This is a genomic window from Rahnella sp. ChDrAdgB13 (assembly GCF_017655185.1).
GTDB classification, from domain to species: Bacteria; Pseudomonadota; Gammaproteobacteria; order Enterobacterales; family Enterobacteriaceae; genus Rahnella; species Rahnella contaminans.
Map to the genome: position 1 here is coordinate 1 of NZ_JAEMGT010000044.1, position 52,503 is coordinate 52,503.

The window sequence follows — 52,503 nt, forward strand, 5'->3', positions numbered from 1 at the left end:
CCTTCGGGCTGGTCTGGTCAGCGATGGCTTTAAGCGTTTTGTACAGGGAGCCGGTTTTACCCGCCTTACCCAGCACGTTGTTAACCCGTGTCACTAACACGGGGGTATTCAGGGGAAAGGCTTCCGCATCGGCATCATCCGCCACGGCGACAACCCCAATGACATTCGATTCAATGTCATTGATAGCCGCCACAAGGTCGGTATTTTCCCGGATGCGGGCACCATGAAAGCGATCTTCCGCCATATTTTCACCATTACGTTATTGAGTTCGCAGTGATAATCCACCATGTTTGATCGCCACTCACGCTATTGCGGGTCTGGCCGGACGGTGACAACAAAAACTGATTTGGTCTCTCCCGCGCGCGTGGGATCCTTCGCCGGAAGAAGGGGGGGACACATGGCACTTACAGACCTGACCAAATCACTTAATGACGCCGTCAGCAGTTATAACGATTCACTTACCGAAGCGGTAAAAAGTCCGGGATTCAGCATTACGATGGGCGGCAAGGTACTGACGCAGCTTGATGATCGGATCATGTCGTTGTCACTGACGGACAACAGGGGCTTTGATGCCGACCAATTATCCATTTCCATTGATGACAGTGACGGCATGGTTGCCCTGCCGCCGCGCGGGGCTGAGCTTGCTGTATCATTTGGCTGGCTGGGTGAACCGCTGATTTACAAGGGGCTGTACACGGTTGACGAGGTTTCCCACGAAGGCCCGGCAGATACTATTGGCGTTACTGCCCGCAGTGCTGATTTTCGTGAAGAGTTCAACGTAAAGCGCGAAGTCTCATGGCATGACGTGACCGTTGAGCGTGTTGTGTCGGCAATAGCGCACCGCTACGGACTGATGGCGCAGATCAGTGAAATACTCGTGGATATTGAGATTGATCACGCCGACCAGACGCAGGAAAGTGATATGTCATTCCTTACCCGCATGGCGGAAATGTTGGGCGCAATTGCCACCGTCAAGAACGGCAGTCTGCTGTTTATTCTGCCGGGTGGCGGTGTGACCGCTGACGGAAAGGCGCTACCTTCTGCCAGCATTGACCGCACAAGTGGCGACCGGCACCGCTTTCGCATTGCCGATCGGGATGCATATACCGGCGTTAAGGCTTACTGGCTGGATCTCAATTTTGGCAAAAAGAAAAAGGTCAGTGTTAAGCGCCGCAAGCCTGCAAAGCCCAAAAAAGAGAAGAGCAGCAGCCGTGAGGGCGATTACATGGAGGGCGCAGACGGTAACGTCTATGTGCTGCGCAAGACTTACCAGAATGAAGAAGCAGCGAAACGTGCGGCGGCGGCAAAGTGGCAACAGCTTCAGCGTGGCGCAGCAGAGTTTTCGATCACCCTGGCGCGTGGCCGCGCTGAGCTTTACCCGGAAATGCACGTCACGGTTAGCGGTTTTAAGGATGAAATAGACAATCAGGACTGGATCATTGCGCGTGCTGAGCACGTCATTGACGACAATGGTTTTACCACCCGGCTGGAGCTGGAAGCAAAAATACCTGACTGGATAGCGGAAACTGAATAAAATGAAATGGAGTTCAACTCCCACAGGGGAGCCATCATTATGTTCAGATGTCCATTTTGCGGCGCTATGGCCCGCACCCGTACCAGCCGAAAAATCACCGATATGACAATCCGGCAATATCACCAGTGCCAGAATCTGGAATGTAGCCGGTCATTCACTACGCTTAACAGCGTGGAAAGGGAGGTAACAAAGCGTGCAGGCGCAGCCCCGTTACCACCCGATTTCATTCCCCGCGATGCCTTTCCGGCGTCTCACTATGGAAGGGATCAGTTAAGTTTGGCCCTCTAATGGAAAAGCCCCGCCATGAACTGACGGGGCTTTTTTTGTCGAAGTGTAGTCAAAATGTAGACGGAATCTGGAATAAATCCTTTTATTCCATTAGGTTACATACTATATTTCTTCACCATCCCTGTCTTCCCCCACCGAAAGGTGGGGTTTTTTTTGTCCGCAATTTGGAATTGTTTCACAAAACCGGAAATTAACAAGATGGAAATCTGCGCGTAACCAACCGGAAATATCTTGTAAAAGCCGTATGAATCAGTAAATTGCGATGTACAGAGCGTTGTATGCGTGTTCTTGCTGACTTGAATCAATTCAGCTACGGTGTTTTGTTATACTATAGGCTCAAACGCTAATAAGCCCTTTGGCTGCAAAAGTTAAATCCGCCGACGGGCAGGCTCAAGATTCTTAAGAAATTGCATCTACAAGTTCAGAGGTAGTCATGATCAAAAAAATTGGTGTACTGACAAGCGGTGGCGATGCACCGGGCATGAACGCTGCGATCCGCGGCGTTGTGCGTTCGGCGTTATCCGCAGGTTTGGAAGTTTTCGGTATTGAAGATGGCTATCTCGGCATGTACGAAAATCGCATGCGAGAACTCGACCGCTACAGCGTTTCAGACATGATCAACCGTGGCGGTACTTTCCTGGGTTCAGCGCGTTTCCCTGAATTCCGCGATCCGGACATGCGGAAAGTTGCCCTGCAAAACCTGAAAGATCGCGGTATCGACGGCCTCGTCGTTATCGGCGGTGACGGTTCTTATGCCGGTGCTGACCTGCTGACCAAAGAAGGTGGCATTCGTTGTATCGGCCTGCCAGGCACCATCGACAACGACGTTGCCGGTACTGACTACACCATCGGTTTCTTCACTGCTCTGGGTACTGTGGTTGAAGCTATCGACCGTCTGCGTGACACCTCTTCTTCACACCAGCGTATCTCTATCGTTGAAGTTATGGGCCGTTACTGCGGCGATTTGACCCTGGCTGCGGCCATTGCCGGTGGTTGCGAATTTATCGCCATCCCAGAAGTTGAATTCAAACGTGATGATCTGGTTGCTGAAATCAAAGCCGGCATCGCGAAAGGTAAAAAGCACGCTATCGTCGCCATCACTGAAAAGTTAGATGATATCGATGAGCTGGCTAAATACATCGAGAAAGAAACCTGTCGTGAAACCCGTGGCACCGTACTGGGCCACATCCAGCGTGGTGGTGCACCGGTTGCTTATGACCGTATTTTAGCGTCCCGCATGGGTGCTTACGCGGTAGACCTGCTGATGGAAGAAGGTCGTGACTACGGTAAAGGCGGTTACTGCGTCGGTGTTCAAAACGAGAAAATGGTTCACGAACTGATCTCTGTGTGTATTTCTCCTGAGAACAAGAAAAGTAAGTTCAAAGAAGACTGGTACGATACAGCTAAAAAACTGTTCTAAAAACAGCTTCTTGCCTGAATATAAGAACCTCCTTTACGGGAGGTTTTTTTTCGACCTGTTTCTGGTTATTCCAGAAAGTAATAGAAAAAAACCTTTTATTCTTTAGTTGTTTTCTTTTTCTCTGGCACGCTCTGTTCATCCAATCAAATTAATGAAATCCATAAAAACTATTTTTGGGAGAGAGTGCGATGCGTATGCGTAAATGGGGTGCAGGTCTGGCATTACTGTTGGTAGCAACCGGGGCGATTGCCAAAGACATTCAGATTCTGAACGTGTCGTACGATCCAACCCGTGAGCTTTATGAACAATATAACAAAGCATTCAGTAAATACTGGCAGGGCAAAACCGGTGATACCGTGACCGTTCGCCAGTCACACGGCGGTTCAGGCAAGCAGGCAACGTCTGTCATTAACGGTATTGAAGCCGATGTCGTGACCCTCGCCCTGGCGTATGACGTAGATGCTATCGCTGAACGCGGCCGTATTGATAAAAACTGGATCACCCGCCTGCCAGACAATTCTGCCCCTTACACGTCGACCATCGTATTCCTGGTTCGCAAAGGCAACCCGAAACAAATTCACGACTGGAATGATTTGATCAAACCGGGTGTATCGATTATCACCCCGAATCCTAAAACATCAGGCGGTGCGCGCTGGAACTATCTGGCTGCGTGGGGCTATGCCCTGCATCACAACAACAATGACAAAGCGAAAGCTCAGGATTTTGTGAAAGCGCTGTATAAAAACGTGGAAGTGCTGGATTCCGGTGCCCGCGGCGCGACAAATACCTTTGTGGAACGCGGTATTGGTGATGTGCTGATTGCCTGGGAAAACGAAGCGCTGCTGGCCACCAAAGAAGTTGGAAAAGACAAGTTTGAAATCGTGACGCCAAGCGAATCGATTCTGGCAGAGCCAACGGTTTCTGTAGTGGATAAAGTGGTCGATAAGCGTGATACGCGTACCGTGGCAGAAGCTTATCTGAAGTACCTGTACTCACCGGAAGGCCAGACTATTGCAGCTGAAAACTACTATCGTCCGCGTGATCCGGTTGTTGAGAAAAAATTCGATGCTGAATTCCCTAAACTGAAACTGTTCACCATTGGTGATGTTGCAGGAACCTGGGCTCAGACGCAGAAAGATCACTTCGCGACTGACGGGATTTTCGACCAAATCAGCAAGCGTTAATCCTGTTTTCAGGCAATAAAAAACCCCGGCAAGCCGGGGTTTTTTGCGCTCAGAAGGAACAGGCTTACGCTTGTTTTGCTTCTGCGGCCGCTTTAACGATCACTGCGAAAGCGTCAGCTTTCAGTGATGCGCCGCCAACCAGTGCGCCATCGATGTCTGGCTGAGTGAACAGTTCAGCAGCGTTAGCAGCGTTAACAGAACCGCCGTACTGGATGATAACTTGTTCAGCCACAGCAGCATCTTGTTTAGCGATGTGGTCACGGATGAATTTGTGAACGGCCTGAGCCTGAGCTGGGGTCGCTGATTTGCCTGTACCGATAGCCCAAACAGGTTCGTAAGCGATCACTGCGCCTTCGAATGCTTTCGCGCCCAGAGTGTTCAGAACGGCGTCCAGTTGCTTAGCGCATACGGCTTCAGTTTTACCGGCTTCGTTTTCTGCTTCAGTTTCACCGATGCACAGAACAGGGATCAGACCCGCTTCTTTCAGCACGCCAAATTTCTTAGCAATGAACTCGTCGCTTTCTTTGTGGTAAGTGCGGCGTTCTGAGTGACCGATGATGATGTATTTCGCACCGATATCTTTCAGCATGTCGGCAGAGATCTCACCGGTGAATGCGCCGGACAGGTTAGCATCAACGTTCTGAGCACCCAGCGCGATACGGCTGCCGGCCAGAGCGTGTTTAGCCTGTGACAGGTAAACTTCTGGTGGAGCAATTGCAACGCCACAACCTACAACGGTGCTCAGCTCGGTACGCAGAGCAGCAATCAGTTCGTTAACCATGTGGGTGCTGCCGTTAAGCTTCCAGTTACCCATCACTAATGGATGTCGCATGTTTTTTCCTCCAAAAGGGGACGCGAGTGTCGATTAAAATTTCTGCCAAACAAGCAGATTACCTGTGCAACAGTATAGAGATCATTGACCATAAAGGCTTTGCTTTTTGTCATTAAAAACCGTCATCTCAGGGCTCGGCCAGCGCCAGTTTTACCGGCTCAACGGCAAACGTCAGGCCTTTTTCGCCATTGTCTGAAATCACAAAACGCACCGCCCCAACTTCCTGTTTATAAAACTGCTGACCTTTCCCTTTTTCAATCAGGGACGTCACTCTCGCCACGCTTTGTTCCGGCGAAAGGGTGGCATCAAACTGACGCATCAGATTCGCCATATAGCTGACAGCCAGCGTGCGGGCGGCTTTTTCTTCAGGGCCCTGAATCGGCAAATAGGTAATTTGCAGCGTTTTGATTTTGCCTGTGCCTTTTTCCAGCGCGGTGGAGGCATAGAGATTTTCGTTAATTTTGCTGGCCGCGCGGGTCAGCGAGCTGTTAGCGGATTCACTGATTGCGCGGAATTCGCCGATCTGCTGGGTCGGATTCGCTTCATTGTATTTGGCGCGGAAGTTAATCAGCGTCGTTTCGAATGTCGGTGCGCCTGCCAGAAGATACGGGGCTTTCGGCATCTCTTCTGCGCCGGAATGGTCAGCCGGCGGATCGGCAAGGGCTGTGTTCTGGCCCGCGAGTATCAGTAATACGGGCAAAGCCAGTTGTAAAATCGATTTAGCAACAGTCATAGGGCGTTTCTTATTTTGTTTCAACAGACCGATTAAAGCGGTGATCGGGGGGCAATGTCAAAAGGAGTGCGTAAACATTCTCCCGGCCACGGTGCATCAGGTACACTCGCCCTGTTTTAACATTTTCCTCTCATTGTTTTTTAGGGAACCGACGGTCAATGACGTTACAGCACGCACTGTTTTCTTTTAACGGCCGCCTGGGCCGCCGCGATTTTTGGATCTGGATGATCAGCTGGCTGATTCTGATGGCCGCCGATTTCTTCTTTGCCGCACAGCTATGGATTACCTATCAGACCGCGGGTTTCGCGCTGGTCGTCCTGTTGTGGCCAACGGCGGCGGTGCTGGTGAAAAGGTTACATGACCGCAATAAGTCGGCCTGGTGGGCATTGTTGTTTGTGCTGGCGTGGATGCTGGTGGCCGGAAACTGGGCGGCGGCGATGCCGCAGACGTGGAGCTGGGTATTAGGACGGCTGGTGCCTTCGGTCATTTTCATCATGCTGATTATCGACTGCGGCGCTTTCGCCGGTACACCGGGCACAAATCGTTTTGGCCCGGAGCCGGAAGACGTCAGATTTAAATCTGCATAACAAAAAATACTTACCAGTAGTGTTCGCTGGTCATATGACCCGGTTTGCGTTTGAGATGCTTGCGCATGCCATGCAGGTCTTTCAGCACCTGCTGGGTATCGCGGACCATCTGCGGGTTTCCGCAGAGCATGATGTGGCTGTCTTCCGCGTTGATCTTCAGGCCGACAGCCCCTTCCAGCGTGCCATTTTCAATCAGCGCCGGGACACGGCCGGTCAGTGAGCCTGAAATTTCTTCACGGCTGACGACGCTCTGAATATGCAGTTTGCCTTCATAACGTCGCTGTAATTGCTGCATCAGCGGTAAATAGCTGAGATCGGCAGCAAAGCGCGCGGCGTGGATCAGTACGATATTTTTAAAACGCTCCAGACCGGCTCCTTCCTGCAAAATTGACAGATAAGGCCCGATGGCGGTACCGGTTGCCAGCATCCAAAGCGTGTCACACTCAGGAACTTCATCAATCACGAAAAAGCCGGCGGCTTCTTTGGTGACATGAATTTCGTCGCCGGGCTGCATCACGTGCAGACGCGGGCTGAGTTTTCCTTCCGGCACGTTGACCAGATAAAACTCCAGGTCTGCGCTGGAAGGCGGATTGACGTAGGAATATGCACGCTGAACCCGCTCGCTGTCGATTTCCAGAGAGAGTTTGGCAAACTGGCCTGCGGTAAAAGAGTCGACTGGCGCATTGACCGTGATGCTGAACAAATTGTCCGTCCAGTGCTCAACTTTTTTGATTTTTCCCGTTACCCAATCAGCCATAAAAACTCCTGTCGTTTCTGATTTCGTCATGCATAGCGAATTTATGCGCTGATTTTATTTCAAATTTTTCGGATCCCTTATCGGTTAAATGTTATCAGCCTGTTCTGCGTCCGTTAGCCAGTATCGATTTCTGTACAGTCTGCGTTACAGATCTGGCTCCTGCCGCTGCCAGCAAAATAACAGGAGAGTTTGCCGCACCCCTCGCTTATTCATCTGAATTTGTTAACTTATGCGCCGCCGTATTATCGGCGGTTTTGCTGGTTATTTGTTCTGAACTTTTTCCACCTTATCTGATAACGAACTGAAAAATGAAAAATCTGGAAAATATTCACCTACTTGTGATGCTGATATTGCTGGTGGCGGTCGGTCAGATGGCTCAGACCATTTATGTGCCGAACATCGCGGATATGGCGACCAGTCTGGCCGTCAAACCGGGGGCAGTGCAGCGCGTTATGGCCGCTTATTTGCTGACCTACGGCGGCTCGCAGCTGATTTACGGCCCGTTGTCCGACAACGTGGGGCGCAAACCGGTGATCCTCACCGGTCTGATGATTTTCCTGATTGGTGCGGCGGGCGCGATGGTGTCATCCAGTCTGAATATGCTGATCCTGGCCAGTGCGGTTCAGGGGCTGGGCACCGGCGTAGCGGGCGTGATGGCGAGAACCATGCCGCGTGACTTATACAGCGGCGGTGCTTTGCGCCACGCCAACAGTTTGCTGAACATGGGGATTCTGGTCAGCCCGCTGTTAGCGCCGGTTATCGGTGGTGCGCTGGCTGCGTGGCTGGGCTGGCGGGCGAGTTTCGGTTTTCTGCTTATTCTGTGCGCGGGCGTCGCGTTTTCGATGTACCGCTGGTTGCCGGAAACCCGCCCGGAATTTACCGCTGACCATCCGCCGCGCAAAATGCTCAGCAGCCTGCGTTTGTTGCTGGCAGACGCCGATTTCAGCCGCTATCTGGTAATGCTGGTGGGCGCGCTGGCGGGCGTGGCGGTCTTTGAAGCCAGCTGCGGCGTGCTGATGGGCGGCGTGTTGGGGCTGAGCGGCGTGATGGTAAGCATCCTGTTTATCCTGCCGATCCCTGCGGCATTCTTCGGTGCCTGGTATGCCGGGCGTACGGAGAAAAGCTTCCAGCAACTGATGTGGCATTCGGTCATCAGCTGTCTGCTGGCGGGGTTATTGATGTGGATCCCGGGCTGGCTGGGCATTATGAATATCTGGACGCTGATCGTGCCTGCGTCTTTGTTCTTCTTCGGCGCGGGCATGTTATTCCCGCTGGCGACGACCGGCGCGATGGAGCCTTTCCCTTATCTGGCCGGGGCTGCAGGGGCGCTGGTGGGCGGTTTGCAAAATATGGGATCGGGGCTGGTGGCGTGGATGTCAGCGATGTTGCCGCAAACCGGTCAGTTCAGTCTTGGCCTGCTGATGTTTGCGATGGCTGTGCTGATTTTGCTGTGCTGGTGGCCGATGTCGAACCGCAGTCAGCATGAAGGACATGCGGTTTAACGTTTTGTTTTACATTTAAAAAGGCAGGGCAAAAACCCTGCCTTTTTGATGACCGGAAGGCCGCGGATCAGATAATGAATTCGTGCAGCGCGGCGTCTTTGCGGTCTAGATAATGCGTCGAACGGATGCGGCGGATGGTGCGGGATTTGCCACGAATCAGCAGTGTTTCAGTGGTCGCCATATTTCCCTGACGGCTGATGCCTTCCAGCAGATCGCCTTTGGTAATCCCGGTCGCGGAGAAAATCACGTTGTCGTTGCGCGCCATATCATCAAGCAACAGCACTTTCCCGGCTTCAATCCCCATCGCTTTACAGCGCGCCAGCTCTTCTTCGCCAATCCGGCGGTTTTCCGGCGTTTCTCCTTTGACGTCATGACGCGCCAGTAATCGCCCCTGCATATCGCCATCCAGCGCGCGGATAACGGCCGCAGATATCACGCCTTCAGGCGCGCCGCCAATTCCGTAAAGCACGTCAACCTCACTTTCCGGCATGCAGGTCAGAATGGTTGCTGCGACGTCACCGTCCGGGAACGCAAAGACGCGGACACCTGCGGTCAGCATTTCACGGATTGCGTCGTCATGACGCGGTTTTGCTAGCACGGCAACAGTCAGTTCGGTCAGCGGTTTGTTCAGCGCTTTGGCAATATTCGCCAGATTTTCTGCCAGCGTCAGGTTCAGATTAATAGCGCCTTTCGCGCCAGGACCGACGGCAATTTTCTCCATGTACATATCAGGGGCGTTGAGGAAAGAACCCTGATCGCCCACAGCCAGCACAGCCAGTGCGTTGGACTGACCCATTGCGGTCATGCGCGTGCCTTCAATCGGATCCACCGCAATATCGACCGCGTCGCCGTTGCCGGTACCGACTTTTTCGCCGATATACAGCATCGGTGCTTCATCGATTTCACCTTCGCCAATCACAATCGTGCCGTCGATATCGACTTTATTAAGCATGATGCGCATGGACTGCACGGCGGCGTTATCGGCGAGGTTTTTATCCCCACGGCCCAGCCATTTATAACCGGCGAGCGCGGCAGCTTCGGTCACGCGGGAGAACTCGATTGCTAATTCACGTTTCATTGGAAAACCTGTTGGAAGAAAAGAAAGAGTTCGGTGAGGCAAGGCTCATCTGTGCCGCAGATTTTAGCACAGTGGGAAGGACGCATAAAAAAACTCCCCGTATGGGGAGTTTCATAAAAGGTGTTGGCGTAAAACTGACGGGATTACTCGTCGTGATCTTCCCACGAACGAACGCGTGCCACCGCTTTCTGCCAGCCTTTATAGCGGACATTACGTTCCGTCGTTTCAATGCTTGGGCGGAATTCACGTTCGATAGTGGCTTTGCTGCGGACTTCTTCCAGATCGTTCCAGAAACCGACGGCCAGGCCTGCGAGGAAAGCAGAACCCAGCGCGGTAACTTCCAGCACTTCAGGACGCTCAACGCGGGTACCCAAAATGTCGGACTGGAATTGCATCAGGAAGTTGTTGGCGACCGCGCCGCCGTCCACGCGTAAGGATTGCAGACGGGCACCGGAATCGGCCTGCATGGCATCCAGTACATCGCGGGTCTGATAAGCAATAGACTCCAGCGTTGCGCGGATGATGTGGTTGCTGTTCGCACCACGGCTCAGACCGAAGATTGCGCCACGGGCATACGGGTCCCAGTAAGGGGCGCCGAGGCCGGTGAAAGCAGGCACCACGTAAACGCCGTTAGTGTCTTTCACCTTCATCGCGAAATATTCGGAGTCAGTTGCATCGCTGATCAGTTTCAGCTCATCACGCAGCCACTGAATAGATGCGCCACCAACGAAAACGGCACCTTCCAGCGCGTAGTTTACTTCGCCACGCGGGCCGCAGGCGATGGTGGTCAGCAGACCATTTTTCGATGCAACAACTTCGGTGCCGGTGTTCATTAACAGGAAGCAGCCGGTGCCGTAGGTGTTTTTCGCCATACCCGGTTGCACGCACAGTTGGCCGTAAAGCGCCGCCTGCTGGTCACCGGCAATACCGGCGATTGGAATACGCGTACCACCTTTACCACCAATGTTGGTCTGGCCGTAAATTTCAGAGGAAGGACGGACTTCCGGCAGCATTTCACGCGGAATATCCAGCGCTTCAAGCATGCGTTCATCCCACTTCAAATCACGGATATTGAACAGCATGGTACGTGATGCGTTGGTGTAATCCGTCACGTGAACGCGTCCCTGAGTCATTTTCCAGACCAGCCAGGTATCCACAGTCCCGAACAGCAGTTCGCCGCGTTTTGCACGTTCACGGGAGCCTTCAACGTTATCGAGGATCCATTTCAGTTTGGTGCCGGAGAAGTACGGGTCAACCACCAGGCCGGTGTTGTGACGGATGTACTCTTCCATCCCGTCTTTTTTCAGCTTTTCGCAGATATCAGCAGTACGACGGCATTGCCACACAATCGCGTTATAAATCGGCTTGCCGGTTTCTTTTTCCCACACGATGGTGGTTTCACGCTGGTTGGTGATACCGATACCGGCGATCTGATCGGAATTGATGTCGGCTTTGGCCAGCACTTCAACCAGTACCGAGCTTTGCGATGACCAGATTTCCATCGGATCGTGCTCAACCCAGCCAGATTTAGGGTAGATCTGGGTAAATTCACGCTGAGAAACGCTGATGATGTTGGCATCGTGATCCAGCACTACTGCGCGTGAGCTGGTCGTACCCTGATCGAGTGCGACAATGTATTTTTTTTCGTGAGTCGTATCTGCTGACATAATTTTCATCCTGCAAATGAGTAAGCTGTGGAACAGTTTAGCCGATCAGGCCTTGCGCTGTTTGGTTGGCTGTGACGCTTTGTCAGCCGCTGTTTCGTTAATCTGGTGTGGCAGGTGACGACTAATCAATGCTTTATAGCCGACCGCACCCAGACACGCACCCAGCAGTGGGCCAAAAATCGGTACCAGGAAGTAAGGGATATCGCGGGCGCCGGTGAAGGCCACTTTGCCCCAGCCTGCGAAGTAAGCGAACAGTTTCGGTCCGAAATCACGCGCCGGGTTCAGTGCGAATCCGGTCAGTGGCCCCATGGATGCACCGATAACTGCAATCAGAATACCGATCAGCAGCGGAGCCAGCGGGCCACGTGGCAGGCCGTTGCCGTCATCGGTCAGGCCGAGGATCAGCGACATCAGAACGGCGGTGATCACGGTTTCAACCAGGAACGCCTGCAATACGCTGATGTGCGGGTTTGGATACGTCGAGAAGATACCGGCAAGGCTCAGACTGTCTACGCTGCCGCGTACCATGTTGTGAGTTTGCTCGAAATCGTAGAACAGATTGTAGTAAAGGCCGTAAACCAGCGCGGCGGCACAGAAGGCGCCTGCGACCTGCGCGATGATGTAAGGCAGAACTTTGCGTCCTTCAAAGTTTGCAAACAAACATAGCGCGACGGTGACAGCCGGGTTCAGGTGTGCGCCTGAGATCGCCGCAGTCAGGTAAATGGCCATGGCCACACCGAAACCCCAGACGATACTGATTTCCCACTGGCCAAAGGATGCTCCGGCAAGCTTCAATGCAGCAACACAGCCTGCACCGAAGAAAATGATAAGCCCGGTACCCAGAAACTCAGCGATGCACTGACCTTTTAATGTGGAACTCATGGTTTGGCTCATAGTTTGATCCTGCTAAGGATGATGTTAATGATTGGTTATAGTTTTTCTGTTATGTCGTACGTGAACGTAATCGGATTTTGACGTTCATCATTAAATGAGAACGTAATGTGAATTTATCGTTAACGAGCATAAACGAGAAATAGCGAAATCAAATTTTGTGTGTCGTGTCATAAAAATGAGCGATTTCGCGTATTCGCAGGCCATCACGCGCGGGAAAAAGGCCACGATTTAACAATTTTTGGGCCGCGTCGGTTGAAACGAACATAACAACAGGCCGGATAAGGTTATTCGGTATTAACGGGGATTTCTGGTGAGTGACGCTGCTTTTTAAGCATTTCCTGATACCCGGCGCTGTAAAATTGCAACAGACTGCGTGCAGGAAGGGGTTCTTGCTAGACAGGGCAAAGCTGGCTACATACAATCACCCGGTAAGACACCCGCTGGTTTTACAAGACTTTGGCGCAATTCAGACCCGGATTTGGTTTGTATTCGTTATCAAAATCGACGGAGTGCAGGAATTCTTGAGCCGTGTCCGGATGATGCGGCAGAACATAAGATGTGCGCCTTGCGAACATAAGGGGACCGAAAAATGTCATTCGAAGTATTTGAGAAATTAGAAGCTAAAGTTCAGCAAGCGATCGATACCATTACTCTTTTGCAGATGGAAATCGAAGAACTGAAAGAACAAAACAATACCCTGTCTCAGGAAGTTCAGCAGGCGAGTGGTAATCATGAATCGCTGGTGCGTGAAAATGCACAGTTGAAAGAAGAACAGCACGTGTGGCAGGATCGTCTGCGTGCATTGCTGGGAAAAATGGAAGAAGTCTGATGACTTCGGCCTGAAAATAAAAAAGGACGCCACGGCGTCCTTTTTTGTTGCTGAAAGCGCAAGGTTATTCGATGTCGAGCGGGTCTTCTGACAGCACGATACCGGTGTTGTCGGCATAAAGATGGTCACCGGAGAAGAAGGTGACACCGCCGAAATTGACACGAATATCGCTTTCGCCAATCCCTTCACTGCCTGCGCCCGCCGGAATCGCTGCCATCGCCTGAATGCCGATATCCAGTTCTTCCAGATCGTCTACCTGACGAACTGCACCGTAAATCACAATCCCTTCCCATTCGTTTTGCAACGCCAGGCGTGCCAGACCGGCATCAAGCAATGCGCGACGAACGGAGCCACCGCCATCGACCAGCAGTACGCGACCACGGCCATTTTCTTCCAGCAAGTCATAAAGCAAGCCATTGTCTTCGAAACACTTCACTGTCGTGATTTGCCCGCCAAATGAAGTACGGCCACCAAAGTTGGAGAACAGGGGTTCGACGACATTCACTTCTTCATGGTAGATGTCGCAAAGTTCGGAAGTATCGTATTTCATAGGATTTCATCTGGTTGCTGCATGAGTGTTCAGTATATCCCTTTCGGACGGATGTTGGCAAAATCATCAATTGTTAAATGTGAAAAGCGGCTCGATAAACGCACATCAGGCCACTTTTATTCAATTGAGTAACAGACCCACCGCAAACAACACGTTAGTCAGTAACGCCGTTTTCACCATATGTTCGAGCAGCGGACGCACTTCCAAAGATGTTTTGGACTTTCTCACGCGGATGACGTGAGTCACCAGCATCGGTACGGCCAGAATAAATAACCAGCCGGTCCAGTGGCGCAAATACACGGCGGAAAAAATGGCCAGGCACAGTGTGGCGGCGGCCAAAATAAACGTGTGATAATTGCGGGCATTCACTGGCCCGAGGCGAACCGCCAGCGTGTTTTTGCCGTTGGCGCGATCGGTTTCGATATCGCGCAAATTGTTGATATTCAGCACCGCCGTCGAGAGCAATCCCGTTGCGGTGGCCGGCAGCATCACAATCCAGTCAAAATATCCCGCCTGCAAATAGAATGTCCCGGCGACGCTTATCCAGCCAAAGAAAATCAAAACGGAAATATCACCCAGCCCCATATAACCGTAAGGGCGCGTGCCGACGGTATATGTGATGGCCGCGCCAATCGAGAGAAGGCCGAGGATCACAAAGCCCACGACATCACTCGGTTTGTGGCAGGCGACAGCAATAAGCGCGATTCCGCACACGAGCGTCAGGGCGATGGTCAGGATAATCGCGCGCTTCATCTGTGCGGCGGTTATCATCCCTTTTTGCATCCCGCGCAACGGCCCGACGCGATCGGGCGTATCACTGCCTTTTTCGGCATCGCCATAATCATTGGCCAGATTAGACAGGATTTGAAGACAACCCGCCGTCAGCAACGCCAGCAGCGCGATGAGCGGATGGAAAACGCCTTGCAGGCTGGCAATCGCCGAACCCATGACAATTGAGGCAAAAGCCAGAGGCAGCGTTTTAGGACGCAGGCTTTCAAGCCATGCGCGGGCAGGCGTGGTCGGGGTGCAGGGAGTCATTGTGCTCATAGGTGATTTCGCTCAGGTGAACAGTCAGTCCGAAATCTAAAAAAAATCAGGGAGGCAAACGCCTCCCTGAAGATCACTTTCGGAACGTATGAGCAAATTATAAGATAAAACGGCTCAGATCTTCATCAGCTACCAGCTGATCAAGGTGGCTTCTAACATAATCTGCATCAATGTTTATGGAGATACCGTTGCTTTCGCTGGCGTCGTAGGAAATATCTTCCATCAGGCGCTCCAGAACCGTGTGCAGACGACGTGCGCCAATGTTCTCGGTGGTTTCGTTCACCTGCCATGCCGCTTCCGCGATACGACGGATGCCGTCAGCCGTGAAATCAATGGTCACACCTTCGGTCGCCATCAATGCTTTGTACTGATGAGTCAGGGATGCACTTGGCTCAGTCAGAATACGTTCGAAGTCTTCAGTCGACAGCGCCTGTAGCTCAACGCGGATTGGCAGACGCCCCTGCAATTCCGGGATCAGGTCTGACGGGCTGGCTGTCTGGAACGCGCCAGAGGCAATAAACAGAATGTGATCCGTTTTCACCATGCCGTGTTTAGTGGAAACGGTACAGCCTTCCACCAGCGGCAGCAGATCGCGCTGAACGCCTTCGCGTGACACATCCGGGCCTGAGCTCTGGCCGCGTTTACAGATTTTGTCGATCTCATCGATGAACACGATGCCGTGCTGTTCAACGGCTTCAATCGCCTGTTCTTTCAGCTCTTCCGGGTTCACCAGTTTCGCCGCTTCTTCTTCAACCAGCAGCTTGTAAGCTTCTTTGATTTTCAGTTTGCGCGGTTTCTGCTTCTGTCCGGCCATGTTCTGGAACATGGATTGCAGCTGATTGGTCATCTCTTCCATGCCCGGAGGGGACATGATTTCAACGCCAACAGGCGCAGCCGCCAGATTGATTTCGATTTCTTTGTCGTCGAGCTGGCCTTCACGTAATTTCTTGCGAAAGTTCTGGCGCGCGGCAGAAGGCTCGTGCGCTTCGTCAGCCTGGCCCCAGTTATTTTTCGCGGGCGGGATCAGCACATCGAGAATACGTTCTTCGGCCATTTCTTCGGCGCGGAAGCGGTTCTTATCGATGGATTGCAGACGCACCATTTTCACGGCGGCATCGGTCAGATCACGAATAATTGAATCTACTTCTTTCCCGACGTAGCCCACTTCAGTGAACTTAGTGGCTTCGACTTTGATGAACGGCGCGTTAGCCAGTTTGGCCAGACGACGGGCAATTTCGGTTTTACCGACACCGGTCGGGCCGATCATCAGAATATTTTTTGGGGTGACTTCGTGGCGCAGCGCTTCATCAAGCTGCATACGGCGCCAGCGGTTACGCAGGGCGATCGCGACAGCGCGTTTCGCTTTATCCTGGCCAATGATGTAGCTGTCTAACTCGCTGACAATTTCGCGCGGGGTCATCTCAGACATAATTTTCGATCCTTACGCTTTAGAAGACAATTCTTCGAGGGTGTGGAAATGGTTGGTATAGATACAGATGTCACCGGCGATAGTCAGCGATTTTTCGACGATATCGCGTGCGCCAAGGTCTGAGTTTTCCAACAATGCGCGGGCTGCCGCCTGGGCATACGGGCCACCGGAACCAATCGCGATCAGGTCGTTTTCAGGCTGGATGACGTCGCCGTTACCACTGATAATCAGCGAGGCATTTTCATCCGCAACGGCCAGCAGCGCTTCGAGACGGCGCAGCATACGGTCGGTACGCCAGTCTTTAGCCAGCTCAACGGCGGCTTTCACCAGATGACCCTGGTGCATTTCCAGTTTGCGTTCGAACAGCTCAAACAGCGTGAAGGCGTCAGCGGTACCGCCAGCAAAACCAGCGATCACTTTGTCGTTGTACAGGCGACGTACTTTCTTGACGTTGCCCTTCATGACGGTATTTCCCAATGTGGCCTGGCCATCACCACCGATAACGACCTTGCCGTTACGGCGTACACTTACAATTGTTGTCACGAGCGGTTCCTCGTTGCAGACGGAAAAGATCCCCGCAGGCTTGTGGGACACTTCGCGTGTCTCACAAACTTACGGGGCATATTGAAAGTATAGATTGGGGAAGGATTACGGGTTTTCAACCCCCGGTTGCGACGGGAATGCAACCGGAGATGCCAGCGCCTTTGAGACGCGATAGTGTGCTGTCAGCACCAGAACGGCTGTTGTACGGGCCGATAACCACTCGGCTCCAGCCGCCACCGGTGGTGATTCGGCCTTCAAACCCTTCGAATGCCAGCTTGGCTCGCTGGGATTCCGCCTGATCGGCGCCTTTGAATGAACCGCACTGCACCATAAAGCGCTGGGTTTTTTCCTGCTCTTTCGGTTTTTCTGGCGCTGCCTGTGTGATGGCAGCCGGTTGCTGTGCTTTCGGTTGTTCTTTCGGCACTTCCCTGACCGGTTCTTTCACCTGTGGCTTAGGTTTTGGCTGAACAGGCTGCGTTTGCACCTGAGCCTGCGGCGCGCGTACCGGCTGCGTTTGCGGCGTGTACGTTGGCTGCTGAACCTGACGCGGCTGTGTCTGCACCGGCTGTTGCTGGGCATAAGTTGGCTGTTGTTGCTGAACCTGACGCTGCGTCTGAGCCGGACGCGTGGCGACCTGACTTGGGTCGTTATACGGCACTTCAGACAGCTGTGTCGGCGTCTGGCGCATATCGGCCTGCATTTGCTCAAGAAGCTGTCGCTGTTCCGGCGTCAGCTGAGTTTTGGATTCAACCTGACCGCCCGCCGTCGGTTCTGTCGGCGTGGTGACGCCCATCTGACGGTTTTCCAGCTCCTTGATATAACGCCAGCGTTCTTCAGGCTTAGGCGGCAATCCGTTACCCGGACGAACAACATGCGTCGGCAGTACCGCCGCTTCTTCATGTTTATTGTGCGCAATAAAATAGAGGCCACCGACAAACACCACCAGTACCGCAACGGCTAACACCACCATGGTTTTGGAGATCGTTGGGGAACTGCGTTTTTTACTCCGGCTGGTACTTTTCCGCCGCGCTCCTGAGCGCCCACGGCTTACATAGTCTCTTTGTGCCACTATCGTTTCGCTGTGTCGTGATGAATGAAGAAGTGCGTCATGTTACTTAACCCTGCATATATAACAAATCAAAAACTGACTCACGCTTTCGGGGCGGCCGTGCTTTGGCGTACGACCAGCTCACTATCAAGCAGAAGCGAACCGTTTTGTACCGGATTTCCCTGTAACTGCTCAAGTAATAATAACATAGCCTGACGACCAAGCTGGAATCTTGGCTGCGCGACGGTGGTCAGCGGAGGATCGGTAAACTGGCTGGCTTTGATGTCATCGAAGCCCACAACCGATAAATCCTGCGGAATACGTAAACCCATTTTCTTCGCCTGGAACATCGCACCAATCGCCATAATGTCGTTATGGCAGAAGATGGCCGTTGGCGGAGAAGGCAGCGCCATCAGTTCGCTCACCGCCCGCGCGCCGGACTCGTAGGTAAAATCGCCCTGAGCGGTTAGTGCGTTTTCGACACTGATCCCGTTGCGGCGCAGCGCCTGCACATAACCTTGCGAGCGATACTGGCACAGCGGCATATGTTTCGGCCCTTCGATACAGGCAATACGCTGGTGGCCCAGATTCAGCAGATAATGCACCGCTTCAAACGCGGCAGTCAGGTTATCGATATGAACCGTCGGCAGTTCCAGTTCGGGCGCAAATTCATTGGCCATCACCATCGGCGGCAGGTTGCGTTGTTCTTCTTTGCTGGCATCGAAAGGTAAATCAGAACCGAGCAGCAACATGCCATCAATCTGTTTGGTGATGATCAGATTGATAAAGGTTTTTTCTTGCTGGTTTTGCTGAGCGCAGTCGCCAATCAGCACCAGATAACCGCTTTCGGCGGCGGTGCGTTCGATCCCTTTGATCAGATCGGCAAAAAACGGATCGCAGATGTCCGGGACGATCACCAGAATAGTTCGCGATTCGTTGCGTTTCAGGTTTCGGGACAAGGCATGGGGAGAATATCCTACGGCCATGACAGCCTGATCGACCTTCTGACGGGTAGATGCGGAGACTTTCTCCGGGTTCATTAACGCGCGGGATACCGTTGCTGTTGAAACGCCTGCCTGTTCTGCCACATCTTTCATTGTCGCGGCGGGTAATTCTTTCTTGTGATCCAACGCATCTCTCCTTGCAACAGCATCAAACTGACACAACAACATCCACATTCCTCACCTGGCTACCCATGCTGTGTAGCTCATCACATTCTAAACAGAATGTGAGTAGGATTTGTTACCTAATTTGCATTAAAAGTGTGATGCAGATGCTTTTTTCGATCCATCACGCAGAAATCCTGACTATTTATGCGGATTAGCTATCGATCGGATCGACATCCAGCGTCCATTTCACTTTTTTAGCCTGCGGCAGGCTGGTAATCAGCGGTTGAGAACTTTTGATCAGATGCTGCAAAACGCGGCGGGAAGGATGCTGCAATAAGAGCTGCCAGCGGAAACGTCCGTTGCGCTTGGCCGCCAGAGCGGGCACCGGCCCCAAAATCCACAACGAATCATCTTTAAGCGGGCTGGATTCCAGCAGATTTCGCAACTGTTGCAGGAACAGCGCCGACTGCTGATTATCGTGGTCTTCTGAGCGGATCATAATGTGGCTGGTGTAAGGCGGCAGAAAGACGCTCTTGCGCTCGGCAAGCGTCTGTTTTGCGAATTCGTCGTAGCCTTGCTGCAACAGAACCTGCAACAGCGGATGTTCAGGATGATGCGTTTGCAGAACCACTTCACCTTGTTTGCCTGCACGACCGGCACGGCCTGAAACCTGAGTATAAAGCTGGGCAAAACGTTCTGCTGAACGGAAATCCGCCGAGAACAGCGCGCCGTCAACGTCCAGCAGCGAGACCAGCGTGACATCCGGGAAATGGTGGCCTTTCGCCAGCATTTGCGTGCCGATAAGAATACGCGCGCCACCACGATGGACTTCGTTCAGATGCTGTTCCAGCGAACCTTTACGGCTGGTGGTGTCGCGGTCTATTCGGGTGATTGGCGTATCGGGGAACAACGGTGCCAGCTCGTTTTCCAGTTGCTCGGTGCCGACGCCGACTGACACCAGCTGCGTCGAACCGCAATGCGGGCACTGATGCGGCACGGCACGCTGGCTGTCGCAATGGTGGCAGCGTAACTGGCGCTGGTTCTGATGCAGCGTGTAATAGTGGTCGCAGCGCTGACACTCAGCAATCCATCCGCATTCGTGGCAGAGCAGGGCAGGCGCATAGCCGCGGCGGTTGAGGAACAGCATGACCTGATTGTCGGCTTTAAGATGTTCCTGCATGCGCTGGATCAGCGGCTGGGAAAGCCCGACTTTCAGCTGCAACCCTTTTAAATCCAGCAAATTTTGCCGCGCGAGTTTGGCGTTACCGGCACGCTTGGTCAGCTTCAGCTGGCGATATTTGCCCAGTTCCACGTTGTGCAGCGTTTCCAGCGCAGGCGTTGCCGAGCCCATAATAATGGGGATGTTTTCCGCGTGGGCGCGATACACCGCGAGATCCCGCGCGTGATACCGCCAGCCTTCCTGCTGCTTATAAGAGCTGTCGTGTTCTTCATCGATAATGATAACGCCCAGACGTGCAAATGGCGTGAACAGCGACGAGCGCGTGCCGATCACAATTCCGGCTTCGCCATTACGCGCCCGCAGCCACACTGAAAGTCGCTCGCTGTCGTTGAGACCGGAATGCAAAACATCGACCGGCGCGCTGAAACGTTCGCGAAAACGCGCGATGGTTTGCGGGGTCAGACCGATTTCCGGCACCATCACCAGCGCCTGACTGCCCTGCGCAAGAATATTTTCCAGCACGCTCAGATACACTTCGGTTTTACCCGAACCGGTTACCCCGGCCAGCAGCCAGGCAGAAAACTGCTGATCTTCACTGCGGATGGCTCCGACAGCGGTGGCTTGTTCGGTATTCAGGCGCAGGCGTTCGCCCACGACGGAGAAATCTTTGCGCCAGTCTTGTGTGGCAGGCGCGATGCTGCGTAAATCTGTCAGCCCTTTCGCCCGTAGTGCCTGCAAAGCAGTGTCGGTCAGATCGAGGTCAGCAACCTGATGGCGATACAGCGGTTTTTGGATCAGTGCCGCCATCGCCTGTTGCTGTTTCGGCGCACGTTTCAGGCTGTCGAGCGGCGTGGCGCGCCCCTGTTCGGTGGCAAACCATTGCCAGAGCGGCGTCAGTTCAGCGGGTTTTCCCTGACGTAACAACACCGGCAGTGCGTGAAACAACACTTCGCCAATCGGGAAATGATAATAGTCGGCAGCCCAGAGCAGGATGCGCCACAGATCGGGCGTGAACAGGCTGGAAGAGTCGAGGACTTCACGCACGGGTTTCAGCTTATCCAGGCCAAATTCGCTCGAGTCGCTGACGCGCGTCACGATGCCAATGGCGTCGCGTTTACCGAAAGGTACACTGACCCGACAACCCTGAGAAACCTGCAATCCAGGCGGCAGGAGGTAATCGAAAGTACGGGCAAGTGGAACAGGTAACGCGACGTGGGCAACAGGCATTGTGGGTCCAGACTATAAAAAAATGACGAGATAGTGTACACTGTGTCTTTCGAAATGCATGAACATCATTGCGCGGTTCTCAGAGATTCTGTATGATTCGCCGCCTTTAGTGCATTTCGTACTAAAGCCTATCATCCACTACGCGTGGTGTCTGACGGAACAGGGTTGGATAGCGACGCGGCCTTAAGAAGAGGTTTTCCATGAAAAAAGGTATTCACCCTAAATACGTAGAAGTTACTGCATCTTGCTCATGCGGTAACGTAATCAAAACTCACTCAACTGTGGGTCACGATCTGAACCTGGACGTTTGTGGCGAATGTCACCCGTTCTACACTGGTAAGCAACGTGAAGTCGCTACCGGTGGCCGCGTTGACCGCTTCAACAAGCGTTTCAGCGTTCCAAGCAGCAAATAAGCTTACGCTTGAGAGCAAAAAAAGGCGCCTTTGGCGCCTTTTTTGTTGCCTGTCGTTTCACTTCCCGCCAGACAAAACCTTCAGTGATTCAAAACGTTATATTGATCGCCCGCTCGTCAAAAGCCCGCACAATGAATTGCACAGGGCTGTCAGAAAATCTCAGCGTTTCTCAATATTCCCAGGTATCAGGATCAACACCCAGTTCACGCATCAGGATCTTCGCCGCTTCCGGGATTTCGTCACTGCGTTCTTTACGCAGGTCTTCGTCATTCGGCAAAGGCTGACCGGTGAACGCATGCAGGAAAGCTTCACACAATAATTCACTGTTAGTCGCATGACGCAGGTTATTCACCTGACGACGGGTGCGTTCATCGGTGAGAATTTTCAGGACTTTCAGCGGAATGGATACCGTGATTTTCTTAACTTGCTCACTTTTCTTACCGTGTTCAGCGTAAGGGCTGACATATTCGCCGTTCCACTCAGCCATGGGACACCTTAAATTTATCAAAAAATAAAATACTGAAAACCGCGTGATTATGCCCGATTTTCACTGTTCTCACTAAATAAATGTCGTCATTTTACAGGGATACCTCACGATTTGCCCTGCGGCATTGTTCATTTTGTCGCCTTGCGCTTAATTGCTTCACGCAACGGATCTGCCGGACATCTTCATTAACGTCATAATTTTAGCGGTTATTGCCCTGTTGCTCAATCTATACGCAAAGAAGTTTAGATGTCCAGATGTATTGACGTCTATAATTCCGGGCGTTACTCTTTACACCCTCATCCTCCGCATTTCGTCAGGAAGAAACGACTATGACGCACAAGCAAGCCACCATTGCCGTGGGCAGTGGCCTGAACAATGATCAGCAATATGGTTGTGTAGTTCCGCCTATCGCCCTTTCCAGCACTTACAACTTTGAAGATTTCAATCAGCCGAGAGCCCATGACTATTCACGCCGCGGAAATCCGACGCGTGATATCGCTCAGCGTGCGCTGGCCGATCTGGAAGGCGGAGCGGGCGCGGTGCTCACCAGCAGCGGGATGTCCGCAATCCATCTGGTGTGTACGGTGTTTCTCAAACCTGGTGATTTGCTGGTTGCGCCGCACGATTGCTACGGCGGCAGCTACCGTCTGTTCGACAGCCTGAGCAAGCGCGGTGCTTACCGCGTGCTGTTTGTCGATCAGGGTGACCCGCAGGCGCTGGCCGAAGCGCTGAAGGAAAAACCAAAACTGGTGCTGATTGAATCCCCCAGCAACCCGCTGCTGCGCGTGGTCGATATCGAGGCGATTTGTGCGGCGTCTCACGCGGCTGGCGCACTAACCGTGGTGGATAACACGTTCCTGAGCCCGGCGTTGCAAAACCCGCTGAAGCTGGGGGCGGATTTAGTTGTACATTCCTGTACGAAATATCTGAATGGGCATTCTGATGTGGTCGCCGGTACGGTAATATCTAAGACCGCAGAGCATGCAACTGAACTGGCGTGGTGGGCGAACAATATTGGTGTGACCGCCGCGGCATTTGACAGCTATCTGCTGTTGCGTGGCCTGCGCACGTTGACGGTTCGCGTAAAACAACAGCAGGAAAATGCGCTGGCGATTGTGGCGTATTTGCAAAAACAGTCGCAGGTCAAAAAGCTGTATCATCCGTCGCTGCCGGAAAACCAGGGGCATGAAATTGCCCGCCGTCAGCAACGTGGCTTCGGGGCCATGATCAGTTTTGAATTTAACGGAGATGAAGCACAGCTGCGTCATTTCCTGAAAGAATTGAAGTTATTTACCCTCGCAGAATCACTGGGAGGCGTCGAAAGCCTGATTTCTCATACGGCAACCATGACACACGCTGGCATGGCGCCGGAAGCGCGTAAAGCCGCCGGGATTTCTGACAGCTTGCTCCGTATTTCTGTAGGTCTTGAAGACAGCGAAGATTTGATTGCTGATCTGGAACACGCATTCCAGTCAGTGGCAACGAGGTAAGTATGAATGCAATAGCGGTTGCAGCGCCGGCGGGAAGCCGGCAGTTGCACAAATTTGGTGGCAGCAGCCTGGCTGACGTGAAATGTTATCTGCGCGTCGCAGGTATTATGGCTGAGTACGCAAAGCCGGGCGACATGATGGTGGTGTCGGCGGCGGGCAGCACAACCAACCAGCTGATCAGCTGGCTGAAACTGAGCCAGACCGACCGGCTTTCCGCGCATCAGGTTCAGCAGGCCTTGCGCCGGTATCAGAGTGATTTGATTTCCGGCCTGCTTCCGCCGGAAATGGCAGAACCGCTTATTGCTTCTTTTATTCATGACCTCGAACGTCTGGCTGTTTTGCTCGATGACAAGATGACCGATGCGGTTTACGCAGAAGTCGTCGGTCATGGCGAAATCTGGTCTGCACGACTGATGTCTGCTGTGTTGTGCAAAATGGAGCTGCCTGCCGCCTGGCTGGATGCGCGCGAATTTCTGCGTGCTGAACGCGCGGCTCAGCCGCAGGTGGATGAAGGGCGTTCTTATCCGCTCCTGCAACAGCTTATCGCGCAGCATCCTCAGCAATATCTGGTGGTGACCGGGTTTATCGCCCGCAGTGACGCCGGTGAAACCGTTCTGCTTGGCCGTAATGGCAGCGACTATTCCGCCACCCAGATTGGCGCACTGGCGAACGCCAGCCGCGTTACCATCTGGAGTGACGTCGCCGGGGTTTACAGCGCCGATCCCCGTAAAGTGAAAGATGCCTGCCTGTTGCCGCTGCTGCGTCTGGATGAAGCCAGTGAACTGGCGCGTCTGGCCGCACCGGTCTTGCATACCCGCACTTTGCAGCCGGTTTCCGGCAGCGATATCGATTTACAGCTGCGCTGTAGCTACAAACCGGAGCAGGGCTCGACGCGTATCGAACGCGTGCTGGCTTCCGGCACGGGCGCAAAAATTGTCACCAGCCACGATGATATTTGCCTGATCGAAATGGCTATTCCGTCTGCGCATGATTTTGCGCTGGCACAAAAAGATGTTGAGTTGCTGCTTAAGCGTGCGCAGATCAAACCGCTGTGTACCGGCGTGCATCCTGACCGCAATCTGCTGCAATTTTGCTATACCTCCGAAGTGGCGGGCAGCGCCTTGCAGGTGCTGGAAGATGCCGCATTACCGGGGCGCCTGACGCTGCGTGAAGGGCTGGCAATGGTAGCGCTGGTCGGTGCGGGCGTGTGTAAAAACCCGCTGCACAGCCACCGTTTCTATCAGGAAATGAAAGATCAGCCGATCGAATTCATCTGGCAGTCGGAAGACGGCATCAGCCTGGTGGCTGTACTGCGCGTCGGCCCGACCGCTCATCTGATTCAGGGGCTGCACAAAACCCTGTTCCGCGCTGAAAAACAAATTGGTCTGATGCTGTTTGGTAAAGGCAATATCGGTTCACGCTGGCTGGAACTGTTTGCCCGTGAACAAAAGAATATTTCAGCCCGCAGCGGTTTCGAATTTGTGCTGGCCGGTGTGGTCGACAGCAAACGCAGCCTGCTCAATTACGAAGGTCTGGACGCCAGCCGTGCGCTGGCCTTCTTCGACGATGAGTCTCAGACACACGACGAAGAATCGCTGTTCCTGTGGATGCGTGCGCATCCTTATGATGATCTGGTGGTGCTGGATGTCACGGCGAGCGCAGAACTGGCCGATCAGTATCTGGATTTCGCCAGCTACGGTTTCCATGTGATCAGCGCGAATAAACTGGCGGGCGCGTCGGATACCCATAAATACCGTCAGATCCGTGATGCGTTTTCCAAAACCGACAGCCACTGGTTGTATAACGCCACCGTCGGCGCCGGTTTGCCTGTCAACCATACGGTGCGCGATTTACGCGAAAGTGGCGACAGCATTCTGGCCATTAGCGGGATTTTCTCCGGCACCCTGTCGTGGCTGTTCCTGCAATTTGACGGCACGCTGCCGTTCACCGAACTGGTGGATTTAGCGTGGCAGCAGGGGCTGACTGAGCCGGATCCGCGTGATGATTTATCCGGTCAGGACGTGATGCGTAAACTGGTGATCCTGGCGCGTGAAGCGGGTTATGAAATCGAACCGACGCAGGTCCGTGTGGAATCGCTGGTGCCGGCCGGATGTGAAACGGGTTCCGTCGATCAGTTCTTTGAGGACGGCGAAGCGCTGAACCAGCAAATGCTGCAACGTCTGGAAGCCGCCCGCGAAATGGGTCTGGTGCTGCGTTATGTGGCGCGTTTCGATGCTAACGGTAAAGCGCGCGTTGGTGTCGAAGCGGTGCGAGAGGACCATCCTCTGGCCGCGTTGCTGCCATGCGATAACGTTTTTGCCATCGAAAGCCGCTGGTATCGCGACAACCCGCTGGTCATCCGCGGGCCGGGTGCCGGGCGTGATGTTACCGCTGGCGCACTGCAATCTGACCTTAACCGGTTGACTCAGTTGCTTTAATTACCCACCCCCTTCCGGCTACTGCCGGAAGGGGGCTTACAGACTTATCCTCATCTCTTCCTCTGCACTTTCCCCCAACATGAAATTCTTTCAATTTGAGTGAAGATTAATCACATGCATATGCATTTTTGCAGTTGACAGTTTTGCTCACTTCCTCCATTGTCTATCCATACGTTTAGACGTCTAGACGCTTACCATATAAGCCAATAATTAAAACGCAGTGATCCATGAGGTAGTGTTTATGAGCTTTTTCCACGCAAACCAGCGCGAAGCGCTGAACCAGAATCTGGCAGAGTTGCAGGGTCAGATTAACGTTTCTTTCGAGTTTTTCCCGCCGCGCACGAGCGAGATGGAAGATACGTTGTGGAGCTCCATCGACCGTCTCAGCAGCCTTAAGCCTAAGTTTTTGTCCGTGACCTACGGTGCTAATTCCGGCGAGCGTGACCGCACACACAGCATCATCAAAGGCATTAAAGAGCGCACCGGTCTGGAAGCGGCACCGCACCTGACCTGTATCGATGCCAGCCGTGATGAACTGCGTCAGATTGCGAAGGATTACTGGGAAAGCGGCATCCGTCATATCGTCGCGCTGCGCGGGGATTTACCGGCGGGCGGCGGTAAACCGGATATGTATGCCACCGATCTGGTGCATCTGCTGAAGGAAGTGGGTGATTTCGATATTTCCGTGGCGGCTTACCCGGAAGTTCACCCTGAAGCCAAAAGCGCACAGGCAGATTTGATCAACCTGAAGCGTAAAATCGACGCGGGCGCCAGCCGTGCCATTACACAATTTTTCTTCGACGTAGAAAGTTATCTTCGTTTTCGTGACCGCTGTGCGGGTCAGGGCATTGATGTTGAAATCGTGCCGGGCATTCTGCCGGTTTCCAACTTCAAACAGCTGACGCGTTTTGCCACCATGACTAACGTGCGTGTCCCGAACTGGATGAACAGTCAGTTTGAAGGGCTGGACGATGATGCGGAAACCCGCAAAATGGTCGGCGCAAATATCGCGATGGACATGGTGAAAATCCTCAGCCGCGAAGGCGTGAAGGACTTCCATTTCTACACCCTGAACCGTGCTGAAATGAGCTACGCAATTTGCCATACGCTGGGTGTACGCCCTGACATCGCCGTTCCGGTTCGTGCTTAAGTAAATAAGTAAACAATGTCCCGAATGCAGAAAGCAAAAAACCCGCGAATTCGCGGGTTTTTCTTTGGGCTTTACGGCTGAACTAACCGGTGTTGCGCATACCGGCCGCAACGCCTGCGATGGTTACCATCAGGGCCTGTTCGACATTCGCATCCTGCTTACCGTCTTTTTCCAACTCACGTGAACGGTGCAACAACTCAGCCTGAAGCACGTTCAGCGGGTCGGTGTAGACGTTACGCAATGCGATAGATTCAGCAATCCACGGCAAATCTTCCATCAGATGATCGTCGTTGGAAATCGCCAGCACCACTTTGATATCGCCTGCCAGCTGCTCACGCAGTTTCGCGCCCAGCGGCCACAGTTCTTTTTCGACCAGACGCTGATCGTAGTATTCCGCCAGCCACAGGTCGGCCTTGGCGAACACCATTTCCAGCATACCGATACGCGTAGAGAAGAATGGCCAGTCGTGGCACATGGCTTCCAGCTCATCGCGTTTCCCGTCATCGACAACGGCCTGCAAACCAGCACCTGCGCCCAGCCAGGCTGGCAGCATCAGACGGTTTTGCGTCCAGGCGAAGATCCACGGAATCGCGCGCAAGCTTTCCACGCCGCCGTTGGCTTTACGTTTCGCGGGGCGTGAGCCCAGTGGCAGTTTCGCCAGTTCCTGCTCCGGTGTCGCCGCACGGAAGTAAGGCACGAAGTCTTTATTCTCGCGAATATAACCACGATACATTTTGCAGGAAACGTCAGACAGCTGTTCCATGATGTCCACCCAGGCTTTTTTCGGCTCAGGCGGTGGCAACAGATTGGCTTCCAGAATGGCGGAGGTATACAGCGCCAGACTGCTGATGGTGACTTCCGGCAGACCAAATTTGAAGCGGATCATTTCGCCCTGTTCGGTCACGCGCAGGCCACCTTTCAGGCTGCCCGGCGGCTGAGAGAGCAGCGCAGCTTGCGCTGGCGCACCGCCACGGCCGATAGAACCGCCGCGTCCGTGGAAGAGCGTCAGCGCGACACCGGCTTTCTCACAGGTTTTGATCAATGCGTCTTGTGCGCGGTACTGCGCCCATGAAGCTGCCATCACGCCCGCGTCTTTCGCGGAGTCGGAATAGCCAATCATCACCATTTGTTTGCCCTGAATGAAGCCGCGATACCAGTCGATGCTCAGCAATTGCTTCATTACATCGTCGGCGTTATTGAGGTCATCCAGCGTTTCGAACAGCGGCGCAACCGGCATCGGGAACGGACAACCGGCTTCTTTAAGCAGCAAATGCACGGCCAGAACGTCAGACGGCGTACGCGCCATGGAAATGACATAAGCGGCGATAGAGCCTTCCGGCGCTTCTGCAATCACCTGGCAGGTATCGAGCACTTCTTTGGTATCGGCGCTCGGTTCCCAGTGGCGTGGCACCAACGGGCGTTGTGAATTCAGTTCGCGGATCAGGAATGCCTGTTTGTCGGATTCTGACCAGCTTTCGTAATCGCCCAGCCCCAGATAACGGGTAATTTCAGCGATCGCGTCGGTATGACGGGTACTTTCCTGACGCACGTCGATACGCACCAGCGGCACGCCGAAACAGCGTACGCGGCGCAGGGTATCGAGCAACTGACCGTTCGCGATGATGCCCATATTGCAGGCCAGCAGCGACTGGTAACAGGCGTAAAGCGGTGCCCAGAGTTGTTCATTTTTCACCAGCAAATCATGAGGACGCGCAACGCGTTCGCCTTTCAGACGGGCTTCGAGATACACCTGCGTGGTGGTCAGCTGGGTACGCAGCTGTTTCATGATTTCGCGGTACGGCTCGAGGATATCCGCGCCACCGGCCCGCTCGCGAAGTTCCGGCGTACATTCGGTCATGGAGAGTTCGGAAACCAGCACAGCGACATCGCGCAGGAACAGATCGGTGGCTTTCCAGCGGCTCAGCAACAGAACGTGGCGGGTAATATCGGCAGTCACGTTCGGGTTACCGTCGCGGTCGCCGCCCATCCAGGAAGTGAAACGCACCGGCACGGCTTCCACCGGCATTTTGTAATTCAGTGATGTATCAAGCTGCTCATTCAGTTCACGCAGGAAAGCAGGAACGCCTTCCCACAGGCTGTTTTCGACCACCGCAAAACCCCATTTGGCTTCATCAACCGGAGAAGGGCGGTTCTTACGGATTTCGTCGGTGTGCCATGACTGCGCAATTAACTGACGCAGGCGGCGCATAATTTGTTTGCGCTCGTAATCGGCCAGATCGTTATGGTCGAGTTGTTTGAGGCAATTATTCACTTCCACCAGTTTGTGGATAAGCGTGCGGCGGGCGATTTCCGTCGGGTGTGCGGTCAGCACCAGTTCGATAGAAAGCTGGTCAACGGCGTCACGCAATTGTTGTTCAGAGAGATTTTTGGATTTCAGACGATCGAACAATTGTGCCAGAGCTTCAGGGTTGCTGGCTGCCTCGCCGTGTGGCGAAATGCTGTGATATTGCTCGGCTACGTTGGCTAGATTAAGGAACTGGCTGAAAGCACGGGCAACGGGCAACAACTCATCATTCGAGAGATTTTGCAGCGTTGACAGCAATTCCTGACGATCTGCATCATTTCCTGCACGTGAGGATTTGGACAACTTACGGATTTTTTCAACACGATCCAGGATATGTTCTCCCAACGTATCTTTGATCGTGTCGCCCAGCAATTTACCTAACATACTGACATTACTTCGCATTGCGGAATATTGTTCGTTCATATCACCTCTGACCCGTTCTCTCGTTTGATTTTTATATTCTGTAAATAACTTTCACCCGTCAGGCATTCATGCCCCGTTCACCCGCCAACCTGGCCATACTTTTTAAATACCGCACCTGTTTTAACCCAAAAACACCCGATCACTCACGTTAAAAATGGTCTTTTTGGCGATGTCGCTGAAATTTAATTACAACCGCGACGATATCAGTTTGGCTAATCCATCATTTGTACAGTATCAAAGGGCGCCCGGAAGCGCCCTGATTGTTTCTTCATCAACCCTGATTCAGGATCAGTGATAACAGAAGTGATGAACGACCTGAGAAATCAGCTCACGTGTCGGTTTTATGAACGCGGTATCAATATATTCATCTGGCTGGTGCGCCTGATCGATAGAACCCGGCCCCAGAACCAGCGTCGGACACAGTTCCTGAATAAATGGCGCTTCGGTGCAGTAGTTAACGATTTCCGTTTCCACGCCCAGAAGCTTTTCGACCACCTGAACCAGCGGGTGATCCGGCGGGCATTCATAGCCCGGGATCGGCGGATGCAGTTCTTCGATAGCTAGACGGCCCGGCCAGCGCTGGCTGACAGGCTCCAGCGCTTCGTTGAGCAGACCGTTGATATCAGCCAGTGTCAGGCCCGGCAGCGGACGAATATCCATGTGCATCTCGCAGCAGGCGCAAATACGGTTTGGCGCGTCGCCGCCGTTGATATAACCGAAGTTCATGGTCGGATACGGGATCACAAAACCACTGTGGTTGTAACGGGTTTTCAGCGTATTGCGCAGCGTCATCAGATGGGTAATCGACTCGTGCATCAGCTCGATGGCGTTCACGCCGCGCGACGGATCGCTGGAATGGCCGGACTGACCGGTGATGCGGATGGCATTCGACAAATGACCTTTGTGCGCACGAACCGGTTTCAACGAGGTCGGTTCGCCGATGATTGCGCAGTCCGGACGAATTTTCGCATTTTTAGAAAAGTAGCTGGCACCGGCCATCGTTGTTTCTTCATCCGCCGTCGCTAAAATATACAGCGGTTTAGTCAGTTTGGTCAGATCAACATCGCGCAGTGAATCGAGGATAAACGCGAAGAAACCTTTCATGTCGGCAGTACCCAAACCATAGAGCTTATTTTCATGCTCGGTGAGGGTGAAAGGATCGCGTGTCCAGCGTCCGTCATCGAACGGAACGGTGTCGGTGTGACCAGCCAGCAGTAAGCCGCCGGCACCTTCGCCGGTACTGGCTAACATATTGAATTTATTGCGCGTACCTGGGACGGGCTGTACTTCAACTTTGAAGCCTAAATCACCGAACCAGCCTGCCAGTAAATGGATTAGCGTCTCATTGCTCTGGTCCAAAGCAGCGTCCGTTGCGCTGATGGAAGGGGTTGCGATTAACGCCCGATAGAGCTCAATAAAAGGAGGTAATTTCATCTTCACTGTTGACAGCCTTTAGTTAGGGTAGTATTCATATTCATGCAATAATTGTGAATAAAAATACAATAAGCCAGTGCGTAAGGAAACCAGAATAATTATCCGGCTCCTTACCCAAAATTGAGAAGGTGAACAGACCCTATGTTGAATACGCTGATTGTTGGTGCCACAGGTTATGCCGGAGCCGAACTCGCGGCCTATCTGAACCGCCACCCACATATGAACATAACCGGTTTAACGGTTTCAGCGCAAAGTGCAGATGCAGGAAAATTGCTTTCCGATTTGCACCCTCAATTGAAAGGCATCGTCGATCTGCCTGTTTTGCCGCTCAAAGACGTGGCGGAAGCAGCGAAAGGTGTCGATGTGGTGTTTCTGGCGACCGCGCATGAAGTCAGCCATGACCTGGCCCCGCAGTTTCTGGCGGCGGGTTGCGTGGTGTTCGATCTCTCGGGAGCTTTCCGCGTCAGCAAACCTGAGTTTTACACCGAATTCTACGGTTTCGAGCATCAGCATCTCGATTTGCTCGATAAAGCCGTGTACGGCCTGGCCGAATGGCAGGCTGACAAATTAAAAGATGCGCAGCTGATTGCTGTGCCAGGTTGTTACCCGACCGCTTCTCAGCTGGCGCTGAAACCGCTTATCGAAAACGGTTTGCTCAATGACAGCCAGTGGCCGGTGATCAACGCCACCAGCGGCGTCAGCGGTGCAGGCCGCAAAGCCACGCTGGGCAACAGCTTCTGTGAAGTCAGCCTTCAGCCGTACAAACTTTTTAGCCATCGCCATCAGCCGGAAATCGCCGAGCATCTTGGCGTGCCGGTGATTTTCACGCCGCATCTGGGTAACTTCCCGCGCGGTATTCTGGCGACTATTACATGCCGTCTGAATGCAGGTGTGACGGAGGAGGATGTGGCAGAAGCTTTCCACAATGCGTATCACGACAAACCGCTGGTGCGTCTGTACACCAGGGGCGTTCCGGCGCTGAAAGACGTGGTCGGCCTGCCGTTCTGTGATATCGGCTTCGCGGTGAAAGGCGAACATCTGATTGTGGTGGCGACGGAGGATAACGTGCTGAAAGGCGCGTCCGCGCAGGCTGTGCAGTGCATGAATATCCGCTTTGGCTTCCCGGAAACGCAATCCCTGCTTTAACAATCCTCAGATTGTCAGCAAACAGAAAACACGCGTCCCTGAGCGTTTATTCAGACGTTCAGGGATGGTAGATTAAATTAAACGCATTGTTATTAATTAACATTCTCAACCGGTCGGGGCACGAACAGCTATGAATCCGTTAGTCATCAAGTTAGGTGGTGTGTTGCTGGATAATGAAGAAGCACTTGAGCGCCTGTTCATGGCGGTCGTGGCTTATCGTCAGGAATATCATCGCCCGCTGGTGATCGTTCACGGTGGCGGCTGCCTGGTTGATGAGCTGATGAAAAAGCTGAATCTTCCTGTCGTGAAAAAAGCCGGTCTGCGTGTGACGCCGGCCGATCAGATTGACATTATTACCGGCGCACTGGCGGGCAGCGCGAACAAAACCCTGCTGGCGTGGGCGGTGAAAAACCACATTAATGCCGTTGGCCTGTCTCTGGCAGACGGCGGTACGGTCAGCGTAACCCAGCTGGATGAATCTCTGGGCTTCGTGGGTAAAGCCGAAGCGGGCAATCCGGCGCTGATTAACACTCTGCATGGTGCAGGTTATCTGCCGATTGTCAGCTCAATCGGTATTACCGCTGCGGGCGAGCTGATGAACGTTAACGCGGATCAGGCAGCGACGGCGCTGGCAGCCACGCTGGGTGCAGATCTGATCCTGCTATCTGATGTCAGCGGCATTCTCGATGGCAAAGGCCAGCGCATTCCGGAAATGAGTGCAGAGAAAGCCGAACAGCTTATCGAGCAGGGTATTATCACCGACGGAATGATCGTCAAAGTTCACGCCGCGCTGGACGCCGCACGTTCTCTAGGCCGTCCGGTGGACATCGCCAGCTGGCGCCACGCCGAACAATTACCGGCACTGTTTAACGGCGTCGCCATCGGCACACGTATTCTGGCGTAACGCAACGGCGGCGCATTCGGTATACGCTTTTCAAGGGCGCAGCATAGTGCGCCCTTTTGCATAATTAATTCAGGAGCAGGAAAATGGCACTTTGGGGCGGACGTTTTACTCAGGCAGCAGACCAGCGGTTTAAAGAACTCAATGACTCACTGCGTTTCGATTACCGGCTGGCAGAACAGGATATCGTGGGCTCGGTTGCCTGGTCCAAAGCGCTGGTGACCGTCAACGTATTAACTGCTGACGAGCAAATCCAGCTGGAAGAAGCCCTGACCGTTTTGCTGGAAGAAGTCCGTGCCAATCCCCGCGCTATTTTAGCCAGCGACGCTGAAGATATTCACAGCTGGGTCGAAGGCAAGCTTATCGATAAAGTCGGCAATCTTGGCAAAAAACTGCACACAGGCCGCAGCCGTAACGATCAGGTCGCAACCGACATTAAACTGTGGTGTAAAGCGCAGGTCGTCGAACTGGGCGACGCGTTACATCATTTACAACAGGCGCTGGTCGCGACGGCCGAAGCCAATCAGGACGCCGTGATGCCGGGTTACACCCACCTGCAGCGCGCGCAGCCGGTGACTTTTGCGCACTGGTGCATGGCGTATGTGGAAATGCTGGCGCGTGATGAAAGCCGCCTGAAAGATACCCTGACCCGTCTGGACGTCAGCCCGCTGGGTTGTGGCGCACTGGCCGGTACAGCGTATCCGATGGATCGCGAGCAACTGGCGGGCTGGTTAGGTTTTGCTTCAGCGACCCGCAACAGCCTCGACAGCGTTTCCGACCGCGACCACGTGCTGGAACTGTTGTCCAACGCCGCCATCAGCATGGTTCACCTTTCCCGTTTCGCCGAAGACCTGATTTTCTTCAACACCGGCGAAGCGGCGTTTATTGATTTGTCCGACCGCGTGACGTCCGGCTCTTCCCTGATGCCGCAGAAGAAAAACCCGGATGCGCTGGAGCTGATCCGTGGCAAATGTGGTCGTGTGCAGGGCGCACTGACCGGCATGATGATGACCATGAAAGGTCTGCCGCTGGCGTACAACAAAGACATGCAGGAAGACAAAGAAGGGCTGTTCGACGCGCTCGATACCTGGCTGGATTGCCTGAACATGGCATCTCTGGTACTGGACGGGATTCAGGTGAAACGTCCGCGTGCAAAAGAAGCCGCGCAGCAGGGTTACGCGAATTCTACCGAACTGGCGGATTATCTGGTTGCCAAAGGCGTGCCGTTCCGTGAAGCGCACCATATTGTGGGTGAAGCGGTGGTCGAAGCGATTCATCAGGGCAAAGCGCTGGAAGAATTGCCGCTGGCGGATTTGCAGAAATTCAGCAGCGTGATTGGCGATGACGTTTACGCCATTCTCGAACTGCAATCCTGTCTTGATAAACGTGCGGCCAAAGGCGGTGTTTCTCCGCAGCAGGTGGCGCAGGCCATTGCCGACGCGAAAGCGCGTTTAGGTTTTTAAGCTTTCCGGCTTCTCCCCCTGTGAAGGGGGAGAAAATTACTTCAGAAACAGATGTCTTTCCACGCCCGGGGGCTGTGCGTCAGTACCTCGCTGCCCGTTTCCGTCACCAGCACGTCATCTTCAATTCTCACGCCGCCCAGACCCGGCACATAAATTCCCGGCTCGATGGTGATGATCATTCCCGGTTCCAGCGGCTGCGCATTTTGCGGGCTGAGCGCCGGCGCTTCGTGGACATCCAGCCCTAAACCGTGCCCCAGATTGTGGCTGAAGTACTCGCCAAATCCGGCCACAGAAATAATATCGCGCGCCACGGCATCAAGTTCCTGACAACGAATTCCCGGCCTGACGGCGTCACGTGCGGACTGCTGGGCGAGAAGTACCGTGTCGTAAATTGCTTTCAGTTCCGCGCTGACGTTGCCCAGCGCGAAAGTGCGCGTCATATCCGAACAGTAATGCTGATACACCGCGCCGAAATCTATCGTCACCAGTTCACCGGTCATCAGCTTTTTATCGGTCGGACGCCCGTGTGGCAACGCGCCGCGCAGGCCAGAAACCACCACGGTATCGAACGACGTTTTACTGCCGCCAGCTTGTCTCACCGCCATTTCGAGATGATCCGCCAGCGTTTTTTCGCTGATACCTGGCCTGATAAACGGGATAACCTTTTCCAGCGCGCGGTCAGCAATCGCCGCAGCCTCACGTATTTTGGCGATTTCATCGGGATATTTATGCACGCGCAAAAACGACATATCCCGGTGTTGCAGCGTCACGTTGCACTGTTTTTCCAGCGCCTGCCACGCAAGATGCGATAACTGGCTGGCATCTGCAAACAACGGTTTACCGGGGATCAGCCGTTTAATCACATCCGCGAGCGGGTTTTCGGCGGTCAGCGTCAGCACCTCAACGTCCGGGTTGTTCTGCCGGCATTCGGCGCTGTAGCGGCCATCGACCAGGATCCACAGGTCGGCTGGCGTAACCAGCACATACCCCGACGCGCTGTACAGTTCTGTTACCGCGTACTTGCTGAACCTGTCGGTCAGAAGCACGGCGGGTAGGTGCTGTTCCTGCATAAGCTGGCGCAGAACGCCCAGACGTTGCTGACGACTCATTATTTTCTCCGGGTTCAGGCGACGTCGAGCAGCCCTTTTTTGATTAAACGGTTACGGTAGAACACGCAGGTCACGGCGATAAACAGCGATCCGCCCGCCAGACCCATCAGGTAGGCCGGAATGTTGCTGATCAGCGGCCATGCCCAGATGGCGGATTCCGGGAACCATTGCACGGCACCCAGTGAAACCCCGAGCAGCGCGCCGATAATTGCCCCCACCACGTATACCGGAATGACAAACCCCGGACGTTCCAGCGCAAACGGAATCGAGCCTTCGGAAATCCCCATAAAACCGAGGAAAATCGCGGTGCGGCCAATCTGATTGAACTGGCGATCGTAAACACGCCGCCCGACCAGCCATTTGTCGATCACCGTAGACAGCCCGAGGCCGAACGAAGGAATAACGACCGCCAGACAGCGCGCGGTTATCGGCAACACTTTTTCCGTCGTAAAGCCGAGCGCCACAAACCCGGCGGCTTTGTTCACCGGTCCGCCGAGATCAAACGCCGTCGCCGCTGCCAGTAAGGTGGCGTAGAAATATGTGCCCGCCGCGCCTGCGGCCTGTAACGCTTCACGGATGAGCGTGTTCAGCCAGCCGCCGATTGGGGTTATCAGGAAAACCATCAGTAACATCGCGACAATGGCGGAAATCAGCGGGATGAAAAATGTGGTTTTGAACGCCAGCCAGTTGTGCGGCAGTTTGATGGTGTTGTTCAGCCAGCGGACGAAATACCCGACCACAAACGCGATCACGATAGCACCCAGAAAGCCCGAAGCGACCGGCGCAGCGGCGGCCCATTCACCATTGATCAGAGCCGGAATGGCGACAGGTTTAATCGAGACATAACCACCGATAAACCCGGCCGCCAGCGCCGTTTTTCCGCCGATGGAGTTGGCGGTAAATGCTGCGAACATCGGAATGGCGAAGCCAAAAAGCGTGAAACCGAAGCTTTCCATGATGCTGGCGATTTGCAGCATCCAGACCGAACTGCCGCTGTATCGCCCGCTGTTGAGCGCACCCATAATGGATTCGTCCGGCGACATTCCCAGAAAAACATAAGGAATGATTTGCGACAGCGCGCCAATCAGACCGCCCATGATCAGCACCGGGATCATGTAGGAAATACCGGTCATGATGTGTTTGCTAAATTCTTTCCAGGCATAGCTCTGGCCTTTACCTGCAGGCCCCGCAGGCGGTGTGTCGGATGCCTGACTGTGACCGGTATTAATGACTCTTTTTCTTATCGCCACGGAAAACTCCTCGCGCTTAAAAAAGCAAAAGTGGGATCACTGAGCCTGATCGGCCTCAATCTCATCAATCAGTCCGCCGGCATTTTTCACCGCATCTTTCAGTTCAACTTCATACACTTCGACGCCGTTAAAACGCTCGATATTTTGCGGCGTAATACCGGTGGCATGGATGATGACTGTGGCCTGCGCGATATCTTCTGCCGTCAGTTCGTTCTGAATACCGTCGGCACCCTGCGTTTCAATTTTCACGTCATAACCGCGCTGGCGGGCGGCGACTTCAATGGCTTCGGCTGCCATAAAGGTATGAGCAAGACCCATCGGGCAGGCGCACAGCGCAATCAGTTTTTTTGCAGACATCGTGAATTACCTCGTGTTATCGGAAGGAGCGGCGGGCAGATTTGCCAGCCGGTAAAGGGCTTCGGCGTAGATGCCGATGGCGCTGATAAAACGGCTCAGGCTGCCGTATTCGTCCGCACCGTGTGTATTGCCGGAAGAGCCGTCGGGAAATTCGCAGCCAAAAATCACCGCGTTTTGCATTGCGCTGGCGTAACTGCCTGCGCCGGTGGTGCGCGACGGGTGGTTTGTATCGCCGGTATGACGGGTGTAAATCTCGTGCAACGTCTTCACCAGCGCGCTGTCCGGCGGATAAAGGCTCGGTGATTTGACCGGCTCAATGCTGATGCGGCTGTCGGGCCAGCTGAGATTCCAGAGCGTAAGCCGTTCAGCGATGTATTCCGGGGTCAGGTTTTCGGGATAACGGACGTTCAGCGTCAGCGACACCATCCCGTTTTTGATGTTCAGTACGACGGGAACCAGCAGGATCTGACCGCATTCTCCCGGCGTATCCAGCGCGAATTGCACGCCGCTCTGGCCGGTTTCCGGCGCGGTGATTTCGCAAAGTTGTTGTGTCCAGCGTGCGCTGAAACGTTGATGAAGTAGTTGCGCGGCACCGGCAATCGGATTAAGGCAGGCCTCCGGTTTTGAGGAGTGTCCGCCGCGACCATAAAGCTGCCAGTGATTAATTTGTCCCGGTTCGGCCAGCAACGTAAAACCGTCGGGTAACGTCCAGCCGCCAGAGGAGAGCGACAATCCGTTCAGCCGGGCGACGTCAGGGATGGTGTTCAGCACGCTGCCGCAGGACACGGTCAAACCAGGCTGTTCAACCGGGGACGTCAGCGTGACCAGCAAAGAGCCTTTTTCGCCGTAAATCACCGGGAATTTTCCGTCCGGCGTAAAAGCAAAAGCAGGTTGCGGCTGCGATTCAAAATAGCGGCGAATGCAGCGGAAACCACTCTCTTCGTTGCCGCCCGCCACCAGCCGGATGCGGCGTGAGAGAGGAAGATTCAGTTCACGCAGAATATCCAGCGCCAGCCAGGCGGCAATCATCGGGCCTTTGTCATCCACGACGCCGCGACCGATCAGATTGTCGCCCAGCCGCGAGAGCTGATACGGCGGAAAATGCCAGCCGTCACCGGCGGGAACCACGTCAGCGTGACCAAAGACATACACGATTTCCTCGCCGCTGCCGTATTCAATATGCACGGCGTGGTTGTCGACATTGAGTGTGTTCAGCCCGGCGTCGTCGCCGAGTTTTTGCCACCAGCCGAGCGCGTCGGCAACGCCGCGGCCAAAAGGCGCATCCGGCTGTAGGCTGGCAGCGTCGAACGGCGAAGGGATCGCCACCCACTGGGCGAGTAAGGTGAGAAAATGCTGCGCCCGATCCCGGGCATGCGCTGCGAAGTCAGTCATTGACGTTAACCATCCGAAAAACAATGCTCACAGCATTGGGGCTGGCGGAAAAACCGTCAAAAGGCAGGGTTCAGAATTGATAAATAAAACGGGTAAAATTTTTCGCCGGTTTTTTTAAGCAGAAGCGAGAAACGCCGGAGATACCTTCAGACGCGGGTCGTCAGGCAATAATGACTCTCCGGCCAGCTGCGCATGCAGGCATTCAACTGCCCGTGTCGCCATCTCGGTATGACGTGTGGCAACCAGAGGCAAAGCCAGTTTCAGGGAATGTTCGCACTCGCCGAAACCAGCCAGAGCGATGCGCCGCGAGAACAGCCGCCATCGGGAGGTTTGCAAACCTTCGGCCAGTGCGTGATGCGCGGCCAGTAATACCGTCGGGTTGTCGCAAAGGATCGCGGAAATTTTGGGGCTTTGTTTAATGAGCTGAGTGACTGCGCGGAAGCTGTCGTCAAATGTCGCTGCACAGGGCTGACTTAACGATGCGGAAAACGCCAGACCGGCTTTCCCGAGCGCGAGCGAAAGGCCGCCCAGCCGCTCGGCGCGAACCAGCGAATGATTTTCCCCGCCGAGATAACCAATATTCTGGTGCTGTTGTTGAAGTAACGCATCCGTTGCCATGTGTGCGGCCAGCGCATTGTCGGGATGAATTGTCGCGAGCGGACCGGTATGGAAATGCGTGCCGACGCCGGTCAGCGCCACATGCCGCGCCGTCGCCCGCGCATGCAGGGCTTTCAGAGTATCAGGCTGCGCATTGAGTAATTTCCCGCAGACGAAAATCCCGCGCACGTCCTGCGCCAGAAGCTGCGCGGCGTGCTCCAGAAGCGTTGAGGTGTCTGCGTAGCCCGGGATAAGTGTGAAGCCGGTTTGTTGCAGCGCACAGGACAATTCGGGGAGTAAACCGGCGGCGAAAGCGCAATCTGGTGAAAGCAGAATGCCCGTTCGTGTGAAAGGTGCGACTGACGGTGTGGCCGGTAAACGGTAACCGAGCTGATCGATGGCCTGATAAATACGCTCCACGCCTTCGGGGGATATCCGTCCTTTGCCGCCAAGCACCAGCGAAACCGCAGCAACGGAAACGCCTGCCAGACGCGCGACATCCTGCTGAGTGATTTTTGTGCGGGGCTTTTGCGCCGTCATCGTCCTGCCATACGGAATAAATTGACCGCAAAGTGTTGCAGGAGAAGGTCGGGAAAAAACGGGCTGAGATCGCAGAAACAAAAAATGGCGGGCACTAAGCCCGCCGAAAGTTCACGTAGTCTAACTTTGCTTTTTTGTTGGTAATGCAGGGATTATCGTCTTACTTCTTACAGCTGTTTCCGGTGAAGCTTATTGTGCAACTTCGCACACTTCTTGTGTTTCTGAATGCAGGTAAACGTCCAGATCGTCGCTTCCGCCGATGTGGCGCCCACCAATAAAGACTTGCGGCACGGTCGCACGGCCGGTGACAGCGCGCAGGCTGACGGTGGTGGCGTCTTTGCCCAGTACGACTTCTTCATACTGAATACCGCGTTCCTGCAACATCTGTTTGGCTTTGGCACAGAACGGGCAGCCCGGTTTGGTGAATACGGAAACCGATTCCTGCACTTTGTATTCGGGTGCCAGGTATTTCAGCATTGTGTCTGCATCTGACACTTCAAACGGGTCGCCCGGCTTGTTTGGCTCAACGAACATTTTCTCGACCACGCCGTTACGTACCAGCATGGAATAACGCCATGAACGCGGGCCGAAACCTAAATCCGCTTTCTCGACCAGCATGTCCATGCCTTTGGTGAATTCACCGTTGCCGTCCGGAATAAAGGTAATGTTCGATGCCTTCTGTTCTGATTTCCAGGCATTCATGACGAACGTGTCGTTAACAGAGACGCACAGAATGCTGTCGACGCCGTGTTGTCTGAACACCGGTGCCAGTTCGTTGTAACGCGGCAGATGGCTTGAAGAACAGGTCGGGGTAAATGCACCCGGCAGTGAAAAGACAATCACTGTTTTGTTTTTGAACAATTCATCGGTGCTGAGATCTACCCACTGATCGCCCTGGCGGGTGTGAAAAGTAACGTGCGGTACGTGTTTCCCTTCCTGGCTTGCAAACATGAATAACCTCTTAATTAATCGATAGAATATGAATTATTTTCGGCATTGCCGTTTCGTTGAAAGGCATTATTCACGATAATGGTTGATAGATATAATCGTTGATTGCTATCTTATCTATCGTTATCGGCTATCGCATTGCCTTATAGGGACTGGAGGAAAAATGAACATTCGTGATTTAGAGTATCTTGTGGCACTGGCAGAGTTCCGCCATTTTCGTCGTGCAGCAGATTCCTGCCATGTCAGCCAGCCGACGTTAAGCGGGCAAATCCGTAAGCTGGAAGATGAACTGGGCGTGATGCTGCTTGAAAGAACCAGTCGTAAGGTGCTGTTCACACAAGCCGGTTTACTGCTGGTGGATCAGGCGCGCACGGTGCTGCGTGAAGTGAAAGTCCTCAAAGAGATGGCCAGCCAGCAGGGCGAAGCGATGTCCGGGCCGATGCATATCGGGCTAATTCCTACCGTCGGGCCTTATCTGTTGCCGCAAATCATTCCTTCACTGCATAAAACATTCCCTAAACTCGAAATGTATCTGCACGAAGCGCAAACCCATCAGTTACTGGCTCAGCTCGACAGCGGGAAGCTCGATTGCGCAATTCTGGCGCTGGTCAAAGAAAGCGAAGCTTTTATTGAAGTGCCGCTGTTTGATGAGCCGATGAAACTGGCGATCTACGACGATCATCCGTGGGCATCACGCGATCGCGTGGCGATGGCAGATCTGGCGGGTGAAAAACTGCTGATGCTGGAAGACGGACATTGTCTGCGCGATCAGGCGCTCGGTTTTTGCTTCCAGGCAGGGGCGGACGAAGATACGCATTTCCGCGCAACCAGTCTGGAAACGCTGCGTAATATGGTAGCGGCGGGAAGTGGCATTACCTTGCTGCCTTCGCTGGCCGTGCCGAATGAGCGCAGCCGCGATGGTGTCACGTATCTGACGTGTGACAAACCGGAACCCCGTCGCACGATCGCGCTGGTATATCGTCCCGGTTCGCCACTGCGTGGGCGCTATGAACAACTGGCTGAAGCCATCAAAGAGCACATGCAACCTTATATGGATAAAGCTGCGGGCTTAAAAAAGGCGGTTTAATCCGTTCAGTGCCGCTACGCGATAAGCTTCTGCCATGGTCGGATAGTTGAAGGTGGTATTAACGAAATACTCGATAGTATTGCCTTCGCCTTTCTGTTCCATGATTGCCTGGCCGATGTGAATAATCTCGGCGGCGCGCTCTCCAAAGCAGTGAATACCCAGAATTTCTTTGGTATCACGATGGAACAGCAGCTTGAGGCTCCCCACATTCATTCCGGCGATTTGCGCGCGTGCCAGATGCTTAAACTGCGCGCGGCCCACTTCGTAAGGCACCTTCATGGACGTCAGTTCCTGCTCGGTTTTGCCGACGGAGCTGATTTCAGGAATGGTATAAATGCCGGTCGGAATGTTTTCGATCAGATGCACTTTCGCTTCCCCCTGAATCATCGCCTGTGCGGCAATGCGGCCCTGATCGTAAGCCGCTGAAGCCAGACTCGGATAGCCAATGACGTCGCCGACGGCATAAATATGCGACAAAGCCGTCTGATACATGCTGTTTACTTTGAGCAAACCGCGGCTGTCGGCTTCAAGACCAATATTTTCCAGACCCAGTTTGTCAGTGTTACCGGTGCGTCCGTTAGCGTACAACAGCGCGTCAGCTTTCACTTTCTTACCGGATTTCAGGTGCATGATCACGCCGTCTTCCACGCCTTCAATCATCTCGAATTCTTCGTTGTGGCGGATAACCACACCGTTATTCCAGAAGTGATAAGACAACGCGTCTGACATTTCCTGATCGAGGAAAGACAGCAACCGGTCACGGGTGTTGATTAAGTCCACTTTTACGTTCAGACCGCGGAAGATAGAGGCATATTCGCAGCCGATAACGCCCGCGCCATAAATGATGACGTGGCGGGGTTCGTGGCTCAGTTCGAGGATCAGGTCGCTGTCATAAATGCGCGGATGACCAAAATCGACGTTGGCCGGACGGTAAGGGCGCGAACCACAGGCAATCACGATGTTGTCGGCGGTGATTTGTTCGTGCGTGTTATCGGCGTAGCGGATGTTGATGGTATTGGCATCGACAAAACTGGCGTCGCCGGAGAACAGCTGGCATTGGTTTCTTTCGTAGAAACCCTGACGCATGCGGGTTTGCTGATTAATGACGGAATCTGCATGACGCAAAATATCCGGGAAACTGGAGCTCAGGGTGCGGGAGTTATCACTGTAGAGCGGGTTTTGGTTAAATTCGATGATTCTGCTGACGGCGTGACGCAATGCTTTGGAAGGGATGGTTCCCCAGTGAGTACATCCGCCACCGACGTTGTTATAGCGTTCGATGACAGCAACCCGGGCGCCTTGTTTAACCAGTCCCATCGCGGCGCCTTCTCCGCCAGGGCCTGAGCCAATGATGATGGCATCAAAATGTGAGTGCTGTGGCATAGTTCGAAACCTATTTTTATACAAAATCACAACGAGAAAGTAACATATTACACCTAATTACCCCACATGCAGTTGTCATTTAATGGTAATACGGCAACATTCTGACCCACTTTATGCTGTGGTATCTATGGCTCCGCCCGGTAAAAATTTTGGTATAGTGAAGCTATAACGGGCGAATAATCAAAAAGAAGAACATTATCCGGATGAATGTTATGGGCGTAAGAGCACAACAAAAAGAGCGCACGCGTCGCTCACTGATTGAAGCGGCTTTTAGCCAGCTGAGTGCCGAGCGCAGCTTTGCCAGTCTGAGTTTGCGTGAAGTGTCCCGTGAAGCGGGTATTGCGCCGACGTCCTTTTACCGGCATTTCCGTGACGTGGATGAACTGGGTCTGACGATGGTTGATGAAAGCGGTTTGATGCTGCGCCAGCTGATGCGCCAGGCGCGCCAGCGTATTGCCAAAGGCGGCAGCGTGATCCGCACGTCGGTTTCGACTTTCATGGAGTTCATCGGAAATAACCCCAACGCCTTTCGTCTGCTGTTGCGCGAACGTTCCGGTACGTCTTCCGCTTTTCGTGCGGCTGTCGCCCGTGAAATTCAGCATTTTATTGCGGAACTTGCCGACTATCTGCAACTCGAAAACCACATGCCGCGCAGTTTTACCGAAGCGCAGGCCGAAGCGATGGTGATCATTGTTTTCAACGCCGGTGCGGAAGCGCTGGACGTGGATATCGCACAGCGCCGCCAGCTGGAAGAGCGTCTGGTGTTGCAACTGCGCATGATTTCTAAAGGTGCGTATTACTGGTATCGCCGGCAGCAGGAAAGAACGGCGGTGACTCCTATTCACAATAAGACCAGAGGTAAAGAAGATGACCGAACAAGCGAACCAGGATAATGGCACTCTGGTTTTGGCTTTGATTGCCGGACTGTCGATTAATGGCACTTTCGATGCGTTATTCAGCTCCGTCGTCGCGTTTTCGATATTCCCGATAATCGCCCTGGTGTTGTCGGTGTATTGCCTTCATGTTCGTTATCACAAAGGCGAAATGCCCACCGGTTTACCGGTGCTGGCTGCGGCCTCTTTCCTTCTCGGATTGCTACTTTACAGTACGTTTGTCCGCGTGGAATATCCTGAATTAGGGTCGAATTCTCTGCCATTGCTGATCAGTGTCGTGCTTTTGTTCTGGATAGGATTGAAGCTGAAAAAGCGTAAATCGACGACGCAGTAACTTCCTCATTCCTATGAAAAATCAGGCAACTTTCAGGTTGCCTTTTTTATGCCTTACGCCTGACCGCGACCTTTTGTAATCTTCTCCGACTGTCTTTTTATGAACTGTCATTTCATAAATATCAAACCTATGTTCAATATTTAGATATTGATCGTCCACTTCTTTATTTCTTTGCCATAAAGTCTGTCTGAGTGGCAAAAACCAAAAGGTTTTCATCCGGGCTCCTCGCTAATTTGAATCATGGCCGGACGAAGTATTTTCGTTCGCATTCAGCCTACGCCTACAGGTGATTTAACAGAGGCCAGACGGCAATGAAAACACGTAAGATAGGATTCTTTAATTACATCGCCTACGGTTCTGGCGATTTTCTGGGGGCAGGCACCACAGCCCTGACCGCGGCGTGGCTGCTTTATTTCTACACCACGTTCTGCGGCCTTTCGCCCATCGAAGCGACCTTCATCTTTGCGACCGCGCGCGTCGCCGATGCGGTGTTAAGCCCGTTAATGGGGTATCTCACGGATAACTTTGGTAATACCTGGCTCGGCAAACGATTCGGTCGCCGTAAGTTCTTTATTCTGCTTGGTATTCCCTGCGTGTTCAGCTACAGCTTCATGTGGGTGGGCGACATGGGATATGTCTATTACCTGCTGACCTATCTGCTGTTCGATATCGTCTACACCATGATTCTGGTGCCGTATGAGACGCTGGTGCCGGAAATGACCGACGATTTCAAACAGAAAACCAAATTCTCTGGAGCCCGTATCGCGCTGGCGCAGCTTTCTGCCATTCTCGCCGCTTTCCTGCCGGGAATTCTGTTGCAGCATTTTGGCAAAGATAATGCCATTTCCTTCTTCTATTCGAGTCTGGTCTTTGCGGTGATCTGCGCCTTCGTACTGACGCTGGTGTACTTCTTTACCTGGGAACGGCCGGAAGAACTCAAATCCGAAGCCACGAAGAAAATTGAGCGCGAACGCCAGCAGCTGACGCTGGTGCAAAGCCTGAAACGCCTGAAAGTGGAACTGTCCTCGACGCTGCGTATCAAAATTTTCCGTCAGCATCTGGGTTTGTATCTCGGCGGGTATATTGCGCAGGACGTGTTTAACGCTGTCTTCACGTACTACGTGGTGTTTGTGCTGATGCAAAGTGCGGCGATTGCTTCCAACCTCATGGGCATGATGGCGATTCTGCAATTTGTGGCGGTTATCGGGATGATCCCGCTGTGCATCCGCTTCGGACCAGCACCGTCCTATCGTCTGGCCGTAACGTTATTCGGGCTGGCGGCGATTTCTTACGGCGTGCTCTATTACACCGGAATGAACGATTCAATGTCGTTACTGCTGCTGATTTCTGCGCTGGCAGGGCTCGGGCGCGGCGGGATCAACTACGTGCCGTGGAATATCTACACCTATATCGCCGATGTCGATGAAACGATTACCGGCCAGCGCCGCGAGGGGATTTTCGCCGGTGTGATGACGCTGACACGAAAAGCCTCGCAGGCCGGTGCCGTGATGCTGGTGGGGATTATCCTGCAACTCGCCGGATTTGTTTCCGGGCAGAGCCAGCAGGTTCCGGCTGTCGGCCACACCATTCTCGGCGTTCTGGTGATCGGCTCACTGCTGATGCTCAGCATGGGCTTCATCATTTCACTGTTCTTCCGCCTTAATCAGAAAACGCACGGCGTGCTGACCCGCGAAACGCAGAAAATGCGTGACGCGAACCGCATCGTGCCGGAGCAAATTACGCCGGAAGATCGGGCGATCGTCGAAATGCTGACAGGGATGAAATACGAATCGCTGTGGGGCAACAACAATATTGGTTATTTGCATCGCCACAATCCGCCACCTGAAAAGCTGACCCGTGAAAATGCCGCCGAAATTCCGGCACAGGGACGTTTGTAAATTTGGTGAATATTTATCAGGAGAACACCATGAAAGTTTTTGAAGTGAAACACAGTGCGCTTTTACGCCAGCCAGAACATTTCATTTCGCGCAATGAACTGAAAGCGCTGATCCACAATGTGACGGACAATCTGGTGAATATCGAAGATAAAACCGGTGAGTTCCTGTTGCGGCTCGACGATGGCCGCGTCATTGACACCAAAGGCTGGGCGGGTTGGGAATGGACGCACGGCATCGGGCTTTACGGTATTTATCAGTATTATCAGCAGACCGGCGACGAGAAAATGCGGGCGGTGATCGACGACTGGTTTAGCGCGCGTCTGGCGGAAGGCACGCCGACGAAAAACGTGAATACCATGAGCCCGTTCCTGACGCTGGCTTACCGTTATGAAGAAACCGGTAATGCGGCATGGCGGCCCTATCTGGAACGCTGGGCGGAATGGGTAATGTATGAAATGCCGCGCACTGATAAAGGTGCGATGCAGCACATCGTTTATAACAACGAAAATCATCAGCAGATGTGGGATGACACGCTAATGATGAGTGTGCTGCCGCTGGCGAAAATCGGCAAATTGCTGGATCGGCCTGAGTTTGTGGAAGAAGCAACTTACCAGTTTCTGGTTCACGTTCAGTACCTGATGGATCGCGAAACCGGCCTGTGGTTCCACGGCTGGACGTTCGACGGTCATCATAATTTTGCTCAGGCCCGCTGGGCACGCGGTAACAGCTGGCTGACGATTGCTATTCCCGAGTTCCTCGAACTGGTGGATTTGCCAGAGAACAACGCCACCCGCCGCTATCTGTTACAGGTGCTGGAAAGCCAGGTCAGCGCGCTGGCGAAATGTCAGGATGACAGCGGTTTGTGGCATACGCTGCTCGACGATCCACACTCTTACCTGGAAAGCTCAGCGACAGCCGGATTTGCTTACGGCATTCTGAAAGCAGTGCGTAAACGTTATATCGATGCGTCGTATGCGCCGGTGGCGGAGAAAGCCATTCAGGGCGTGATCAAACACATCAATCCGGCAGGCGAGCTGACGCAAACGTCATTCGGCACGGCGATGGGTAATGATCTCGATTTCTATCGCGAAATCGCGCTGACGTCGATGCCTTACGGGCAGGCGATGGCTATTCTTTGTCTGTCAGAATATCTGCGGGTTTATTTGTAATAGGGTGGATAACGGCCAGAAATAAAAACGGGCACCTTCTGAGTGCCCGTTTTTTGTTTTTTCATTCGCCGTCAGATTTTTTCCAGCAGCACGCCAGATTCCATATGGTGCGTGTACGGGAACTGATCGAACAATGCCAGGCGCGTGACGCGGTGGGTCTTACTCAGTGTTTCCAGATTCGCGCACAGCGTTTCCGGATTGCAGGAGATATAAAGAATACGGTCGTAGCCAGCCACCATTTTCACGGTTTCGTCATCCAGCCCGCTGCGCGGCGGATCGACAAAAATTGTGTTGCACTCATATCCGCTTAAATCGACATCCTGCAGGCGGCGGAATTCCCGCACGCCATTGAGCGCCTGGGTAAAATCTTCAGCCGCCATGCGGATAATCTGCACGTTATCGATATGGTTCGCGGCAATGTTGTATTGCGCGGCGGCGACGGAAGGTTTGGCGATTTCCGTGGCCAGCACACGACGGAAATTACGTGCCAGAGCCAGCGAGAAGTTGCCATTCCCGCAGTAAAGCTCCAGCAAATCGCCGGTAGAATTTTCCGTAGCCTTGAGTGCCCACTCCAGCATCTGAATATTCATTTCAGCGTTTGGCTGGGTGAAGCTGTTTTCCACCTGACGGTAAATCATATCGCGGCCCGCCACCGGCAGAACCTCATCGACATAATCCTGGTCGAGCATGATTTTGGTTTTCGCAGCGCGGCCAATCAGCTGGATATCAAAACCGTCAGCACGCAACTGGTCGCGCAGAATTGTGGCGGCCTGCTGCCATTCATCATCAAGCTTACGATGGTAAAGCAGTGAGGCGATGATTTTGCCGCTGCGGGTCGAGAGATAGTCGAGCTGGAAGATCTTACGGCGCAACGCCGGATCTTGTTTGATGGCTGAGATAAGCACCGGCATCAGGCGGTTAATCAGTTCGCTGGCGGTCGGGAACTGATCCACGCGCACGCGGGCTTTAGTCTGCTGATCAAACATGATGTGGTAAAGGTCGCCCTCATCGTGCCAGACGCGAAATTCCGCGCGCATCCGATAATGGCTGACGGGAGAACGGAAAACGTCAGGCTGCGGCGCATTAAATGGCGACATCATCGCCGTGAGACGTGCGGTCTTTTCCGCCAGCTGGTCGTCGTACTTTTCAATGGGCAGGTTTTCAGGCGTCATCGGTTATCTCGTCTAGCAGGGAATGAATGGACAAACTTAGCGGGGGATTGTAGGGAATGTCTCCGTTAAGTCCACCATTGTTACATTTATATCGTGAAAGCTTACTTGCTATTACGGATGTCTGGATTTCCAAATAGGTTGATCGTACGATTGCGTTTCGGCCTCATTGACTGAGTTAAAAGGGAATCCGGTGTGAATCCGGAACTGGCGCGCAGCGGTATGGGGAAATCACGGCGATAGCATTCTTTATTATGCAGACACTGTTTCCTGCTTCTCTTTCCTTATACAGGAAAGAAGAAAGAGGGGATGGGAAGTCATCGCCCGGTGCGGGTTATCTCAAATAATTACGACGTAATTAATGAGCCTGCAAATCCTAAGTCCGAAGACCTGCCGATGTTACGTCGCATTAATCATCGTCGTCGCGAATTATCGCCGGTGATCCTCTGCGGCATCCGCCAATTAAGTTTGGATGCTCGATTCATGACAATTAAAAAGCATGTGCTGCTGACGGCATTATCCGTCACGGCTTTTTCAGGGTGGGCGCAAGACAGTACTTCCACAAACAGCAGCGATAATATGGTGGTGACCGCTAACCGTTTTCCACAGCCCGTTTCTTCTGTATTAGCGCCAACGGATATCGTCACGCGCGAAGATATCGACCGGTGGCAGTCGAAATCCGTGGCCGATGTGCTGCGCCGTTTACCGGGTGTGGACATCAGCCAGAGCGGCGGAATGGGTCAGCTGACCTCTGTGTATGTTCGCGGCACCAGCTCCAGCCATACTTTGGTACTGATGGACGGTATTCGTCTTAATCAGGCGGGTATTTCCGGCTCCGTCGATATCAGTCAAATTCCTCTTTCATTAGTTCAGCGCATTGAATTTATTCGCGGCCCGCGTTCGGCGGTTTATGGTTCCGATGCCATTGGCGGCGTCATCAACATTATTACGACGCGCGACAAAGATGGTACAACGCTCGGGGCGGGTGTCGGCTCGCACGGTTATCAGAACTACAATGGCTCAACGCAGCAGAAATTAGGTGAGAACACTACGCTGACGGCGGCAGGGGATTACACCTACACCCGTGGAATCGATGTGGTCGCGGATGGCAATAACGGCGGTGTTCCTCAGCCCGACCGTGACGGCTTCATGAGCAAGACACTGTATCTGGCGCTGCAGCATCAGTTCAATGAAGAGATCAGCGGCTTTGCACGTGCGTACGGATATGACAACCGCACGGCTTATGATGCGTATTATTCGCCGGGCAGCGCGCTGATTGATACCCGTCAGCTTTACAGCCGGACATACGACACCGGTCTGCGTTATCAGAATGGCATTTACGCCACACAGTTAATTGGCAGCTACAGCCACGTCAAAGACTATAACTACGATCCTAAATACGGCCCGTATGACGCTTCCGCTTCTCTGGACGATTCCGATCAGTACAACCTGCAATGGGGTAATACGTTCCAGATAGGGAAAGGGGAAGTCAGTGCGGGTCTGGACTGGCAGAAACTGACGACCGAACCGGGTACCAGCTATCTGGCAGATGGCTATGACCAGCACAACACCGGTGTGTATCTGACCACCCAGCAAAAAATCAGCGATTTCACGCTGGAAGGCGCGGTGCGTAGCGACGATAACTCTCAGTTCGGTCAGCATACCACTTGGCAAAGCAGCGCTGCCTGGGAGTTCGTCGATGGTTATCGTCTGATTGCTTCTTACGGCACGGCGTACAAATCGCCGAACCTGAGCCAGCTTTACAGCGATTACTATGGTAATCCTGATCTCAAGCCAGAAGAAAGTAAGCAATGGGAAGGCGGGCTGGAAGGTCTGACGGGGCCTCTTAGCTGGCGTCTGAACGTCTATCGTAACGATATCGATCAGATGATCGCTTACAACGATTCCACCAGTAATTATTACAACATCGGGAAAGCGACGATTAAAGGCGTCGAATGGACGGGTTCATTCGATACCGGTCCGCTACAACACCAGATTACGCTGGAATATCTTGATCCGCGTGACGCGACCACCAACGAGATCCTGACCCGCCGCGCCAAACAGCAGGCGAAATACCAGATTGACTGGAACATCGCTGACATCGACTGGTCGATTAATTATCAGTATCTGGGACAGCGTTACGACACCGATTACGGTACTTATCCTTATCAGACCGTTAAACTGGGCGGTGTAAGTTTGTGGGATCTTGCGGCCTCATATCCTGTGACCTCACACCTGACAGTTCGTGGTAGAATTGCCAACTTGTTTGATAAAGATTACGAGACGGCTTATGGCTATGCCACACCAGGACGTGAGTACTACCTCTCTGGAAGCTATACCTTCTGACATAACGCAAGTTCCTGACCGTCCGACGGTGCTGGTTTTCGATTCCGGCGTCGGCGGGTTGTCGGTGTATGATGAGGTCCGGCAGATGTTGCCGGATCTGCACTATATATACGCCTTCGATAATGTGGCTTTCCCTTACGGTGAAAAGTCAGAAGAATTTATCGTTGAGCGCGTCGTCGAGATCGTCAGTGCCGTCTCGAGACGCCATCCCCTCTCTATTATTGTCATAGCCTGTAACACGGCGAGCACCGTTTCCCTTCCTGCATTGCGCGCCAAATTCAGTTGTCCGGTCGTCGGCGTTGTCCCGGCCATCAAACCTGCGGCGAAATTAACGCGCAACGGAGTTGTCGGGTTGCTGGCAACGCGTGCGACGGTTCAGCGTCCTTATACGCATGATCTGGTCGCACGGTTCGCGACGGATTGTCAGATTTTGATGTTGGGTTCAGCCGAGCTGGTCGAACTGGCGGAAGCGAAGCTGCATGGCGAAGAAGTTTCACTGGCTGCGCTGAAGAAAATCTTGCATCCGTGGCTGCGTTTGCGCGAACCCCCGGACACAGTGGTATTAGGTTGCACACACTTCCCGCTCCTTTCGGAAGAGTTGTCACAGGTTTTACCCGACGGTACGCGTATGATCGACTCCGGTTCTGCGATTGCACGCCGCGCACATTGGTTAATTGAGACATCTCACGTGCCGATTCCAAAAATAAATCCGGAAGTTGAAATAGAAAGTGTGGCGTATTGCATGGCGATGACGGCCGAAGCGCAAAGTCTGCTGCCTGTTTTGCAGTCATATGGCTTCAGAAGTATCCAGGAATTGCCGCTTTAAACGTCATTTGATGAAAGATTCAGCGGTCAGTAAATTATTTGTATTTTAGGGGTTGCGGCCTTCTGAGAACTCCCTATAATGCGCCTCCACTGACCGGGAACAACGACTGACAAGTCG

At 53.4% G+C, this 52,503-nt stretch carries 46 protein-coding genes, 1 pseudogene and 1 riboswitch; of the genes and pseudogenes, 21 read left to right on the forward strand and 26 right to left on the reverse strand.

Annotated features, from left to right (window positions below; all coding sequences use genetic code 11):
* A pseudogene (locus J8X26_RS13995) lies at positions 1–244 on the reverse strand (phage tail sheath family protein); the annotation flags it as partial.
* Positions 245–397: 153 nt separating this feature from the next.
* Between J8X26_RS13995 and J8X26_RS14000 the strand changes: the two are divergent.
* The 4 genes from J8X26_RS14000 (at position 398) to J8X26_RS14015 (ending at position 4,426) form a co-directional block, all read left to right on the forward strand.
* Complete coding sequence (locus J8X26_RS14000; protein WP_208951165.1) at positions 398–1,534, forward strand: phage late control D family protein; 1,137 nt, start codon at positions 398–400, stop codon at positions 1,532–1,534.
* A gap of 39 nt (positions 1,535–1,573) precedes the next feature.
* Positions 1,574–1,822: an ogr/Delta-like zinc finger family protein gene (locus J8X26_RS14005; RefSeq protein ID WP_208951166.1), complete on the forward strand. Its 249-nt coding sequence runs from the start codon at positions 1,574–1,576 to the stop codon at positions 1,820–1,822.
* 433 nt (positions 1,823–2,255) lie between these two features.
* Positions 2,256–3,242, forward strand: a complete 987-nt coding sequence (pfkA, locus tag J8X26_RS14010) for a 6-phosphofructokinase (protein WP_152325016.1) — start codon at positions 2,256–2,258, stop codon at positions 3,240–3,242.
* Between the two features lie 194 nt (positions 3,243–3,436).
* A complete protein-coding gene (locus tag J8X26_RS14015; RefSeq protein ID WP_208951178.1) occupies positions 3,437–4,426 on the forward strand; it encodes a sulfate ABC transporter substrate-binding protein in 990 nt (329 codons plus the stop codon).
* 64 nt (positions 4,427–4,490) lie between these two features.
* Here the strand turns inward: J8X26_RS14015 and tpiA are convergent, their stop codons facing one another.
* Positions 4,491–5,258, reverse strand: coding sequence for a triose-phosphate isomerase (tpiA, locus tag J8X26_RS14020; protein ID WP_104923984.1), 768 nt, complete (start codon positions 5,256–5,258; stop codon positions 4,491–4,493).
* A gap of 127 nt (positions 5,259–5,385) precedes the next feature.
* Positions 5,386–5,991 (reverse strand): DUF1454 family protein, encoded by a 606-nt coding sequence (locus J8X26_RS14025; protein WP_152325017.1) that lies wholly within the window; start codon positions 5,989–5,991, stop codon positions 5,386–5,388.
* 158 nt (positions 5,992–6,149) lie between these two features.
* Here J8X26_RS14025 and J8X26_RS14030 point away from each other — a divergent pair, with 158 nt between their 5' ends.
* The gene (locus tag J8X26_RS14030) at positions 6,150–6,578 is read left to right on the forward strand and encodes a DUF805 domain-containing protein (protein WP_152325018.1); all 429 of its coding nucleotides are present in this window, start codon (positions 6,150–6,152) and stop codon (positions 6,576–6,578) included.
* 10 nt (positions 6,579–6,588) lie between these two features.
* Here the strand turns inward: J8X26_RS14030 and fpr are convergent, their stop codons facing one another.
* Positions 6,589–7,335 (reverse strand): ferredoxin--NADP(+) reductase, encoded by a 747-nt coding sequence (gene fpr / locus J8X26_RS14035; RefSeq protein WP_208951167.1) that lies wholly within the window; start codon positions 7,333–7,335, stop codon positions 6,589–6,591.
* 308 nt (positions 7,336–7,643) lie between these two features.
* Between fpr and emrD the strand changes: the two genes are divergently transcribed.
* Complete coding sequence (emrD, locus tag J8X26_RS14040; RefSeq protein ID WP_208951168.1) at positions 7,644–8,837, forward strand: multidrug efflux MFS transporter EmrD; 1,194 nt, start codon at positions 7,644–7,646, stop codon at positions 8,835–8,837.
* Positions 8,838–8,904: 67 nt separating this feature from the next.
* Here emrD and glpX read toward each other — a convergent pair whose 3' ends face one another.
* The 3 genes from glpX to J8X26_RS14055 form a co-directional block, all read right to left on the reverse strand.
* Entirely contained in the window at positions 8,905–9,915 is a 1,011-nt protein-coding gene (gene glpX / locus J8X26_RS14045) for a class II fructose-bisphosphatase (RefSeq protein WP_208951169.1), read from the reverse strand.
* 143 nt (positions 9,916–10,058) lie between these two features.
* Positions 10,059–11,582 (reverse strand): glycerol kinase GlpK, encoded by a 1,524-nt coding sequence (glpK, locus tag J8X26_RS14050; protein ID WP_152325021.1) that lies wholly within the window; start codon positions 11,580–11,582, stop codon positions 10,059–10,061.
* Between the two features lie 45 nt (positions 11,583–11,627).
* Positions 11,628–12,476, reverse strand: a complete 849-nt coding sequence (locus tag J8X26_RS14055) for an MIP/aquaporin family protein (protein WP_152325022.1) — start codon at positions 12,474–12,476, stop codon at positions 11,628–11,630.
* A gap of 589 nt (positions 12,477–13,065) precedes the next feature.
* Here J8X26_RS14055 and zapB point away from each other — a divergent pair.
* A complete protein-coding gene (gene zapB, locus J8X26_RS14060; protein WP_013577585.1) occupies positions 13,066–13,305 on the forward strand; it encodes a septal ring assembly protein ZapB in 240 nt (79 codons plus the stop codon).
* Positions 13,306–13,369: 64 nt separating this feature from the next.
* Here zapB and rraA read toward each other — a convergent pair whose 3' ends face one another.
* The 7 genes from rraA to priA all read right to left on the reverse strand — a co-directional run bounded on the left by rraA (position 13,370) and on the right by priA (position 21,438).
* The gene (rraA, locus tag J8X26_RS14065; RefSeq protein ID WP_152325023.1) at positions 13,370–13,855 is read right to left on the reverse strand and encodes a ribonuclease E activity regulator RraA; all 486 of its coding nucleotides are present in this window, start codon (positions 13,853–13,855) and stop codon (positions 13,370–13,372) included.
* A 120-nt stretch (positions 13,856–13,975) separates the two neighbouring features.
* The gene (locus J8X26_RS14070; RefSeq protein WP_152325024.1) at positions 13,976–14,902 is read right to left on the reverse strand and encodes a 1,4-dihydroxy-2-naphthoate polyprenyltransferase; all 927 of its coding nucleotides are present in this window, start codon (positions 14,900–14,902) and stop codon (positions 13,976–13,978) included.
* 97 nt (positions 14,903–14,999) lie between these two features.
* Positions 15,000–16,331, reverse strand: coding sequence for an HslU--HslV peptidase ATPase subunit (gene hslU, locus J8X26_RS14075; RefSeq protein ID WP_152325025.1), 1,332 nt, complete (start codon positions 16,329–16,331; stop codon positions 15,000–15,002).
* 12 nt (positions 16,332–16,343) lie between these two features.
* Entirely contained in the window at positions 16,344–16,874 is a 531-nt protein-coding gene (gene hslV, locus J8X26_RS14080) for an ATP-dependent protease subunit HslV (protein ID WP_152325026.1), read from the reverse strand.
* 115 nt (positions 16,875–16,989) lie between these two features.
* Entirely contained in the window at positions 16,990–17,943 is a 954-nt protein-coding gene (ftsN, locus tag J8X26_RS14085) for a cell division protein FtsN (protein ID WP_152325027.1), read from the reverse strand.
* Positions 17,944–18,023: 80 nt separating this feature from the next.
* Positions 18,024–19,052 (reverse strand): DNA-binding transcriptional regulator CytR, encoded by a 1,029-nt coding sequence (gene cytR / locus J8X26_RS14090; RefSeq protein ID WP_152325028.1) that lies wholly within the window; start codon positions 19,050–19,052, stop codon positions 18,024–18,026.
* Between the two features lie 190 nt (positions 19,053–19,242).
* Positions 19,243–21,438: a primosomal protein N' gene (priA, locus tag J8X26_RS14095; protein WP_152325029.1), complete on the reverse strand. Its 2,196-nt coding sequence runs from the start codon at positions 21,436–21,438 to the stop codon at positions 19,243–19,245.
* 200 nt (positions 21,439–21,638) lie between these two features.
* Here priA and rpmE point away from each other — a divergent pair, with 200 nt between their 5' ends.
* Entirely contained in the window at positions 21,639–21,851 is a 213-nt protein-coding gene (gene rpmE, locus J8X26_RS14100) for a 50S ribosomal protein L31 (protein ID WP_152325030.1), read from the forward strand.
* Between the two features lie 169 nt (positions 21,852–22,020).
* Here rpmE and metJ read toward each other — a convergent pair whose 3' ends face one another.
* A complete protein-coding gene (gene metJ, locus J8X26_RS14105) occupies positions 22,021–22,338 on the reverse strand; it encodes a met regulon transcriptional regulator MetJ (protein WP_004392248.1) in 318 nt (105 codons plus the stop codon).
* Positions 22,339–22,667: 329 nt separating this feature from the next.
* Between metJ and metB the strand changes: the two genes are divergently transcribed.
* The 3 genes from metB to metF all read left to right on the forward strand — a co-directional run bounded on the left by metB (position 22,668) and on the right by metF (position 27,416).
* A complete protein-coding gene (gene metB / locus J8X26_RS14110) occupies positions 22,668–23,828 on the forward strand; it encodes a cystathionine gamma-synthase (protein ID WP_152325032.1) in 1,161 nt (386 codons plus the stop codon).
* Between the two features lie 2 nt (positions 23,829–23,830).
* Entirely contained in the window at positions 23,831–26,266 is a 2,436-nt protein-coding gene (locus J8X26_RS14115) for a bifunctional aspartate kinase/homoserine dehydrogenase II (protein ID WP_152325033.1), read from the forward strand.
* Between the two features lie 241 nt (positions 26,267–26,507).
* Entirely contained in the window at positions 26,508–27,416 is a 909-nt protein-coding gene (gene metF, locus J8X26_RS14120; RefSeq protein ID WP_152325034.1) for a methylenetetrahydrofolate reductase, read from the forward strand.
* A gap of 82 nt (positions 27,417–27,498) precedes the next feature.
* Here the strand turns inward: metF and ppc are convergent, their stop codons facing one another.
* Positions 27,499–30,144: a phosphoenolpyruvate carboxylase gene (gene ppc / locus J8X26_RS14125; RefSeq protein ID WP_208951170.1), complete on the reverse strand. Its 2,646-nt coding sequence runs from the start codon at positions 30,142–30,144 to the stop codon at positions 27,499–27,501.
* Positions 30,145–30,432: 288 nt separating this feature from the next.
* Entirely contained in the window at positions 30,433–31,584 is a 1,152-nt protein-coding gene (argE, locus tag J8X26_RS14130; protein WP_165062032.1) for an acetylornithine deacetylase, read from the reverse strand.
* Positions 31,585–31,719: 135 nt separating this feature from the next.
* On the opposite strand from argE, the gene argC reads away from it, so the two are divergent.
* The 3 genes from argC to argH all read left to right on the forward strand — a co-directional run bounded on the left by argC (position 31,720) and on the right by argH (position 35,088).
* Complete coding sequence (gene argC, locus J8X26_RS14135; RefSeq protein ID WP_165062034.1) at positions 31,720–32,724, forward strand: N-acetyl-gamma-glutamyl-phosphate reductase; 1,005 nt, start codon at positions 31,720–31,722, stop codon at positions 32,722–32,724.
* 130 nt (positions 32,725–32,854) lie between these two features.
* Positions 32,855–33,628: an acetylglutamate kinase gene (argB, locus tag J8X26_RS14140; RefSeq protein WP_152325038.1), complete on the forward strand. Its 774-nt coding sequence runs from the start codon at positions 32,855–32,857 to the stop codon at positions 33,626–33,628.
* An 83-nt stretch (positions 33,629–33,711) separates the two neighbouring features.
* On the forward strand, positions 33,712–35,088 hold the full coding sequence (argH, locus tag J8X26_RS14145) for an argininosuccinate lyase (protein ID WP_152325039.1): 1,377 nt from the start codon (positions 33,712–33,714) through the stop codon (positions 35,086–35,088).
* 41 nt (positions 35,089–35,129) lie between these two features.
* On the opposite strand, the gene J8X26_RS14150 is transcribed toward argH, so the two are convergent.
* The 6 genes from J8X26_RS14150 to J8X26_RS14175 all read right to left on the reverse strand — a co-directional run bounded on the left by J8X26_RS14150 (position 35,130) and on the right by J8X26_RS14175 (position 41,284).
* Positions 35,130–36,197 (reverse strand): aminopeptidase P family protein, encoded by a 1,068-nt coding sequence (locus J8X26_RS14150; RefSeq protein WP_208951171.1) that lies wholly within the window; start codon positions 36,195–36,197, stop codon positions 35,130–35,132.
* Between the two features lie 14 nt (positions 36,198–36,211).
* Entirely contained in the window at positions 36,212–37,447 is a 1,236-nt protein-coding gene (locus J8X26_RS14155) for a PTS fructose transporter subunit IIC (RefSeq protein ID WP_208951172.1), read from the reverse strand.
* Between the two features lie 36 nt (positions 37,448–37,483).
* Complete coding sequence (locus J8X26_RS14160; RefSeq protein ID WP_152325041.1) at positions 37,484–37,804, reverse strand: PTS fructose transporter subunit IIB; 321 nt, start codon at positions 37,802–37,804, stop codon at positions 37,484–37,486.
* Between the two features lie 6 nt (positions 37,805–37,810).
* Complete coding sequence (locus J8X26_RS14165; RefSeq protein WP_208951173.1) at positions 37,811–39,196, reverse strand: Sapep family Mn(2+)-dependent dipeptidase; 1,386 nt, start codon at positions 39,194–39,196, stop codon at positions 37,811–37,813.
* Between the two features lie 114 nt (positions 39,197–39,310).
* Positions 39,311–40,333 carry a LacI family DNA-binding transcriptional regulator gene (locus J8X26_RS14170; RefSeq protein ID WP_208951174.1) on the reverse strand — a complete coding sequence of 341 codons (1,023 nt, stop codon included), beginning with the start codon at positions 40,331–40,333 and terminating at the stop codon, positions 39,311–39,313.
* Positions 40,334–40,522: 189 nt separating this feature from the next.
* The gene (locus tag J8X26_RS14175) at positions 40,523–41,284 is read right to left on the reverse strand and encodes a glutathione peroxidase (protein WP_208951175.1); all 762 of its coding nucleotides are present in this window, start codon (positions 41,282–41,284) and stop codon (positions 40,523–40,525) included.
* Between the two features lie 160 nt (positions 41,285–41,444).
* On the opposite strand from J8X26_RS14175, the gene oxyR reads away from it, so the two are divergent.
* Positions 41,445–42,368: a DNA-binding transcriptional regulator OxyR gene (gene oxyR, locus J8X26_RS14180; RefSeq protein ID WP_152325045.1), complete on the forward strand. Its 924-nt coding sequence runs from the start codon at positions 41,445–41,447 to the stop codon at positions 42,366–42,368.
* Here the strand turns inward: oxyR and sthA are convergent.
* Positions 42,351–43,751, reverse strand: a complete 1,401-nt coding sequence (gene sthA, locus J8X26_RS14185; protein ID WP_152325046.1) for a Si-specific NAD(P)(+) transhydrogenase — start codon at positions 43,749–43,751, stop codon at positions 42,351–42,353. The genes oxyR and sthA overlap by 18 nt on opposite strands.
* A gap of 212 nt (positions 43,752–43,963) precedes the next feature.
* Between sthA and fabR the strand changes: the two genes are divergently transcribed.
* Together fabR and J8X26_RS14195 are read left to right on the forward strand one after the other, a co-directional pair.
* Positions 43,964–44,644 carry an HTH-type transcriptional repressor FabR gene (fabR, locus tag J8X26_RS14190; RefSeq protein WP_152325047.1) on the forward strand — a complete coding sequence of 227 codons (681 nt, stop codon included), beginning with the start codon at positions 43,964–43,966 and terminating at the stop codon, positions 44,642–44,644.
* Positions 44,619–44,978 carry a YijD family membrane protein gene (locus J8X26_RS14195; protein ID WP_165062046.1) on the forward strand — a complete coding sequence of 120 codons (360 nt, stop codon included), beginning with the start codon at positions 44,619–44,621 and terminating at the stop codon, positions 44,976–44,978. Before fabR ends, J8X26_RS14195 begins: the two co-directional genes overlap by 26 nt.
* Before the next feature lie 21 nt (positions 44,979–44,999).
* Here J8X26_RS14195 and J8X26_RS14200 read toward each other — a convergent pair whose 3' ends face one another.
* Positions 45,000–45,194, reverse strand: coding sequence for a hypothetical protein (locus J8X26_RS14200; RefSeq protein WP_208951176.1), 195 nt, complete (start codon positions 45,192–45,194; stop codon positions 45,000–45,002).
* Between the two features lie 95 nt (positions 45,195–45,289).
* On the opposite strand from J8X26_RS14200, the gene J8X26_RS14205 reads away from it, so the two are divergent.
* The gene (locus J8X26_RS14205) at positions 45,290–46,876 is read left to right on the forward strand and encodes an MFS transporter (protein WP_152325050.1); all 1,587 of its coding nucleotides are present in this window, start codon (positions 45,290–45,292) and stop codon (positions 46,874–46,876) included.
* A gap of 29 nt (positions 46,877–46,905) precedes the next feature.
* Positions 46,906–48,045 carry a glycoside hydrolase family 105 protein gene (locus J8X26_RS14210; protein WP_152325051.1) on the forward strand — a complete coding sequence of 380 codons (1,140 nt, stop codon included), beginning with the start codon at positions 46,906–46,908 and terminating at the stop codon, positions 48,043–48,045.
* Between the two features lie 71 nt (positions 48,046–48,116).
* Here J8X26_RS14210 and trmA read toward each other — a convergent pair whose 3' ends face one another.
* On the reverse strand, positions 48,117–49,217 hold the full coding sequence (gene trmA, locus J8X26_RS14215) for a tRNA (uridine(54)-C5)-methyltransferase TrmA (RefSeq protein WP_208951177.1): 1,101 nt from the start codon (positions 49,215–49,217) through the stop codon (positions 48,117–48,119).
* A gap of 141 nt (positions 49,218–49,358) precedes the next feature.
* A riboswitch (cobalamin riboswitch) is annotated at positions 49,359–49,627 on the forward strand.
* Positions 49,628–49,697: 70 nt separating this feature from the next.
* On the opposite strand from trmA, the gene btuB reads away from it, so the two are divergent.
* Positions 49,698–51,560: a TonB-dependent vitamin B12 receptor BtuB gene (gene btuB, locus J8X26_RS14220; protein ID WP_152325053.1), complete on the forward strand. Its 1,863-nt coding sequence runs from the start codon at positions 49,698–49,700 to the stop codon at positions 51,558–51,560.
* Positions 51,505–52,386 carry a glutamate racemase gene (gene murI / locus J8X26_RS14225; protein ID WP_152325054.1) on the forward strand — a complete coding sequence of 294 codons (882 nt, stop codon included), beginning with the start codon at positions 51,505–51,507 and terminating at the stop codon, positions 52,384–52,386. The genes btuB and murI overlap by 56 nt, the downstream gene beginning before the upstream one ends.
* Positions 52,387–52,503 lie beyond the last annotated feature (117 nt).

Bases quoted from the DNA above. Each gene is read 5' to 3' on its own strand.
- priA (WP_152325029.1), bottom strand. From the start codon at position 21,438: ATGCCTGTTGCCCACGTCGCGTTACCTGTTCCACTTGCCCGTACTTTC.
- metJ (WP_004392248.1), bottom strand. From the start codon at position 22,338: ATGGCTGAGTGGAACGGCGAATATGTCAGCCCTTACGCTGAACACGGT.
- emrD (WP_208951168.1), top strand. From the start codon at position 7,644: ATGAAAAATCTGGAAAATATTCACCTACTTGTGATGCTGATATTGCTG.
- J8X26_RS14115 (WP_152325033.1), top strand. From the start codon at position 23,831: ATGAATGCAATAGCGGTTGCAGCGCCGGCGGGAAGCCGGCAGTTGCAC.
- zapB (WP_013577585.1), top strand. From the start codon at position 13,066: ATGTCATTCGAAGTATTTGAGAAATTAGAAGCTAAAGTTCAGCAAGCG.
- metF (WP_152325034.1), top strand. From the start codon at position 26,508: ATGAGCTTTTTCCACGCAAACCAGCGCGAAGCGCTGAACCAGAATCTG.
- glpK (WP_152325021.1), bottom strand. From the start codon at position 11,582: ATGTCAGCAGATACGACTCACGAAAAAAAATACATTGTCGCACTCGAT.
- tpiA (WP_104923984.1), bottom strand. From the start codon at position 5,258: ATGCGACATCCATTAGTGATGGGTAACTGGAAGCTTAACGGCAGCACC.
- ppc (WP_208951170.1), bottom strand. From the start codon at position 30,144: ATGAACGAACAATATTCCGCAATGCGAAGTAATGTCAGTATGTTAGGT.
- trmA (WP_208951177.1), bottom strand. From the start codon at position 49,217: ATGACGCCTGAAAACCTGCCCATTGAAAAGTACGACGACCAGCTGGCG.
- hslU (WP_152325025.1), bottom strand. From the start codon at position 16,331: ATGTCTGAGATGACCCCGCGCGAAATTGTCAGCGAGTTAGACAGCTAC.
- fpr (WP_208951167.1), bottom strand. From the start codon at position 7,335: ATGGCTGATTGGGTAACGGGAAAAATCAAAAAAGTTGAGCACTGGACG.
- argH (WP_152325039.1), top strand. From the start codon at position 33,712: ATGGCACTTTGGGGCGGACGTTTTACTCAGGCAGCAGACCAGCGGTTT.
- J8X26_RS14005 (WP_208951166.1), top strand. From the start codon at position 1,574: ATGTTCAGATGTCCATTTTGCGGCGCTATGGCCCGCACCCGTACCAGC.
- J8X26_RS14210 (WP_152325051.1), top strand. From the start codon at position 46,906: ATGAAAGTTTTTGAAGTGAAACACAGTGCGCTTTTACGCCAGCCAGAA.
- J8X26_RS14055 (WP_152325022.1), bottom strand. From the start codon at position 12,476: ATGAGCCAAACCATGAGTTCCACATTAAAAGGTCAGTGCATCGCTGAG.
- J8X26_RS14200 (WP_208951176.1), bottom strand. From the start codon at position 45,194: ATGAAAACCTTTTGGTTTTTGCCACTCAGACAGACTTTATGGCAAAGA.
- J8X26_RS14195 (WP_165062046.1), top strand. From the start codon at position 44,619: ATGACCGAACAAGCGAACCAGGATAATGGCACTCTGGTTTTGGCTTTG.
- rpmE (WP_152325030.1), top strand. From the start codon at position 21,639: ATGAAAAAAGGTATTCACCCTAAATACGTAGAAGTTACTGCATCTTGC.
- pfkA (WP_152325016.1), top strand. From the start codon at position 2,256: ATGATCAAAAAAATTGGTGTACTGACAAGCGGTGGCGATGCACCGGGC.
- glpX (WP_208951169.1), bottom strand. From the start codon at position 9,915: ATGAAACGTGAATTAGCAATCGAGTTCTCCCGCGTGACCGAAGCTGCC.
- oxyR (WP_152325045.1), top strand. From the start codon at position 41,445: ATGAACATTCGTGATTTAGAGTATCTTGTGGCACTGGCAGAGTTCCGC.
- argC (WP_165062034.1), top strand. From the start codon at position 31,720: ATGTTGAATACGCTGATTGTTGGTGCCACAGGTTATGCCGGAGCCGAA.
- J8X26_RS14170 (WP_208951174.1), bottom strand. From the start codon at position 40,333: ATGACGGCGCAAAAGCCCCGCACAAAAATCACTCAGCAGGATGTCGCG.
- J8X26_RS14015 (WP_208951178.1), top strand. From the start codon at position 3,437: ATGCGTAAATGGGGTGCAGGTCTGGCATTACTGTTGGTAGCAACCGGG.
- J8X26_RS14030 (WP_152325018.1), top strand. From the start codon at position 6,150: ATGACGTTACAGCACGCACTGTTTTCTTTTAACGGCCGCCTGGGCCGC.
- J8X26_RS14070 (WP_152325024.1), bottom strand. From the start codon at position 14,902: ATGAGCACAATGACTCCCTGCACCCCGACCACGCCTGCCCGCGCATGG.
- J8X26_RS14000 (WP_208951165.1), top strand. From the start codon at position 398: ATGGCACTTACAGACCTGACCAAATCACTTAATGACGCCGTCAGCAGT.
- murI (WP_152325054.1), top strand. From the start codon at position 51,505: ATGGCTATGCCACACCAGGACGTGAGTACTACCTCTCTGGAAGCTATA.
- J8X26_RS14205 (WP_152325050.1), top strand. From the start codon at position 45,290: ATGAAAACACGTAAGATAGGATTCTTTAATTACATCGCCTACGGTTCT.
- J8X26_RS14150 (WP_208951171.1), bottom strand. From the start codon at position 36,197: ATGAGTCGTCAGCAACGTCTGGGCGTTCTGCGCCAGCTTATGCAGGAA.
- metB (WP_152325032.1), top strand. From the start codon at position 22,668: ATGACGCACAAGCAAGCCACCATTGCCGTGGGCAGTGGCCTGAACAAT.
- J8X26_RS14025 (WP_152325017.1), bottom strand. From the start codon at position 5,991: ATGACTGTTGCTAAATCGATTTTACAACTGGCTTTGCCCGTATTACTG.
- argB (WP_152325038.1), top strand. From the start codon at position 32,855: ATGAATCCGTTAGTCATCAAGTTAGGTGGTGTGTTGCTGGATAATGAA.
- fabR (WP_152325047.1), top strand. From the start codon at position 43,964: ATGGGCGTAAGAGCACAACAAAAAGAGCGCACGCGTCGCTCACTGATT.
- J8X26_RS14160 (WP_152325041.1), bottom strand. From the start codon at position 37,804: ATGTCTGCAAAAAAACTGATTGCGCTGTGCGCCTGCCCGATGGGTCTT.
- btuB (WP_152325053.1), top strand. From the start codon at position 49,698: ATGACAATTAAAAAGCATGTGCTGCTGACGGCATTATCCGTCACGGCT.
- rraA (WP_152325023.1), bottom strand. From the start codon at position 13,855: ATGAAATACGATACTTCCGAACTTTGCGACATCTACCATGAAGAAGTG.
- J8X26_RS14175 (WP_208951175.1), bottom strand. From the start codon at position 41,284: ATGTTTGCAAGCCAGGAAGGGAAACACGTACCGCACGTTACTTTTCAC.
- sthA (WP_152325046.1), bottom strand. From the start codon at position 43,751: ATGCCACAGCACTCACATTTTGATGCCATCATCATTGGCTCAGGCCCT.
- J8X26_RS14165 (WP_208951173.1), bottom strand. From the start codon at position 39,196: ATGACTGACTTCGCAGCGCATGCCCGGGATCGGGCGCAGCATTTTCTC.